General features: G+C 71.6%; 47 protein-coding genes and 1 pseudogene (1 of these 48 running past the window's edge). 25 read left to right on the top strand and 23 right to left on the bottom strand.

The genetic code is table 11. The features are described 5' to 3' along the window. Positions 1–88 carry the 5' end (the start) of a heme-copper oxidase subunit III gene (locus ACIBNA_RS36240; RefSeq protein ID WP_184982935.1) on the bottom strand. It extends 533 nt beyond the left edge of the window, so 88 of the gene's 621 nt are visible here — the first part of the coding sequence; it begins with the start codon at positions 86–88; its stop codon lies beyond the left edge, outside the window. Positions 89–232: 144 nt separating this feature from the next. Between ACIBNA_RS36240 and ACIBNA_RS36235 the strand changes: the two genes are divergently transcribed. Next, a complete protein-coding gene (locus ACIBNA_RS36235; protein ID WP_274815707.1) occupies positions 233–634 on the top strand; it encodes a hypothetical protein in 402 nt (133 codons plus the stop codon). A 79-nt stretch (positions 635–713) separates the two neighbouring features. Here the strand turns inward: ACIBNA_RS36235 and ACIBNA_RS36230 are convergent, their stop codons facing one another. The 4 genes from ACIBNA_RS36230 to coxB form a co-directional block, all read right to left on the bottom strand. Next, positions 714–1,970 carry an Ig-like domain-containing protein gene (locus ACIBNA_RS36230; protein ID WP_399169447.1) on the bottom strand — a complete coding sequence of 419 codons (1,257 nt, stop codon included), beginning with the start codon at positions 1,968–1,970 and terminating at the stop codon, positions 714–716. 131 nt (positions 1,971–2,101) lie between these two features. Next, entirely contained in the window at positions 2,102–2,500 is a 399-nt protein-coding gene (locus ACIBNA_RS36225) for a cytochrome c oxidase subunit 4 (RefSeq protein WP_399169446.1), read from the bottom strand. Then, complete coding sequence (gene ctaD, locus ACIBNA_RS36220; RefSeq protein ID WP_399169445.1) at positions 2,497–4,233, bottom strand: cytochrome c oxidase subunit I; 1,737 nt, start codon at positions 4,231–4,233, stop codon at positions 2,497–2,499. The genes ACIBNA_RS36225 and ctaD overlap by 4 nt, the downstream gene beginning before the upstream one ends. After that, a complete protein-coding gene (gene coxB, locus ACIBNA_RS36215; RefSeq protein ID WP_274815711.1) occupies positions 4,230–5,195 on the bottom strand; it encodes a cytochrome c oxidase subunit II in 966 nt (321 codons plus the stop codon). Before coxB ends, ctaD begins: the two co-directional genes overlap by 4 nt. A 288-nt stretch (positions 5,196–5,483) precedes the next feature. On the opposite strand from coxB, the gene ACIBNA_RS36210 reads away from it, so the two are divergent. Continuing rightward, the gene (locus ACIBNA_RS36210; protein ID WP_399169444.1) at positions 5,484–6,863 is read left to right on the top strand and encodes a cysteine desulfurase/sulfurtransferase TusA family protein; all 1,380 of its coding nucleotides are present in this window, start codon (positions 5,484–5,486) and stop codon (positions 6,861–6,863) included. A gap of 63 nt (positions 6,864–6,926) precedes the next feature. Here the strand turns inward: ACIBNA_RS36210 and ACIBNA_RS36205 are convergent, their stop codons facing one another. Continuing rightward, the gene (locus tag ACIBNA_RS36205) at positions 6,927–7,901 is read right to left on the bottom strand and encodes a carbohydrate kinase family protein (protein ID WP_399169443.1); all 975 of its coding nucleotides are present in this window, start codon (positions 7,899–7,901) and stop codon (positions 6,927–6,929) included. A gap of 133 nt (positions 7,902–8,034) precedes the next feature. Between ACIBNA_RS36205 and ACIBNA_RS36200 the strand changes: the two genes are divergently transcribed. Next, positions 8,035–8,244, top strand: coding sequence for a hypothetical protein (locus tag ACIBNA_RS36200; protein WP_399169442.1), 210 nt, complete (start codon positions 8,035–8,037; stop codon positions 8,242–8,244). Between the two features lie 146 nt (positions 8,245–8,390). Further along, a complete protein-coding gene (locus ACIBNA_RS36195; RefSeq protein ID WP_399169441.1) occupies positions 8,391–10,352 on the top strand; it encodes a hypothetical protein in 1,962 nt (653 codons plus the stop codon). A gap of 86 nt (positions 10,353–10,438) precedes the next feature. Here the strand turns inward: ACIBNA_RS36195 and ACIBNA_RS36190 are convergent, their stop codons facing one another. Beyond that, the gene (locus ACIBNA_RS36190) at positions 10,439–10,795 is read right to left on the bottom strand and encodes an iron-sulfur cluster assembly accessory protein (protein ID WP_003989692.1); all 357 of its coding nucleotides are present in this window, start codon (positions 10,793–10,795) and stop codon (positions 10,439–10,441) included. Between the two features lie 283 nt (positions 10,796–11,078). Between ACIBNA_RS36190 and nadA the strand changes: the two genes are divergently transcribed. The 3 genes from nadA to ACIBNA_RS36175 all read left to right on the top strand — a co-directional run bounded on the left by nadA (position 11,079) and on the right by ACIBNA_RS36175 (position 18,908). After that, entirely contained in the window at positions 11,079–12,263 is a 1,185-nt protein-coding gene (nadA, locus tag ACIBNA_RS36185) for a quinolinate synthase NadA (protein ID WP_356042390.1), read from the top strand. Between the two features lie 338 nt (positions 12,264–12,601). Beyond that, complete coding sequence (locus tag ACIBNA_RS36180) at positions 12,602–13,813, top strand: esterase/lipase family protein (protein ID WP_399169440.1); 1,212 nt, start codon at positions 12,602–12,604, stop codon at positions 13,811–13,813. A gap of 121 nt (positions 13,814–13,934) precedes the next feature. Further along, positions 13,935–18,908, top strand: coding sequence for a tetratricopeptide repeat protein (locus ACIBNA_RS36175; RefSeq protein WP_399169439.1), 4,974 nt, complete (start codon positions 13,935–13,937; stop codon positions 18,906–18,908). Positions 18,909–19,076: 168 nt separating this feature from the next. On the opposite strand, the gene ACIBNA_RS36170 is transcribed toward ACIBNA_RS36175, so the two are convergent. From ACIBNA_RS36170 to ACIBNA_RS36150, 5 genes are all read right to left on the bottom strand, one after another. Beyond that, positions 19,077–22,193, bottom strand: a complete 3,117-nt coding sequence (locus ACIBNA_RS36170) for an efflux RND transporter permease subunit (RefSeq protein WP_399169438.1) — start codon at positions 22,191–22,193, stop codon at positions 19,077–19,079. Positions 22,194–22,353: 160 nt separating this feature from the next. After that, positions 22,354–23,037, bottom strand: a complete 684-nt coding sequence (locus ACIBNA_RS36165) for a response regulator (RefSeq protein WP_399169437.1) — start codon at positions 23,035–23,037, stop codon at positions 22,354–22,356. Next, the gene (locus ACIBNA_RS36160) at positions 23,034–24,251 is read right to left on the bottom strand and encodes a sensor histidine kinase (protein WP_399169436.1); all 1,218 of its coding nucleotides are present in this window, start codon (positions 24,249–24,251) and stop codon (positions 23,034–23,036) included. Before ACIBNA_RS36160 ends, ACIBNA_RS36165 begins: the two co-directional genes overlap by 4 nt. A gap of 66 nt (positions 24,252–24,317) precedes the next feature. Further along, positions 24,318–24,599 (bottom strand): hypothetical protein, encoded by a 282-nt coding sequence (locus ACIBNA_RS36155; protein ID WP_399169435.1) that lies wholly within the window; start codon positions 24,597–24,599, stop codon positions 24,318–24,320. Positions 24,600–24,622: 23 nt separating this feature from the next. Beyond that, complete coding sequence (locus tag ACIBNA_RS36150) at positions 24,623–25,438, bottom strand: PspA/IM30 family protein (protein WP_399169434.1); 816 nt, start codon at positions 25,436–25,438, stop codon at positions 24,623–24,625. 337 nt (positions 25,439–25,775) lie between these two features. Between ACIBNA_RS36150 and ACIBNA_RS36145 the strand changes: the two genes are divergently transcribed. Together ACIBNA_RS36145 and ACIBNA_RS36140 are read left to right on the top strand one after the other, a co-directional pair. Further along, positions 25,776–26,375 (top strand): DUF3043 domain-containing protein, encoded by a 600-nt coding sequence (locus tag ACIBNA_RS36145; protein ID WP_399169433.1) that lies wholly within the window; start codon positions 25,776–25,778, stop codon positions 26,373–26,375. An 83-nt stretch (positions 26,376–26,458) separates the two neighbouring features. After that, a complete protein-coding gene (locus ACIBNA_RS36140) occupies positions 26,459–27,196 on the top strand; it encodes a class I SAM-dependent methyltransferase (RefSeq protein WP_399169432.1) in 738 nt (245 codons plus the stop codon). Positions 27,197–27,243: 47 nt separating this feature from the next. On the opposite strand, the gene ACIBNA_RS36135 is transcribed toward ACIBNA_RS36140, so the two are convergent. After that, positions 27,244–27,456, bottom strand: coding sequence for a hypothetical protein (locus ACIBNA_RS36135; RefSeq protein WP_020275851.1), 213 nt, complete (start codon positions 27,454–27,456; stop codon positions 27,244–27,246). 247 nt (positions 27,457–27,703) lie between these two features. Between ACIBNA_RS36135 and ACIBNA_RS36130 the strand changes: the two genes are divergently transcribed. Next, entirely contained in the window at positions 27,704–28,903 is a 1,200-nt protein-coding gene (locus ACIBNA_RS36130; RefSeq protein WP_399169431.1) for a bifunctional adenosylcobinamide kinase/adenosylcobinamide-phosphate guanylyltransferase, read from the top strand. Positions 28,904–28,948: 45 nt separating this feature from the next. Here ACIBNA_RS36130 and ACIBNA_RS36125 read toward each other — a convergent pair whose 3' ends face one another. Beyond that, complete coding sequence (locus tag ACIBNA_RS36125; RefSeq protein ID WP_399169430.1) at positions 28,949–29,995, bottom strand: methyltransferase domain-containing protein; 1,047 nt, start codon at positions 29,993–29,995, stop codon at positions 28,949–28,951. A 171-nt stretch (positions 29,996–30,166) separates the two neighbouring features. Between ACIBNA_RS36125 and cobT the strand changes: the two genes are divergently transcribed. Then, positions 30,167–31,285 (top strand): nicotinate-nucleotide--dimethylbenzimidazole phosphoribosyltransferase, encoded by a 1,119-nt coding sequence (cobT, locus tag ACIBNA_RS36120; RefSeq protein ID WP_399169429.1) that lies wholly within the window; start codon positions 30,167–30,169, stop codon positions 31,283–31,285. A gap of 139 nt (positions 31,286–31,424) precedes the next feature. Next, a pseudogene (locus ACIBNA_RS36115) lies at positions 31,425–32,087 on the top strand (hypothetical protein); the annotation flags it as partial. On the opposite strand, the gene ACIBNA_RS36110 reads toward ACIBNA_RS36115, so the two are convergent. Then, complete coding sequence (locus tag ACIBNA_RS36110; protein WP_399169427.1) at positions 32,074–32,838, bottom strand: hypothetical protein; 765 nt, start codon at positions 32,836–32,838, stop codon at positions 32,074–32,076. The pseudogene ACIBNA_RS36115 and the gene ACIBNA_RS36110 sit on opposite strands and share 14 nt — an antisense overlap. Before the next feature lie 60 nt (positions 32,839–32,898). Between ACIBNA_RS36110 and ACIBNA_RS36105 the strand changes: the two genes are divergently transcribed. Both ACIBNA_RS36105 and ACIBNA_RS36100 read left to right on the top strand, forming a co-directional pair. After that, positions 32,899–33,681 carry an adenosylcobinamide-GDP ribazoletransferase gene (locus ACIBNA_RS36105; RefSeq protein ID WP_399169425.1) on the top strand — a complete coding sequence of 261 codons (783 nt, stop codon included), beginning with the start codon at positions 32,899–32,901 and terminating at the stop codon, positions 33,679–33,681. A gap of 83 nt (positions 33,682–33,764) precedes the next feature. Then, positions 33,765–34,370 (top strand): RDD family protein, encoded by a 606-nt coding sequence (locus tag ACIBNA_RS36100; RefSeq protein WP_399169424.1) that lies wholly within the window; start codon positions 33,765–33,767, stop codon positions 34,368–34,370. Here the strand turns inward: ACIBNA_RS36100 and ACIBNA_RS36095 are convergent. From ACIBNA_RS36095 to ACIBNA_RS36075, 5 genes are all read right to left on the bottom strand, one after another. Beyond that, positions 34,330–35,106 (bottom strand): endo alpha-1,4 polygalactosaminidase, encoded by a 777-nt coding sequence (locus ACIBNA_RS36095; protein WP_399169423.1) that lies wholly within the window; start codon positions 35,104–35,106, stop codon positions 34,330–34,332. The two genes, ACIBNA_RS36100 and ACIBNA_RS36095, sit on opposite strands and share 41 nt — an antisense overlap. Continuing rightward, positions 35,103–35,762 (bottom strand): spherulation-specific family 4 protein, encoded by a 660-nt coding sequence (locus tag ACIBNA_RS36090; protein WP_399169421.1) that lies wholly within the window; start codon positions 35,760–35,762, stop codon positions 35,103–35,105. The genes ACIBNA_RS36095 and ACIBNA_RS36090 overlap by 4 nt, the downstream gene beginning before the upstream one ends. Next, positions 35,759–37,273, bottom strand: coding sequence for a hypothetical protein (locus ACIBNA_RS36085; protein WP_399169420.1), 1,515 nt, complete (start codon positions 37,271–37,273; stop codon positions 35,759–35,761). The genes ACIBNA_RS36090 and ACIBNA_RS36085 overlap by 4 nt, the downstream gene beginning before the upstream one ends. Continuing rightward, entirely contained in the window at positions 37,270–38,793 is a 1,524-nt protein-coding gene (gene pelF / locus ACIBNA_RS36080; RefSeq protein WP_399169418.1) for a GT4 family glycosyltransferase PelF, read from the bottom strand. Before pelF ends, ACIBNA_RS36085 begins: the two co-directional genes overlap by 4 nt. 109 nt (positions 38,794–38,902) lie before the next feature. Next, positions 38,903–40,936 (bottom strand): hypothetical protein, encoded by a 2,034-nt coding sequence (locus ACIBNA_RS36075; RefSeq protein ID WP_399169417.1) that lies wholly within the window; start codon positions 40,934–40,936, stop codon positions 38,903–38,905. Between the two features lie 56 nt (positions 40,937–40,992). Here ACIBNA_RS36075 and ACIBNA_RS36070 point away from each other — a divergent pair, with 56 nt between their 5' ends. The 8 genes from ACIBNA_RS36070 to ACIBNA_RS36035 all read left to right on the top strand — a co-directional run bounded on the left by ACIBNA_RS36070 (position 40,993) and on the right by ACIBNA_RS36035 (position 51,794). Next, positions 40,993–41,118, top strand: coding sequence for a hypothetical protein (locus ACIBNA_RS36070; RefSeq protein WP_399169416.1), 126 nt, complete (start codon positions 40,993–40,995; stop codon positions 41,116–41,118). A gap of 164 nt (positions 41,119–41,282) precedes the next feature. After that, positions 41,283–42,809 (top strand): leucyl aminopeptidase, encoded by a 1,527-nt coding sequence (locus ACIBNA_RS36065; protein WP_399169415.1) that lies wholly within the window; start codon positions 41,283–41,285, stop codon positions 42,807–42,809. Between the two features lie 262 nt (positions 42,810–43,071). Beyond that, positions 43,072–44,460, top strand: a complete 1,389-nt coding sequence (gene lpdA / locus ACIBNA_RS36060; RefSeq protein ID WP_399169414.1) for a dihydrolipoyl dehydrogenase — start codon at positions 43,072–43,074, stop codon at positions 44,458–44,460. Positions 44,461–44,521: 61 nt separating this feature from the next. Further along, positions 44,522–46,318, top strand: a complete 1,797-nt coding sequence (gene sucB, locus ACIBNA_RS36055; RefSeq protein ID WP_399169413.1) for a 2-oxoglutarate dehydrogenase, E2 component, dihydrolipoamide succinyltransferase — start codon at positions 44,522–44,524, stop codon at positions 46,316–46,318. A 259-nt stretch (positions 46,319–46,577) separates the two neighbouring features. After that, positions 46,578–47,201 (top strand): GntR family transcriptional regulator, encoded by a 624-nt coding sequence (locus tag ACIBNA_RS36050; protein ID WP_274815739.1) that lies wholly within the window; start codon positions 46,578–46,580, stop codon positions 47,199–47,201. A 268-nt stretch (positions 47,202–47,469) separates the two neighbouring features. Continuing rightward, entirely contained in the window at positions 47,470–50,172 is a 2,703-nt protein-coding gene (gene aceE, locus ACIBNA_RS36045) for a pyruvate dehydrogenase (acetyl-transferring), homodimeric type (RefSeq protein ID WP_399169412.1), read from the top strand. Positions 50,173–50,232: 60 nt separating this feature from the next. Beyond that, complete coding sequence (locus ACIBNA_RS36040) at positions 50,233–51,219, top strand: helix-turn-helix transcriptional regulator (RefSeq protein ID WP_399169411.1); 987 nt, start codon at positions 50,233–50,235, stop codon at positions 51,217–51,219. A gap of 56 nt (positions 51,220–51,275) precedes the next feature. Next, positions 51,276–51,794, top strand: coding sequence for a DUF4240 domain-containing protein (locus tag ACIBNA_RS36035; RefSeq protein ID WP_399169473.1), 519 nt, complete (start codon positions 51,276–51,278; stop codon positions 51,792–51,794). On the opposite strand, the gene ACIBNA_RS36030 is transcribed toward ACIBNA_RS36035, so the two are convergent. Together ACIBNA_RS36030 and ACIBNA_RS36025 are read right to left on the bottom strand one after the other, a co-directional pair. Further along, on the bottom strand, positions 51,795–52,010 hold the full coding sequence (locus ACIBNA_RS36030) for a hypothetical protein (RefSeq protein WP_399169410.1): 216 nt from the start codon (positions 52,008–52,010) through the stop codon (positions 51,795–51,797). Next, entirely contained in the window at positions 52,007–52,945 is a 939-nt protein-coding gene (locus ACIBNA_RS36025; RefSeq protein ID WP_399169408.1) for a peptidoglycan recognition protein, read from the bottom strand. The genes ACIBNA_RS36030 and ACIBNA_RS36025 overlap by 4 nt, the downstream gene beginning before the upstream one ends. A gap of 249 nt (positions 52,946–53,194) precedes the next feature. Between ACIBNA_RS36025 and ACIBNA_RS36020 the strand changes: the two genes are divergently transcribed. Continuing rightward, positions 53,195–54,379: a MarP family serine protease gene (locus tag ACIBNA_RS36020; protein WP_399169407.1), complete on the top strand. Its 1,185-nt coding sequence runs from the start codon at positions 53,195–53,197 to the stop codon at positions 54,377–54,379. A 7-nt stretch (positions 54,380–54,386) separates the two neighbouring features. Here ACIBNA_RS36020 and ACIBNA_RS36015 read toward each other — a convergent pair whose 3' ends face one another. Then, entirely contained in the window at positions 54,387–54,884 is a 498-nt protein-coding gene (locus ACIBNA_RS36015; RefSeq protein ID WP_399169406.1) for a GNAT family N-acetyltransferase, read from the bottom strand. Positions 54,885–54,953: 69 nt separating this feature from the next. Here ACIBNA_RS36015 and ACIBNA_RS36010 point away from each other — a divergent pair, with 69 nt between their 5' ends. Together ACIBNA_RS36010 and ACIBNA_RS36005 are read left to right on the top strand one after the other, a co-directional pair. Further along, positions 54,954–55,856, top strand: coding sequence for a TIGR01777 family oxidoreductase (locus ACIBNA_RS36010; protein ID WP_399169405.1), 903 nt, complete (start codon positions 54,954–54,956; stop codon positions 55,854–55,856). Positions 55,857–56,107: 251 nt separating this feature from the next. Next, on the top strand, positions 56,108–57,514 hold the full coding sequence (locus ACIBNA_RS36005) for an NAD(P)/FAD-dependent oxidoreductase (protein ID WP_399169404.1): 1,407 nt from the start codon (positions 56,108–56,110) through the stop codon (positions 57,512–57,514). Positions 57,515–57,671 lie beyond the last annotated feature (157 nt).

The raw sequence follows: 57,671 nt of genomic DNA, 5'->3' as shown, positions 1-57,671 counted from the left end.
TGGTTCCGACGCTGGTGAGGTTCGGCCGGTTGACCGACGGGTGCGCGTGCCCGGTTTCTACTGTCGTTGCTGTCGCCACGACCGACATTATGTCGGTCGCTTATCCCGCCCTCACTCCGGGGGGTGCCGTTCGGAGTGTTGGAGCCGGTCGTACCGGTGTTGACGTGGTGTTCAAGGGAGTAGCATCCGCCCATCGGGCCTGTCCTTACGACGCTGACGTCACGGAGGAACAATGCAGCCGACCGCCACGGTGCTGGTCTACAGCGACGACTCCAACACCCGCGAGCAGGTGCGGCTCGCCACGGGACGGCGGCCGGCGCCGGACGTTCCCTTGGTGGAGTTCGTGGAGTGTGCGACTCCGGGTGCGGTACTCAAGGAGCTGGACCGGGGTGGGATCGACGTCTGTGTGCTGGACGGCGAGGCCGTGCCGATGGGGGGTATGGGGCTCTGCCGGCAGATCAAGGACGAGGTGTTCGACTGTCCGCCGGTGTTGTTGCTGATCGGGCGGCCGCAGGATGCGTGGCTCGCGACCTGGAGCCGGGCTGAGAGTGCGGTGACCCTGCCGGTGGAGCCGGTGGAGTTCGCCTCTGCGCTGGCTTCCCTGTTGCGGTCGAGGGCGGCTTTGAACGCCTAGGAGCTCGGGGGTTCCTCATCGTCGGCGGGTGCGGGTGGTCTGTGGCTTGTCGCGCAGTTCCCCGCGCCCCTGAAGGCGTTCAGGCGCTCTGCGGCCTCAGGCGGGCCCTGTCCGCCGGTGTGGGCCCCTCTGGGGTGCCGGCTGCCAGGGCGCTGCCCGTGCGCCACTGCTTCCACTCGAGGTTCCAGTCGCCGAAGCCGTTGCCGAAGGGGGCCATCGTGTCGCCGGAGGAGTTTATGACCTTGACGATGTCGCCCTCGCGGATGTTCTCGTAGAACCACGCGGCGTTCTCGGTGCTCATGCCGGTGCAGCCGTGGCTGACGTTGGCGTACCCCTGGGAGCCCACCGACCAGGGGGCGGCGTGGACGTACTCGCCGCTGTTGGTGACCCTGACGGAGTGGTGCACGATCAGGTCGTAGAAGTCCGAGGCGCCGATGCTGGCGCTGGTCATGCGGACGGTGCCTTCCTTGGCCAGGACGACCTTGACGCCGTTGCGGGTGTCGTAGCCGGGCCTGCCCGTGGTCACCGGGATCTGCCGGACGATCTCGTCGTTCTTGTGGACGGTCATCCGGTGCGCCGCGACGTCCGTGACGGCGACGACCTTGTCCGCCGTGGTGATCGTCAGCGGCTTGGCCTTGCCGCCCCACATCCGGTCGCCGATCTTGATGCCCGGCAGGTTGCTGCGCACCTGGACGGTGGCCTGTGCGGGCCAGTAGTCCTTCGGGCGGTAGTGGAGCTTCTTGTCGTCCACCCAGTGCCAGGCGCCGTCCGCCGCGGGCATGGAGGAGACCTTGAGGGCCCGTTCGACGACGGCCCGCTGGGCCCTGTCCTTGACGGGCCGGCTCAGCTCGGCCGTGATGGGCTGGCCGACGCCGTAGGTGCCCGCCTTGGGGCCGAAGGTGACGTCCAGGCGCTTTTGCGTGGTGGGCTTGCCGGTGGCGAAGGTGAGGACCTTGCGGCCGGGTGCCCCGTCCTCGTCCTCGGTGCTCACACGGACCGTGTAGCCGGCGTCGGCGGCGAGCGGTGAGGTGCTGTGCCAGCGGCCGCCGTCGGCGGCGAGTTCGCCGGCCACGTAGCGTCCGGCGGCGTCGTAGGCCGTGACGTCCGTGATGCGCCCGTTGGAGTCCTCGGCGACCACTTCCAGGGGCTTGTCCGGGTCGGCCTTCTTGCGGCCCTGTGAGGGGGCGTTGAAGGAGATCTGGTCCGCCGCGTCGTAGGGGCGGTGGGAGAGGGGGTTGCCGTCCGAGCCGCAGGCGGTGACGCCCGCGCAGAGGGCTATCACCAGCAGCGTGCAGCTGACGACGGTGCGGGGGCGGGAGATCGCTGTGTGGCTCATGGCCTCACGCTAGGAAGCCGCGTCAACTGCGGCACGCCGGGTGACTCGTACGAGTGACATGTATTGCTGCAAAAGCAGGGGCCCGGACGCTCCTTGCGGAGTGTCCGGGCCCCTGAAGAGCTCGGCTCGTGTTACTGGGTGCGGTTCTCACCGCGGTAGTACTCGAAGACCCAGCCCCAGACGCCGATCAGGACGATCGGCAGCGAGAAGTACAGCAGCCACCAGCCGATCGCGATGGACAGGAAGGCGAGGGCGCCACCGATCGCCAGGGAGAGCGGCTGCCAGCTGTGCGGGCTGAAGAACCCGACCTCGCCGGCGTCGTCCGCTACGTCCGCCTCCTTGTCGTCCTGCGCGCCCACGTCGACCCGCCTGGCCGTGAAGCCGAGGTAGAAGCCGATCATGATGCACAGGCCGAAGGTCAGGAAGAGGGCCGTGGTACCGGCCGGCTCCTTCGACCACACGCCATAGACCACAGCCATGGCGAGGACGAAGACGCTCAGCCACATGAACATCTTGCCCTGGATCTTCACTTGCCGGCCTCCTTGCCACCAGCGATGGCCTTCTCTCCGTGACCGACGTTCTCGAGCTGGTCGAGGGCGGCGATCTCCGGGTGGTGCAGGTCGAACGCCGGGGATTCACTGCGGATCCGCGGCATGGTGAGGAAGTTGTGCCGCGGCGGCGGGCAGGAGGTGGCCCACTCCAGGGAGCGGCCGTAGCCCCACGGGTCGTCGACGCCGACCGGCTTGCCGTACTTGGCCGTCTTCCAGACGTTGTAGAAGAACGGCAGGATCGACATGCCGAGCAGGAACGAGCTGATCGTCGAGATCGTGTTCAGCGCGGTGAAGCCGTCGGCCGCGAGGTAGTCCGCGTACCGGCGCGGCATGCCCTCGGCACCCAGCCAGTGCTGGACCAGGAACGTGCCGTGGAAGCCGATGAACAGCGTCCAGAAGGTGATCTTGCCGAGGCGCTCGTCCAGCATCTTGCCGGTCCACTTCGGCCACCAGAAGTGGAAGCCGGAGAACATCGCGAAGACCACGGTGCCGAAGACGACGTAGTGGAAGTGGGCCACCACGAAGTACGAGTCGGAGACGTGGAAGTCCATCGGCGGCGAGGCCAGGATGACACCGGTCAGACCACCGAAGGTGAAGGTGATCAGGAAGCCGGTCGCCCACAGCATCGGTGTCTCGAAGGACAGCGAGCCCTTCCACATGGTGCCGATCCAGTTGAAGAACTTCACACCGGTCGGGACCGCGATCAGGAAGGTCATGAAGGAGAAGAACGGCAGCAGCACACCGCCGGTGACGTACATGTGGTGCGCCCACACCGTCACGGACAGACCCGCGATCGCGATGGTCGCGCCGATCAGACCCGTGTAACCGAACATCGGCTTGCGGGAGAAGACCGGAATGACCTCGGAGATGATACCGAAGAACGGCAGCGCGATGATGTACACCTCTGGATGGCCGAAGAACCAGAAGAGGTGCTGCCACAGCAACGCGCCGCCGTTGGCGGAGTCGAAGACGTGGGCACCGAACTTGCGGTCCGCCTCCAGGGCGAACAGCGCCGCGGCCAGGACCGGGAAGGCCAGCAGGACCAGCACACCGGTCAGCAGCACGTTCCAGGTGAAGATCGGCATGCGGAACATCGTCATGCCCGGGGCGCGCATGCAGATGATCGTGGTGATGAAGTTGACCGAGCCGAGGATGGTGCCGAAGCCGGAGAAGGCCAGACCCATGATCCACATGTCGGCGCCGATGCCCGGCGAGCGGACCGCGTCCGACAGCGGGCTGTAGGCGAACCAGCCGAAGTCGGCCGCGCCCTGCGGCGTCAGGAAGCCCCCGACCGCGATGAGCGAGCCGAACAGGTACAGCCAGTAGGCGAACATGTTCAGCCGGGGGAAGGCCACGTCCGGCGCGCCGATCTGGAGCGGCATGATCCAGTTCGCGAAGCCGGCGAACAGCGGCGTCGCGAACATCAGCAGCATGATCGTGCCGTGCATCGTGAACGCCTGGTTGAACTGCTCGTTCGACATGATCTGCAGACCAGGCCGGGCGAGCTCGGCGCGCATGAACAGCGCCATCACGCCACCGATGACGAAGAACGCGAACGACGTGGCCAGGTACAGCGTGCCGATCGTCTTGTGGTCCGTGGTCGTCAGCCACTTGATGACCACGCTGCCGCGGTTCTGGCGCCTGACCGGCAGCTCGTCCTCGTAGTGGGACCCTGCTGCCGCGGCACCCTGGGGTTCGTTGAGGATGCTCACAGGTTGTTCGTCTCCCGGTTCTTCTCGTGGCTCGTCTGCGCGATGCCGGCGGGAACGTAACCGGTCTGCTGCTTGTCCACGAGGTCCTTGAGGTGCTGCTCGTAGCGCTCGGGGGAGACGACCTTCACGTTGAACAGCATCCGAGAGTGGTCGACGCCGCAGAGCTCGGCGCACTTGCCCAGGAAGGTGCCCTCCTTGTTGGGGGTCACCTCGAAGGCGTTGGTGTGGCCCGGGATGACGTCCTGCTTCATCAGGAACGGCACCACCCAGAAGGAGTGGATGACGTCACGCGAGGTGAGGACGAAGCGGACCGTCTTGCCCTTGGGCAGCCAGAGCGTCGGACCCGGGTTGTTGGTCTGCGGGTTCCGCGTACCGGGGGTGCCGCAGTCGTAGACGCCGCCGGCGCCTGCCGGGAAGTCGTCCTTGAACCGGTCCGGGATCGCGTCCAGGTCCGGGGACTTCTTGGCGTCACCGGTGGAACCGGCGACCGGCTCGATGTAGTTGAAGCACCAGCTCCACTGGAAGCCGACCACGTTGACCGTGACGTCGGGCTTCTTCTTGAGGCTGAGCAGCTCGGACTCGTCACGGGCGGTGAAGTAGAACAGCACCGAGACGATGATGAGCGGGACCACTGTGTACAGCGCCTCGATGGGCATGTTGTACCGGGTCTGCGGAGGAACCTCGACCTTGGTGCGGCTGCGCCGGTGGAAGAAAGCACTCCACAGGATCAGACCCCACACCAGCACGCCAACGGCGAGCGCAGCCGCCCAGGACCCCTGCCACAGGGAGAGGATCCGCGGAGCCTCTTCCGTGGTCGGGGTGGGCATACCAAGGCGGGGGAAGTCTTCCCAGTTGTACGAGCAACCGGTGGCTGTCGCCAAGACCAGGCCCGCGGTCAGTGCCTGCAGCAGCTTCCGCCGCATCGGGCGCCGCGGCGAGCGGTCGGAGCCGTTGGGACTCACGTAGCGCCTTCCCGAGAGTCTCGCCCGCGCGGATCGGCTGCGGCCTGGCCTTCTCGCTGGTCGGTCGCCGCCCTGCGTCGGGCAGGGGTTTGGATGTTTATGCGGACCAAACCCTAGCCGACGCCCGCCGGGGGTTCGCGGGGAGGGGGGCGTTCGCGCGCCGTCGGTCACCCCGAAGGGGTGGGGTGGGCGCGTAATGGGTCGGGGGTGCGGCTTGTGAGGCGAGTGCGGGTGGGTTGTGGTTGTTCGCGCAGTTCCCCGCGCCCCTGAGGGGGTTAGCGTTGCTGTGTGGCTTACTTCGATGCTGCTTCCTCCGCTCCTTTGCATCCCGTTGCTCGTCAGGCGCTGTTGGCCTCGCTCGATGAGGGGTGGGCCGATCCTGCTCGGCTTTACCGGGAAGGGCGGCGGGCTCGGATGGTGCTCGATGCCGCTCGGGAAGCTGCCGCCGAGGCCGTGGGGTGTCGGGCGGACGAGTTGGTTTTCGTCTCGTCGGGGACCCGGGCCGTGCATGCGGGGATCGCGGGGGCGTTGGCCGGGCGGCGGCGGGCCGGGCGTCACCTGATCGTGTCGACGGTCGAACACTCCTCCGTCCTGCACTCGGCCGAGGTGCACGAGGCGGCCGGCGGGACGGTCACACAGGTGCCGGTGGACCGGGGCGGGGTGGTGGATCCGGCGGCGTACGGCGCTGCCCTGCGCGCGGACACGGCACTGGCCTGTCTCCAGTCGGCCAACCACGAGGTGGGGACCGAGCAGCCGGTGGCCGAGGTGGCCGAGGTGTGCCGGGCGGCGGGGGTGCCGTTGCTGGTGGACGCGGCGCAGTCGCTGGGCTGGGGGCCGGTGGAGGGTGACTGGTCGCTGCTCACGGCCAGCGCCCACAAGTGGGGTGGCCCGGCCGGGGTCGGCCTGCTCGTCGTCCGCAAGGGTGTTCGGTTCGCGCCGCAAGGGCCGGTGGACGAGCGGGAGTCGGGGCGGGCGGCCGGTTTCGAGAACATCCCGGCGATCGTGGCGGCGGCCGCGTCGCTGCGGGCCGTACGGGCCGAGGCGGCCGAGGAGGCCCTGCGGCTGCGGGAGCTGACGGAGCGGATCCGGGTACGGGTGCCGCAGGCGGTGCCGGACGTCGAGGTGGTCGGCGATCCGGTGCGCAGGCTGCCCGGCGTCGTCACGTTCTCCTGTCTCTATGTCGACGGGGAGACCCTGCTGCACGAGCTGGACCGGGAGGGTTTCTCGGTCTCGTCCGGATCGTCCTGCACGAGCAGCACGCTGACGCCGAGCCATGTGCTCCGGGCGATGGGCGTGCTGAGTGAGGGGAACGTGCGGGTTTCGCTGCCGCTGGGGGTGGCGGAGGAGGATGTCGAGCGGTTCCTGGAGGTGCTGCCAGGGGCTGTGGCGGCGATGCGGGAGAAATTGGGGGCGCCAGTCGCCTCGCAGGTGGCTCGCGAGGAGGACGTCCTGGTGGTGGATTCCCTGGGCAAGCGGTGCCCGATCCCGGTGATCGAGCTGGCCAAGGTCATCCGCGATGTGCCGGTGGGCGGACTCGTCCGTGTCCTCTCCGACGACGAGGCGGCGCGGCTGGACATTCCCGCGTGGTGCGAGATGAGAGGCCATGAGTACGTCGGGGAGGAGCCGGCGGACCGAGGAACGGCGTACCTGGTCCGCCGGCTGAGCTAAGAGGCTCAAGGGGCGCGGGGAACTGCGCGAAGTACCCCCGCGCGCCCGGAGCCGAAAGCGGTCTCAGGCCAGATGGGCCTGCACCTCCGCCGCCGCTTCATCCCCGTACGCCTTCGTGAACCGCTCCATGAAGTGCCCCCGCCGCAGCTGGTACTCCTGTGTCCCCACCGTCTCGATGACGAGAGTCGCCAGCATGCAGCCGACCTGCGCGGCACGCTCCAGGGAGACGCCCCACGCGAGGCCCGAGAGGAACCCGGCACGGAAGGCGTCGCCGACGCCGGTCGGGTCGGCCTTGCGCTCCTCGTCGGGGGTGCCGACCTCGATCGGGTCCTCGCCGGCCCGCTCGATGCGCACGCCCTGCGCGCCGAGGGTGGTCACCCGGTGGCCCACCCTGGACAGGATCTCCGCGTCGGTCCAGCCGGTCTTGGACTCGATGAGGCCCTTCTCGTACTCGTTGGAGAACAGGTACGTCGCCCCGTCCAGCAGGATGCGGATCTCCTCGCCCTCCATGCGGGCGATCTGCTGGGAGAAGTCGGCGGCGAACGGGATGGACCGGGAGCGGCACTCCTCGGTGTGGCGGAGCATGGCCTCCGGGTCGTCCGCGCCGATGGAGACCAGGTCGAGACCGCCGACGCGGTCGGCGACGGTCTTCAGCTCGATGAGCCGGGCCTCGCTCATGGCGCCGGTGTAGAAGGAGCCGATCTGGTTGTGATCGGAGTCGGTGGTGCACACGAAGCGGGCGGTGTGCAGCGTGTCGGAGATGCGGACGGATTCGGTGTCGACGCCGTGCCGGTCGAGCCAGGCCCGGTACTCGTCGAAGTCCGCGCCCGCGGCGCCGACCAGGATCGGGCGGGTGCCGAGCTGTCCCATGCCGAACGCGATGTTCGCGGCGACACCCCCGCGGCGGACGTCGAGTGTGTCGACCAGGAACGACAGCGAGACCGTGTGCAGTTGGTCCGCTACGAGCTGGTCGGCGAAGCGGCCGGGGAAGGTCATGAGGTGGTCGGTGGCGATGGAGCCGGTGACTGCGATGCGCACGGCGTGGACTCTCCTGAGGGGAGGCGGACCTTGACGCTTCACGCTATCGGGTGGGCGGGGCCTGTCTGAAGGCAAGGAAACTACCCGATAGTAGATCTTTCTCCGTGAGGTCCGGCGTGCCTACGGTGCCGATATGACGAACCTCAAGGTCCAGGTGCCCGTTCCGGTCGATCTCGAAGGCGACCTGGCGTCGCTGCCGGGGTACGGGGCCCGGATGGCTCCCCACTGGGTGGTTCCCGACCGGGTCGCCTCCCGGCCGGTCTCCCCGGCCCTGATCCACGGTGTGACCGTACCGCAGGCGTCGGCGCGGCTGCTCGACGCGATGTCGGACTACGGGGACTGAAGGGAGCATTACCGGGAACCGTGCGCTCCCCCGCTGCGTCCCATCGCTGTCCCCCGTAAAGGGGAGGCGGGATACGACCCGACAGCGGCCCGTTTCGAACCGGGCCGGGTCCCAAGGGACAGCTGTGCAGCCGAAGGAGCGATGCGGTGAACACCGAGCGACCCGACAACGACGACGACGCCAGGGAAGTGGGCGGCGCCGGATCCGCCGACACCCCGGAGGTCGAGGAGCGGGGCTCGGCGGCCGCCGAGACTTCGGCGAAGGCCGAGGGGCCGGCGGGCACCGCTGGGGCCGAAGAGGCCGCTGATGCCGATGACCTTGTCGAGGCCACTGATGCCATCGCGGCCGCCGAGGCTTCCGAGACGTCGAGTGAAGACGCGCGGGCTTCTGGGGCGGAGGCGACGGACGACGACGCGACCGCGGCGGCCGAAGAGCCCGGCACATCGGATGCCGAAGCCGAGAAGACCGGCGCGCCCAAGGCCCGGGAAGCCGAGGGCGAGGAAGCCGGTGCGGACAGTGCCGGCGTCGAGGAAACCGGCCCGGCACCGGAGCGCAAGGCCGCTGCGGAAAGCCCCGGCGTGGAAGCCGGCTCCGGCCCGGCCCCGGAAGCACACGCGGAAACGCCCCCCGCACCCCACCGCGACCTGCCGCGCGACGAAGAGCACCTGGTCCGTCCGGGCAGTGGGCGGTCGCGGACGCCCGCGATCATCGCCTCCGTCGCCGCCGCCGTGCTGCTGATCGGCGGCGGTGGGGCCTGGCTCGCGGCCAACGCCTCCGGCGGATCCGGTGGTGGTGCGACGTCCGGCGCGCCCGGTGGGGACGGCACTCCCCCGCCGCTCGCGCTCGACGGGTACTCGGAGTCGACGTCGGGCGGGGGCGGCATCGCGCCCGGTGAGCCCAACCCCTACGGCGCCACCTACCGGGTCGACGGCCCGCTTCCGGACGGTCCCGGCGAAGCCCCGGTGTACCGGGCGCGGGGCGAGGTCACCAAGGAGGACGTGGCCCGGCTGGCGAAGGCCCTCGGGGTCGAGGGGACGCCGGTGGCCCAGGGCGAGGCCTGGAAGGTCGGGGCCGGTCAGGACGGTTCGGGGCCGAGCCTCCAGGTGAACAGGCAGGCGCCGGGAGCCTGGACCTTCAGCCGGTACGCCCCGGGCACCGACGACTGCAAGGGCACCGACGCCTGCACCGCTGAGCAGCCCGGCGGCAGCCCGGTGAGCGAGGCGGCGGCCGAGAAGGCCGCGGCGCCCGTGCTGAAGGCATTGGGTCAGGACGACGCGAAGCTCGACGCGAGCCAGGTCATGGGCGCCCAGCGGGTGGTGAACGCCGCTCCCGAGGTCGGCGGACTGCCGACGCACGGCTGGACGACCGGGGTCACGGTCGGTGCCGACGGCGAGGTCGTCGGCGGCAGCGGTCAGCTGAAGACACCGGTGAAGGGAGACACGTACCCGGTGGTCGGCGCGAAGAAGGCGCTGGAGCTGATGGAGGAGCGGCCGACGGGCGACCACCGCATGGGCATCGGCGGGTGCGCGCGCCCCGTGCCGCTGAAGGACCGGCTGGAGCAGCCCTGCGAGTCGTCGGCGAGCGGCGCTCCCGAGAAGGACGCCGTGACGGTGCAGGGCGCGGTGTTCGGGCTGGCCTCGCACTTCGTGGACGGGCGGCAGGCGCTGGTGCCGTCCTGGCTGTTCGAGGTGACGGCGCCGGGCGCGAAGGACCCGTTCACGGTGACGTACCCGGCGGTCGACCCGAAGTACCTGGCCTCCCCCACGCCGAGCGAGCCGAGTGACAAGCCGACCTCGGCCCCCGAGCCGCGAGACGTCAAGGTGGACGGCTACCGGGCCGAGGGCTCGGAGCTGACCGTGACCTTCACGGGCGGGGTGTGCACCGACTACGACGTCAAGGCGAGCGAGAGCGGGGACGAGGTGAAGGTCACAGTGACCTCGACCCCGTGGCCGGACAAGGTCTGCATCCTGATCGCGAAGCAGTTCCAGCAGACCGTGCAACTGGACGAGCCGCTCGGCGACCGTGAGGTCGTGGGCTCCAACGGCAAGGCGGTCCCGCTGGCCAAGGAGGGCGCGCGGCTGCCGGCTCCCCCGACGCGGGAACGGTAGTACGACACAGCGCGAAGGCGGCGGCCCCGTCGGAGGGGGCCGCCGCCTTCGTCATGTCCGCGGCCGCGGGAAGCGGCTCGGCAGGCTCAGCTGAAGGAGTCGCCGCAGGCACAGGAGCCCGTCGCGTTCGGGTTGTCGATCGTGAAGCCCTGCTTCTCGATCGTGTCCACGAAGTCGATCGTGGCACCGCCCAGGTAGGGGGCGCTCATGCGGTCGGTGACGACCTTCACACCGCCGAAGTCCTTCTCCACGTCACCGTCGAGGGAACGCTCGTCGAAGAAGAGCTGGTAGCGCAGGCCGGAGCAGCCACCGGGCTGGACGGCGACGCGGAGCGCGAGGTCGTCGCGGCCTTCCTGGTCGAGCAGGGTCTTGACCTTGTCCGCGGCGGCGTCGGTCAGGATGATGCCGTCGCTGACGGTGGTGGTCTCGTCCGATACGGACATCTACATCTCTCCCGGGTTGTACGGAGACTGCTTGCCGACGGGTCCAACCGGCGGGGCCGCGGATTCATTCCGGGCCTGGCGCTCGATCTCGGCTCCTTTTCATGCTCGCACACGCGCCGGGAACCGGAAAACGGCTCTTTCCCGGTCTTGACGGGAATGAAGGGCGACTCGCCGGGATTCACGTCACATAGACGCTATGGCCATCGTCAAAGTGACGTGAAGCGGTTATGATAGATAGCGTCAATTCGACGAAAAGTCGCCGGAAACAGAAAGGGTGCGTGTCGTGACCACCGCCCAGACCCAGGAGCTCGACGTACAGCCGACGCCCCTCGCCCTGCTGCTCCTCGGCCGTGAGGCCGACCCGAAGAGCGAGCGCGGCGTGGAGTGTCCCGGCGACCTGCCCTCGCCGTCCGACCCGGACCTGGTGGAGCGCGCCCGCAAGGCGAAGGAGAAGCTCGGGGACAAGGTCTTCGTGCTCGGCCACCACTACCAGCGCGACGAGGTCATCCAGTTCGCCGACGTCACGGGGGACTCCTTCAAGCTCGCCCGGGACGCGGCGGCGCGTCCGGAGGCCGAGTACATCGTCTTCTGCGGTGTGCACTTCATGGCGGAGTCCGCGGACATCCTGACGTCCGACGACCAGAAGGTCGTCCTGCCCGACCTCGCCGCCGGCTGCTCGATGGCCGACATGGCGACGGCCGAGCAGGTCGCCGAGTGCTGGGACGTGCTGACCGAGGCCGGCATCGCCGAGCAGGTCGTGCCCGTCTCGTACATGAACTCGTCCGCCGACATCAAGGCGTTCACGGGCAAGCACGGCGGCACGATCTGCACCTCCTCGAACGCCAAGCGCGCCCTGGACTGGGCCTTCGAGCAGGGCGAGAAGGTCCTCTTCCTGCCGGACCAGCACCTGGGCCGGAACACGGCGGTGCGGGACATGGGCATGTCCCTGGAGGACTGCGTCGTCTACAACCCGCACAAGCCGAACGGCGGGCTGACGGCCGACGAGCTGCGGGCCGCGAAGATGATCCTGTGGCGCGGCCACTGCTCGGTGCACGGCCGCTTCAGCCTGGACTCGGTGAACGACGTGCGCGAGCGCATCCCGGGCGTGAACGTCCTGGTCCACCCCGAGTGCAAGCACGAGGTCGTGGCCGCGGCGGACTACGTCGGCTCGACGGAGTACATCATCAAGGCCCTGGAGGCCGCGCCGGCCGGCTCCAAGTGGGCCATCGGTACGGAGCTGAACCTGGTACGCCGCCTGGCGAACCGTTTCGCGCCGGAGGGCAAGGAGATCGTCTTCCTCGACAAGACGGTCTGCTTCTGCTCGACCATGAACCGCATCGACCTCCCGCACCTGGTCTGGGCCCTGGAGTCGCTGGCCGAGGGCAACCTGGTCAACCGCATCGAGGTGGACAAGGAGACGGAGGCGTTCGCGAAGCTGGCGCTGGAGCGGATGCTGGCGCTGCCGTAAGCAGTGGTGAGACGCCAGCGGTGGTGAGAAAGGTGCCCCTGCCGAACGGAAGGGGCACCTTTTCGTCTCTTCGTCACTAACCTGGTCTCCTCACAGCACGTGCATGCTCGGGGGCGGGATTGGCAACGCGGCGTGGCCGGGTCGACGACCTCGTGGTCGTGGTTCCGGGAATCATGGGGAGCCGGCTGGCCGACGCGGACGGCCGTGAGGTGTGGGGGCCCTCAGGCAGGGCTCTGTTACGGGGAATCAGGACGTTCGGGGGCTCTGTCACTGCGCTGACCCTCCCGACCGGGCTGCTCGACGATCATCCCGGGGACGGCGTACGACCCGTCGGGGTCATGCGTGACGTGCACGGCCTACCGGGGCTGTCACCGCTCGTCGAGGGCTACACCGACCTGCTGGACTGGCTGGAGCGGCATTTCACCCTCCGCAGACGCCTGCCGGACGAGGACCCGCGTACCCCCGCCAACCTGATCGCCTTCTCCTACGACTGGCGCCTGTCCTGCCGCTACAACGCGGCCAGGCTCGGCGAGCGGGTGGCCAAGGAGCTGGGCCGCTGGCGGCAGACGGCACCCGGCCGGGCGGACGCCAAGGTCGTCTTCGTGTGCCACTCCATGGGCGGACTGGTGGCCCGGCAGTACGTCGAGCAGGGTGGCGGCGCGGAGCTCACACGGCGGATGATCACGCTGGGGACGCCGTACCGGGGCTCGCTGGACGCGCTGCTGTACCTGGTCAACGGCCTGCGGCGCGGCCTCGGCCGGCTCGTCGGGCCGGCCCTGTCGTCCTTCGCGCGCAGCCTGCCGTCGCTGCATCAGCTCGCCCCGGACTACGCGTGCCTGGCAGGGGCTCCGGCACTGCGCCACGCGTGGGAGGTCACCGGTCTGCCGGGCGTGGACGAGGACTTGCTGAAGGACGCGCAGGCCTTCCACTCCGCCTTGCGCGAGTCGGCTGCGGGGGCGGCGTACGCCGTGGAGTACCTGCCGGTCGGCGGGGTGCTCCAGCCGACGCCGACGACGGCCGAGTTCGACAGGGGCGAACGGCTGGCACCGCTGTTCACCATCGAGGGCGAGGACGAGGGCGGTGACGGCCGGGTGCCGTGTCTGTCCAGTGCGCACGTCGCCGGGATACGACGGCCCGCGTGCACCCCGTGGGAGCAGCACGGCTCGCTGCAGAACAACCCGGCCGTGCGGCAAGCCCTGTGGGGCTGGCTCACGCCGGAGCCGCGCGTGCACCGGGGGCCGGAGCAGGGTCAGACGCCTCTCGGGGTGCGGACACCGGAGGTGGTGGTCGAAGCGGAGCCGTGCGAGGTGCGGGTGTCGGCCGCGCGGGGCATGCCGGGGTTCGATGAACTGGCGGTGGGGGTGCGGGTGGACGGCGGGGAAGGAGTGCGCCGACTGCGGAACCGGGGTTCGGGACGGTACACCGGCGCGGTCACCGGGCTCACGCCCGGCGTGCACCGGCTGGAGATCGGTGGGCGGCACGCGCCGGGGGCGACGGTGACGGCCTTGGTGCTGGTAGTGGGGCACGGAGGGGACACCGACGGTGAGTGAGGTGCCGGGGTCGAAGGCGGGCTCGGGGACGACGGGCTTCGCCGCGACTGCGTTGTGCGTCGTGTGCGAGTCGTACGAGGACACAGGGAGGTTTCCACAGCTGTCCGGGGCCAGGGTCCAGATGACCGGGATCGCGGAGCGGCTGCGGGCGCTGGGCTTCGCGGTGCGGACGGTCGGGGAGACGGACGAGCCGGACCTGGCCGCCTTCGAGCGGGCGGCGGAGGACTGGCGCGCGTACTGGCACCGCGAGGGGAACCACGGGCCCGCGCTGATCCTGTGGTCCGGGCACGGTGTGCTGGACTGCGAGGACCTCCGCCTCGCCCTGCACGATCTGCGGCTCACGGGCGACGACCCACATGTAGAGAAGATGCGGCTGCGCAGGCAGGGCGTCACGACCCAGCAGCTCGTCGACCTGGCGATGGCCTCCGGCGCCGACCAGACCCTCCTGTGCGTGGACGCCTGCCATGCGGGGGCCGGTCTGAGCGGCGGCGTGCGGATCGCGCTGGACCATCTGAAGGACACCTCGCTGCCCGAGGGCCGGTCGAAGTGGCTGGGCGTCATGGCGAGTTGCCGGGCGGGAGAACTGTCGGAGGGGTACGGCCCTCTGCTCGCGTCCGTGTCCGAGGTCCTGGCCGAAGGGCGGCGCAGCGACGAGTATCACTGGGCGTGGAGCGTCCGGAACGAGTCGGTCACCGGAGCCGAGTTGATGGCCGCCGTACGGAGTCGTTGGGCCGAGGAGAGCCAGCAGCCGGAACAGGTCACCGTGGGCCATGAGGAACGCCCGAGGTTTCCCAACCCCCGGTCGGAGCCCGGTGCGCGGTCCGCGCTGGTGGAGCACCTTGTGCTCGCGGCGCGCGGAGTGGGGCACCGGGAGGAGGGCTGGTTCTTCACCGGGCGGCGGCGCGTGCTCGAAGAGATCATCGCGTGGATGGGGGCTTCGACCCCCGGGCTCTTCCTCGTCACGGGACCGGCCGGGTGCGGCAAGTCGGCGGTGCTGGGGCGGATCGCGACGCTGGCGGACCCGGAACAGCGGGAGGAGACGGGACGACAGGGGGCGCTGCGGGAGGGCGACCCGGATCCGGGCGTACGGGATCCCGGGACGTTCGCGGCGGTGCATCTGCGGGGCCTGAGCTCGCTGCAGGCCGCCGCCGAACTGGCCGGTCAGCTGCGGCTGGACGAGCCGAAGAGCGTCGACGCCTTCAGGGCCGAGCTGCGCGAGCTGCCGTCACCTCCGGTCGTGCTCCTGGACGGCTTGGACGAGGTGCCCGCCGAGCACACGCAAGAGGTCATCGAGGAGCTGGTGTTCCCGCTGAGCCGGCTGGTTCCGGTGCTGGTCGGCTCACGGGAACGGCCGTTCCGGAACAGGCTCGCGGACGGCGAGACGTTGCCGCAGGCACTGAACCGTTACGTGGGCGCCGGTGTCGTCACTGTGGACCTGGAAGAGGAGCCGGACACCCGGAAGGACATCGCCGGATACGTGCGGCGGCGATGCGAGGCGGCGAACGTCGACGGCACGGAGATCGCCGAGACTCTGGCGGCCCGGGCCACGGAGGCGGACGGAGGCTTTCTCTTCGCGCGGCTGGTGACCGGCTCCCTCATCTCCCGGCTCCGGGACGGTGTGGTCAACGGCGCCGCGTCGCTCGCCGGGCTGCCGGACTCCGTGGCTGCCGCTTTCGAGGAGGATCTGCGGTCCGGGCCGGTGCGCGTGCGCGACGACGGTACGGAACTGCCGTCGGCCGCCCGGGACCTGCTTACGGCGCTCGCCTGGGCCGCTGGGCGGGGCATGCCCGCGGGCGGGGTGTGGGAGGCGGTGGCCTCGGCACTGGGTGGGTTCGGTGCCGGTGTCGTCTATGACGAGGGGGATGTGGACTGGGTGCTCTCGGCGTACGGGCGGTACATCGTCGAGGACGGTGACGAGTCCCAGGCCGTGTACCGGCTGTATCACCGGGAGTTCGTGTCGTATCTGAAGGGGCGGAAAGGGCCTCGGGGCGAGCCTGCCGAGGTCGTGGTGCTGGAGGCGCTCGTGGGTGTGCTCCGGCGGCAGGCGACGTTGGGGGACTGGCGGGCGGTCGATCCGTATGTGTGGAAGCGGCTGGCGGATCACGCGGTATGGGCCGGTGAGCCGGGCATCCTGCTGCTGCGCCGTCTTGTCGAGTGGGACAGGGTCAACGCTCTGTCACATCTCGCTACCGCGCTGCACGACTTCGCACGCGCCCTCACCGGCCGGGGTGAGGGCGAGGCCGCCTTGGCGCGCGCCCGCGAGGCGGCCGACATCCATGCGTTACTGGCGGAAGCACATCCCGCCGGTTTTCTGCCGGGCCTTGCCTCCTGCCTCAACAACCTCGCCATCATCATGTCGGACACCGGAGACCACCAAGGCGCCCTCGAAAACGCCCGCGAAGCCCTTCGTATCCGCCGTGATCTGGCCCGCACCGACCGCGCCGCCCACCTCCCCTACCTCGCCAATTCCCTCGACACCCTGGCCGTCCGCCTGGCCCGGACCGGAGACCACCAGGGTGCCCTCGAACATGGCCAGGAGGCCGTCCGCATCCACCGGAAGCTCGCCGAGAACACTCCCGACGCCCACCTTTCCGAACTCGCCGGCTCACTTACGAACCTCGCGATCCATCTGAGGGAGACGGGAGACCGGGCGGGCGCCCTCGAACACGCCCGGGAAGCCGTCCGCCTCTACCGTGACCTCGCCCGTACCCATCCCGGTGCCCACCTCCCCGACCTCGCCGGTGCCCTCAGCACCTTGGCCAACGCGCTGGCGCACACCGGAGACCGGCAAGGCGCCCTCGAACCCGCGCGTGAAGCCGTCGCCATCCACCGCGGCCTCGCCCGCACCAACTCCGCCGCACACGGCCCCGACCTGGCCGGCGCCCTGAACACGCTCGCCAACCGCCTGGCGGACAGCGGCAGCCCCCAGGACGCCCTGGAGGCCGCGCGCGAAGCTGTCGTCGTCTTCCGGAAGCTCGCCGCGGACACCCCCGCCGCCCATCTCCCCAACCTGGCCGTGGCTCTCAACACCCTCGCCATCCACCTGGCACACACCGGAGACCGGCAGGGCGCCCTCGAACCGGCACGCGAGGCCGTCCGCATCCGCCGCGAACTCGCCCAGGCCAACCCCGCCGCGCACGGCCCCGACCTGGCTGTGGCTCTGCACACCCTCGCCGTCCGCCTGGCGGAGACGGGAGACCGGCAGGGCGCCCTCGAACCGGCCCACGAAGACGTCCGCATCCGCCGCGAACTCGCCCAGGCCAACCCCGCCGCCCATCTGCCCCGGCTCGCCAGGTCCCTCAACAACCTCGCCGTCGTCCTCGCGAAGACCGGGGACTGGCACGGCGCCCTGGAGCGCAGCCGCGAAGCCGTCCGCATCCACCGGAAAGTCGCCGAAGACAGCCCAGAAGCCCACCTTCCCGACCTTGCGGGAGCTCTCAGCAACCTCGCCATCCGCCTGGCGGAGACCGGCAGGCTGAAGGACGCCGTGGAACCTGCCCGCCAGGCCGTGGACATCTACCGGGAGCTCGCCGCGGACGCCCCCGACGTCCACCTGCCCGGCCTCGCCAATGCTCTCGACAACCTGGCCATCCGCCTCAGGGAGACCGGGCACGGGCCCAGCGCACTCGAACACGCCCGAGAAGCCGTCCGTCTCTACACCCGGCTCATCGAGACCAACCCCGCAGCCCACCTGCCGGACTACGCCAGAGCCCTCAACGGCCTGGCCAGCTGCCTCGCGGGCACCGGCAGCCCCCGGGAAGCCCTCGCTCTGGCGAGCGAAGCCGTCCGCATCAACCGCGACCTCGTTGCCGCCGACCCCGCCGTCCACCTCCCCCAGCTCGCCAGCTCCCTCAACAACCTCGCCCTCCACCTCGCCCAGGCCGGAGACCGGCGAGCGGCCCTGGAACCCGCCCACGAGGCCGTCCGCATCCGCAGTGAGCTCGCCCACACCAACCCTGCCGCTCACCTGACCGGACTCCTCGGCTACCTGAGCAACCTCGCCGGCCACCTGATGGCCACCGGCAGCGAAGCGGAAGCCATACAGATCCTGTCGGACGTGGCCGACAGCTTCGCCCGCACCGACCCGGCCGTCGCCTGCACCCTCGGCTACCAACGAGCGGTGTTCCTGCTCAGGCTGCCCAGCCCGCTTTCCAGATGTGCCGGTCTCCAGGGGCTCATGGACCTGCTCGACGACGGGTCTTCGCAGACACCCGACGGCATCCGGCTGAGCGCGCGCCGCGTGCTGCGGGCGTTCGCTCGTGCGGCACCCGGCAACCGCCGGCTGCTCGACCGTATCTGGCAGCACAGCACGGCCACTCCCAGCCCGGACTGGCTGTCCCTCTCGGAGGAGACCCTGGCGGTGGCAGCGGAATGGGTGCAGAAGAGCACGTGGAGCGAGAGCCGGGCATTCTGGTCACGCCACACCGACCGCCTCGGAGCCGAGGACGCCGCCACCGCCCTGGGCGAACTCGCCCTCGCCACCCCCGTGGCCGAGCAACACCTGGTGCTGAGGCAGCGGATCCTCACCGAAGGCGCGGGCCCGGTCTTCAGCGAACTGATCCTCCGAGACCGCCTCGCAGGCTGGCTGGCATGCGAGAACTGGGAGACCTCACGATGCTTCCTCACGGAGCACCCCCAGCTCATCGCCGACGAGGCCGCCGAGGCGGCCCTGGCGGCCGGCGACCTCGCCAAGCCCAGGGCCGCAGCCCACCGCGCGCTCCTCCACATGGCCCGCGCGGAAGGCATCGACACGGCCTACCGGCGCGTCCAGGACCGCGACGACCTCCAGCGGTACGTCCGACAGGCCGTGGCAGAGGGCGACGCCCGGGCCCTGGCGCATGCCTCGGCCGTCGAGAGCACGGCCTTCGGCGATGAACTCGCCTCCCGCACCCACCACCAGGCGGCGCTGCTCCTGGCCGGCGACACGAATGGGATCGACCCGGGCTCCCTGTGCGCGGCCGCTGCCGGGGCCGCCCCGGAAACCCGCAACCACCTGGTGTCCGAACTGGCCGCCCTCGTCGCCCGCCCCGGCCAGGACCCTGCCCCCTGGTTGCGCCTCATCCAGGCCCTCACGCAGCCCCCCAGCGGCAACTAGGGTCTGTCGTTTGGATCAGGTCGCAGGGAAGCGACTGTTCTGCTCGGTGCGTGCCAGACCCCGCGTCTGCGGCGTGATCCAAACGACAGACCCTAGCTCACCACGCCGAACGGCCGGGCCCCCCGCACAGGGACCCGGCCGTCATCACCTCGCCAGGCGTCGCAGCCGTCACACGCCGGCCGGCTCCGGGACCTCCTTCGACAGCGTCTGCCCCTTCGCCTGCCGCTTCGCCGCCCGCTTCTTCGCCCGGCGCTCCTTGCGGAGCTCGAACATCGCGTACAGCGTGGGCACCAGCAGCAGGGTCAGCAGGGTCGACGTCACCAGGCCGCCGATCACCACCACGGCCAGCGGCTGGGCGATGAAGCCGCCCTCGCCGGTGATGCCGAGGGCCATCGGCAGCAGGGCGAAGATCGTCGCCAGGGCGGTCATGAGGATCGGCCGCAGACGGTGCCGGCCGCCCTCGACCACGGCCTCGACGACGCCGTAGCCCTGCTTGCGGTACTGGTTGATCAGGTCGATCAGCACGATCGCGTTCGTCACCACGATGCCGATCAGCATCAGCATGCCGATCATCGCGGGGACGCCCATCGGCGTGCCGGTGGCCACCAGCAGGCCGATCGCGCCGGTGGCCGCGAACGGGATGGAGACGAGCAGGATCAGCGGCTGGACCAGGGACCGGAAGGTGCCGACCAGCAGCATGAAGACGATCGCGATGGCCGCGAGCATCGCCAGGCCGAGGTTGGCGAACGCCTCCTCCTGGTCCTCGGAGACTCCGCCGATCGAGGCCGTGGCGCCCGCCGGGAGCTTCAGCGCGTTGATCTCGGACTGGAGCTTGGTGCTCACCGCGCCCGTGTTGTCGCCGGTCGGCTTCGCGGTGATGGTGGCCGCGCGCTGGCCGTCGATACGGGTCATCGACACCGGGCCGTCGACCAGCTTCACCGTCGCGATGTCGCCGAGCTTCACCGCTCCCAGGCGGAGATCCTGAAGCTGCTTCAGCGTCGTCGCGGGCTTCGCCGAGCGGATGACGACGTCGCGCTCGGTGTCGTCCAGGACCGCCTTGGCGGCCGTGGTGCCGCGGACGGCCTGGGCGACGGCGGCGCCGAGGGTCTGGTCGTTGAAGCCGGCCGCGGCCGCCTTGTCGTTGGCCTTCACGGAGATCCGCGGCACGCTGGTCGACAGGTCGCTGGTGACGTCCGTGACGTCGTCGAGCGAGGCGACCGTCTTGCGGACCTCCTCGGCCGCCGTGCGCAGGACGTCGGCGTCGGCGGCCTTCACCACGACGCTGAGGTTCTGGTTGCCGAAGCCGTCACCGGCGGCGACGGTGGTCGTGCCGATGTCCTTCAGGCCGGCCAGGCCCTTCTCGATGCTGTCCTGGACGTCCTCGTACGACGCCGAGTCGTCCAGCATCACCTGATAGGAGGCCTGGTTGGTGCCCGTACCGCCGCCGAAGGCTGCCATGAAGCCGGACGAGCCGACCGTGACCTGGTAGTCCTTCACGCCCTTGGTGCCGGCGAGGAGCTGCTCGACCTTCTTGGCCTGGGCGTTCGTCGCCTCCAGGCTGGTGCCGGGCTTCAGCTCCTGCTTGACGGTGAGCACCTCGACCTCGCCCTGGTCGAAGAAGTTCGTCTTCAGCAGCGGCGCCATGCCGAACGTGCCGACGAGGACGACGATCGCGATGGCCACGCTGGTGAGACGGCGACGGGTCGCGAAGCGCAGGACCGGGACGTAGATGCGCTGGAGGCGGCTCCTGGCCTCCTTCTCCTCGGCGAGTCGGCGTGCTTCGGCCGCGTCCTCGGGGGTGCCCTTCGGGGGCCGCAGGAACCAGTACGACAGGACCGGCACGACCGTCAGGGAGACGAGCAGGGACGCCAGCAGCGCGGCCGTCACGGTCAGGCTGAACGAGCCGAACAGCTCGCCCACCATGCCGCCGACCAGGCCGATCGGCAGGAACACGGCGACCGTGGTGAGCGTCGAGGACGTCACCGCGCCCGAGACCTCGCGCACCGCGGCGAGGATGGCCGACCGGCGCTCCTCGCCGTAGCCGAGGTGCCGCTTGATGTTCTCCAGGACCACGATCGAGTCGTCGACGACCCGGCCGATGGCGATCGTCAGCGCGCCCAGCGTCAGGACGTTCAGCGACAGGTCGCGGGTCCACAGCACGATCAGGGCGAGGACCACGGACAGCGGGATGGACACCGCCGTCACGAGGGTGGAGCGGATCGAGGCCAGGAAGACCAGGATCACCAGGACCGCGAAGAGCAGACCGAGCGCGCCCTCGGTGGTCAGGCCCTTGATGGACTTGGACACGGCCGGGCCCTGGTCGCTGACGACCGTGAGGGTCGCGCCGGAGCCGAGGTCCTTGCGGAGGTCGGGCAGCTTGTCCTGGACGGCGTCGGAGATCGCGACCGCGCTGCCGTCGCGGTCCATGGTGACGGCGACGGCGAGGCTGGGCCTGCCGTCCGTGCGGGTGATGGAGTCGGCCGGGGCCTCCTGCTGCTTCACCGTGGCGACGTCGCCGAGGCGCACCGGCTTGCCCTTGCCGGGCTCGCCCGTGACCATCAGGTCCTGGATCTGCTTCAGCGAGGTGAAGCCGCCGCCGACCTGGACCGTGCGGTTGGCGCCGCCCTCGTCGAAGGAGCCGGCCGGGACGGTCGCGCCGCCCGCCTGGAGGGCCTGGGCGAGGGACTGCGAGGTCAGACCCGCCTTCGCCAGCTCGGCGTCGTCGGGCGTGACGGCGACCTGGAGGTCCCGCACACCGTCGACGGTGACCTGGCCGACGCCGTCGATGCTCTTCAGGTCCGGCACGACGGTCCTGTCGAGCTGGTCGGCCAGGGCCTGCTGGTCCCGGTCGGAGGTGACGGCGAGGACGACGGTCGGGATGTCGTCCGTGGAGCCGGCGACGACCTGCGGGTCCACGTCGTCCGGGAGCTGGACGCGGGCCCGGTTGACGGCCTGCTGCACATCGGCGACGAGCTGTTCGGTGCCGTTGCCGTAGTCGAAGGACGCCATGATCACGGCGTTGCCCTCGGTGGCGGTGGAGGTCACGCCGCTGATGCCGTCGACGGCTTCGAGGCTGTCCTCGATGGGCTCGACGACCTGCTTTTCGACCACGTCCGGGGACGCGCCCTGGTACGGCGCCAGCACGGACACCACGGGCAGTTCGATGGTGGGCAGCAGCTGCTGCTTGAGCTGGGGTATCGCGATCGCCCCGAAGACGAGCGCGATGATCGACATCAGCCCTATCAGGGCCCGTTGCGCGAGGCTGAATCTCGACAGCCAGGACATGGGTCAGGGTCTCTCTTCTGTTTAACGGCAGAAGCGCCAGCGGGCGCGCAGATGAGCGCCCGCCCTAACACCCTGAGCCATCGGGGAGGGCCGATTCGTAGGCCCCAGGTCGATTTCCTTATACGGCGCATACTCCCGCCGCAGTACGCCCGGCTGGAACTCACTCCACCCTTGGGCGGACCAGGCCGGATTCGTACGCTATGACCACGAGCTGGGCCCGGTCCCGGGCGCCCAGCTTGGCCATGGCCCGGTTGACGTGCGTCTTCACCGTCAGCGGGCTGACCTCCAGCCGGTCGGCGATCTCGTCGTTGGAGTGTCCACCCGCGACCAGGACCAGCACCTCGCGCTCCCGCCCGGTGAGCGAGTCCAGCCGCTCGCCGCGGGCCGGGTCGCGCTCGCCCGCGTCCGGGTCCTCCTGGGCGAGGAAACGGGCGATCAGCCCCGTGGTGGCCGCCGGGGACAGCAGGGCCTGACCGCCGGCCGCGGTCCGGATGGCGGTCAGCAGTTCCTCGGGCTCGGAGCCCTTGCCGAGGAAGCCGGAGGCGCCCGCGCGCAGCGACTGCACGACGTAGTCGTCGACCTCGAACGTCGTCAGGATGACCACGCGGACGTCGGCGAGTTCGGGGTCGGCGCTGATCATGCGGGTCGCCGCGAGACCGTCGGTGCCGGGCATCCGGATGTCCATGAGGACGACGTCGGCGCGCTGTTCCTTCGTCAGCCGTACCGCCTCCGCGCCGTCGGAGGCCTCGCCCACCACCTCCATGTCGGGCTCGGAGTCGACGAGGACACGAAAGGCGCTGCGGAGCAGCGCCTGGTCGTCGGCGAGCAGGACACGGATCGTCATGCTGGGTCCTCCCCGGGTGTGCGGTTCTTGACCGGCAGGATCGCATGGACGCGGAAACCGCCGCCGTAGCGGGGACCGGTGGTGAGGGTGCCGCGCAGGGCCGTGACGCGTTCGCGCATTCCGAGCAGCCCGTGCCCGCCGCCGCTGTCCGGGGCCTCGTCCTCGCCGCTGCCGTCGTCCAGGACGGTGATCTCGATGTGGGGTCCGACCCGTACGACGCTGACCTCGGCCCTGGCCTGCGGCCCGGCGTGCTTCTGCACGTTGGTGAGGGCCTCCTGGATGATCCGGTAGGCGGCCAGGTCGACGGCTGCGGGGAGGGTGGTGCCCTGGTCGGCGCGGGCGACCTCGATGTGCAGGCCGGCGTTGCGGAAGGTGCCGGTGAGTTCGTCCAGGCGGTCCAGGCCGGGGGCGGGTTCGGTGGGGGCCTCGGGGTCGCCGGACTGTCTGAGCAGTCCGACGGTGGCCCGGAGCTCGTTGAGGGCGGAGCGGCTGGCCTCCCGGACGTGGGCGAGGGCCTCCTTGGCCTGGTCGGGGCGCTTGTCCATGACGTGCGCGGCGACGCCGGCCTGGACGTTGACCAGGGCGATGTGGTGGGCCACGACGTCGTGCAGGTCGCGGGCGATACGCAGGCGTTCCTCGGCGACCCTGCGGCGGGCCTCCTCCTCGCGGGTGCGTTCGGCGCGTTCCGCACGTTCCCGGATGGCCTGGACGAAGGCGCGGCGGCTGCGGACCGCGTCGCCGGCGGTGGCGCCGATGCCGGTCCAGGCGAAGATCGCGAGGTTCTCCTGGGCGTACCAGGGGAGGCTGCCGGCCGCCATGGCGAAGCCGGTCAGGACGGTCATGGTGAGCAGGCCGACGCGCCAGGTGGTGGGGCGGTCGGTGGTGGAGGCGACGGTGTACAGGGCGATGACCGCGGACATGGCGACGGGGGCGCGGGGGTCGCCGGTGACGGATTCGATGACGGAGACCGTGCCGGTGAGGCAGAGGACCGTCAGGGGGGCGCGGCGGCGGAAGACCAGTGCGGCGGCGCCGAGCGCGATGAGGAGGAGGCTGAGGAGGTCGGGGGTGCGCAGGGCCCAGCTGACGCTGTCACGATGGCGGGGCTCGACGAACGACCCGGCGACCATGCAGACCAGGACGCCCGCGGCCAGGACCGCGTCCATGGCCAGGGGGTGTGCCTTGGCCTGGCATTTGGCCCGTTGGAGGGTGTTCACGGGGGTTTACGGTATCGCTCGAGCAGGGGGACCCCCATCGCCCTGGGCGGCACGAATGCCCGCGGGTCACGAGCCGGGAATCAAGCCGTCGTCGCTCAGCAGCTGCCTGACCTCCTCCAGAGTCGCGTCCGGGGACGGGAGGATCAGTTCCGAGGGTTCCAGGGAGTCGTCCGGCAGGGGGTCGCCCAGGTCCCGGACCCTGGTCAGCAGGGCCTGGAGGGTGCGGCGGAAGCCGGGGCCGTCGCCGTTCTCCATTTCGGCCAGGAGTTCGTCGTCCAGCTTGTTCAGTTCGGTGAGGCGGCTGTCGGCCAGCCTCACCTGGCCCTCCCCCATGATCCGTACGATCATGTCGCCCTCCTAGGCGTGGGCCCCTACTGCTTGTCGAAGCGCGGGGTGTCCTGCGGCTGCTGCTGGGACTGCTGCTGGCTCTCGCCACCTTCGAGGGCCTGCTGCCCACCGCTGGAGCCTCCCCCAGTGCCAATAGCCTGGGAGGTGCCCCCAGCCAGCTCGGCCTTCATCCGCTGCAGTTCCAGCTCTACATCCGTACCACCGGACAGCCGGTCCAGCTCGGCCTGGATGTCGTCCTTGTGCATGCCGGAGGGGTCGTCCAGGGCACCGGAGGCGAGCAGCTCGTCGATGGCGCCGGCGCGGGCCTGGAGCTGGGCCGTCTTGTCCTCGGCCCGCTGGATCGCCAGGCCGACGTCGCCCATCTCCTCGGAGATGCCGGAGAAGGCCTCGCCGATGCGGGTCTGCGCCTGGGCCGCCGTGTACGTCGCCTTGATCGTCTCCTTCTTCGTACGGAAGGCGTCGACCTTGGCCTGGAGCCGCTGGGCCGCGAGGGTGAGCTTCTCCTCCTCGCCCTGGAGCGTCGCGTGCTGGGTCTCCAGGTCGGTCACCTGCTGCTGGAGGGCGGCCCGGCGGGACAGCGCTTCGCGGGCCAGGTCCTCACGGCCCAGCGCGAGCGCTTTGCGGCCCTGGTCCTCCAGCTTGGTGGACTGGGACTGCAACTGGTTGAGCTGGAGTTCCAGGCGCTTGCGCGAGGTCGCCACGTCGGCGACGCCTCGGCGGACCTTCTGGAGCAGCTCCAGCTGCTTCTGGTACGAGTAATCGAGGGTCTCGCGCGGGTCCTCGGCCCGGTCAAGGGCCTTGTTCGCCTTCGCGCGGAAGATCATCCCCATACGCTTCATGACACCGCTCATGGGCTTCGCGCGCCCCCTTCTGACCGACTCCGGCTCCAGCTCCTGCGTCAGAACCCACAGTACGGGCCCTGCTTCTATTACCGCACTGTTCGGGGACGGATGCGCTCATCCCCAAGGACGACTGAGCACGCTCCCGCTCCGGCGTAGGGAGTAGGTGGTCCCCGGGGTTACCGGGGATACCCGGGGTTACCGGAGCCGTACATCCCGGGGAACGACCGGGTGCGTACACAACGTCCCCTCTGTCCCCTTACAGACGACTGGTGTTGCCGGATCGTTCCCCACGGGACTGGGGTCCATGCCCGAGAAGCCCTTACCCTTGGGTTTTGTGTTCCGTAGCCGTGCGAAGGATGAGAAGGCCCAGGCCGCCGACAAGGCGCCGGTGAACTTCTCCAAGCAGCCCCGCGACCCGCAGGCCCCGAAGGGCAGGCCCACGCCCAAGCGCAGTGAGGCCCAGTCCCAGCGCCGCAGCGTCGCCAACACGTCGATGACGCGGAAGGAGGCCTCCAAGCGGCAGCGCGAGGAGCGCCGCAGCGCGCTGGAGCGCCAGCGCCAGGCGCTGGCGAGCGGCGACGAGCGGTACCTGCCCGCGCGTGACAAGGGACCGGTCCGCCGGTTCGCGCGCGACTTCGTGGACTCGCGGTTCAACATCGCGGAGTTCTTCCTGCCCATGGCCGTGGTCATCCTCGTGCTGAGCATGGTGCGGGTGGCCGCGCTGCAGAACATCGCACTGCTGCTGTGGCTCGTGGTGATCGTGCTGATCGTGCTCGACTCGTTCGTCACGGCGTTCCGCCTGAAGAAGCAGCTGAACGAGCGCTTCGCCGGCGAGAACAAGCGCGGCGCGGTCGCCTACGCCCTGATGCGCTCTCTCCAGATGCGCCGGCTCCGGCTGCCGAAGCCGCAGGTCAAGCGCGGAGAGCGGCCCTGACCGCGACGTCGTTCTCCGGGGGCGCGGCGGATGCCTGGCTGGACAAGCTGAGTGGGCTGCGCGATGTCGTCCGGCAGGAGCTGGTGGCCCGGCAGCTGGACGAGCAGATAGTCGGGCGGTTCCCGGTCGGGCAGCGGCTGCGGGTGCTCGACGTCGGGATGGGCCAGGGCACCCAGGCGCTGCGGCTGGCCCGGGCCGGGCACCAGGTGACCGGTCTGGAGCAGGACCCGAAGATGATCGCCGTGGCCCGGGAGTCCCTCGCGGGGGAACCGGAGGGCATCCGGGAGCGGATGCGGATCATCGAAGGCGACGGCCGGGACACCGGCGTGCACTTCCTGCCGGGCAGTTTCGACGTGGTGCTGTGCCACGGCGTCCTGATGTACGTCGAGGAGCCCGACCCGCTGCTGGCGGGCCTGGCCCGGATGCTCGCACCCGGCGGGCTGCTGTCCCTGCTCGTGCGCAACGGGGACGCGCTCGCGATACGGCCGGGCCTGTCCGGCGACTGGGCGGGCGCGCTGGCCGCCTTCGACACGACCGCTTACCTCCCCCATTCTCGAACAGACTCGAACGGGGGGACCCCCATCCGCCTGGGGCTGGACGTACGGGCCGACCGGCTGAAGGACCTGACGGCGACGCTCGCCGGGATCGGGGCGCCGCTGCGCGCCTGGTACGGGGTGCGCGTGTTCACGGACACGGCGGCGGACGGCGCCGAGGTCCCGGCCGACCTGGAGACGCTGCTCGCGGTGGAGGAGAAGGCCGGGCGGACGGATCCGTACCGCGGGGTGGCGGCGCTGCTGCACCTGTGCGGCGTACGGGGCTGACCGCCGGCGGAGTGGGCGAGGGCCGTCCGCCGGCCCCCGCCCCGGGCTCACGCCTCGGCCGCGTGCAGGCTCATCGGCCCGTAGATCTCCGTGGCGTCCTCGAACAGCCGCACCTGGTCGGCACCGCCTTCCAGCAGGGCCTTCCAGTGCTCCCCGATCCAGGACTCGGCGTCCCCCTGGGTGGGGAACTCCTCCGGCGGCACCGCGGGCTGGACCTCCGTCCCGTCGGTCTTCTCGAACCGCCACGTCCATGCCGCCATGTACGCCTCCCATGTGTGTGAGCACACTGCACAGCGAAAAGCCGGATCTTGGTCCGGCTCCTGACCAGAGCCTATGCGCTCCGCTGGGTTGGGCGGGATATGTGGTCGGGTGTGCAGGTCAGTGGGTGCGTGCGGGTCGTGGTGGGCTGGTCGCGCCCGCGCGGCGGAGCCGCATGTCGATACGGCCCGCGCCCCTTGGGGGCGTCTCCAGCACGCATGACACATTGTGGCGGGTGAGAATCGGGGCGTGGAACTGACTCTGCTCGGCACCGGCGCCCCCGCGGGACTTCCCCGCCCCGACTGTCCCTGTGCGGCCTGTGCGGCCGCCATCGGTCCTGACGCGCGGGCGGCCACCGCGCTGCTCCTGGACGGGGCGCTGCTGCTGGACCTGACGCCCGGGGCCGCCTTCGCGGCGGCGCGGGCGGGCCATTCCCTGACCGGCGTACGGCAGGTGCTGCTGTCGCATCCGCACGACGGGCCGGCGGTCGAGGTGCCGGCCGGGCTGCCGCAACCCGGACGGGTGCCGGACGGGCGGGAGTTGACGCTGCTGACGGGGCACCGGGTGCGGGCGGTGGCGATGGACGCGCCGGGCACGGGGTACGCGGTGACCGGGCCGGACGGGCAGCGGCTGCTGTACCTGCCGCCGGGCGGGGCGCCGGCGGGTCTCGAGGAGCCGGCCGAGTCGTACGACATGGTGCTCGCGGACGTCGTGGGGCGGCCGGACGCGCTGGCGAAGCTGCGGGCGGTGGGTGCGGTGGGGCCGACGACCGATGTGGTCGCCGTCCACCTGGACCACGACGTGCCGCCCGGGCCGGAGCTCGGGCGGCGGCTCGCGGCGGCCGGGGCACGGGCCGTGCCGGACGGGACGACGCTGGCGGTGGGGGCGTACGAGGACGTGCCGGACATGCCGCGGCGGACGCTGGTGCTGGGCGGGGCGCGGTCGGGCAAGTCGGTGGAGGCCGAGCGGAGGCTGGAGGCCTTTCCGGACGTGCTGTACGTGGCGACGGGCGGGTCGCGCAACGGGGACACCGAGTGGTCGGCGCGGGTGGCCGCGCATCGGGAGCGGCGGCCGGGGTCGTGGCAGACGGTCGAGACGTGCGATCTGGTGCCGCTGCTGGAGGAGGAGGGGCCGCCGTTGCTCATCGACTGTCTGTCGTTGTGGCTGACGGATGCGATGGATGCCGCGGGGGCGTGGGACGACGCGGTGTGGGCGGAGCGGGGGGAGAAGGCGTTGCGGGAGCGGGTGCGGGAGTTGACGGAGGCGGTGCGGTCGACTCGGCGGACCGTTGTCGCCGTGTCGAACGAGGTGGGGTCGGGGATCGTGCCGTCTACCGCGTCGGGGCGGCGGTATCGGGATGAACTCGGGCGGTTGAACGCGGGGTTCGCGGACGAGTGTGAGCATGTGTTGCTGGTGGTGGCGGGGCAGGTGGTGGTGCTGCGGGGGTGAAGCCCACCCGTGCCGCCCCAAGCGGCACGACTGCCCGCAGCTCGGCTAGGTCTGCTTGCGGGCGATCAGGCGGTACGTGTTCGCGAAGCGGGTGCGGCGGGCCACGGGGGCGATGAGGTGGTCTGCCACCGCTGCCAGGGCCACCAAGGGGATGCCCGCTCGGAGCAGGGCCTCGCGGAGGTGCTGGTGAGCCTGGGGTGGGGGGACCGCTCGCCAGGGGGTGTCGGGGGCCGGGAGGGCGTGGGAGAGGGCCAGGGCCGTGGCGCCGGCCAGGTCGTTGGGGATGTGAACCGGGCGGTGGTCCAGGAGGGCGATCGTGCAGCCGGCCGCCTCCAGTTCCGCGCGGAGGTTGTGCGCAGGGAGCAGATGCAGATGGCGGGGCTGGTCGTAGGCGAGCCACCAGCGGCCCAGTAGCGCGGCGTACACGCTGCGGGGGCTCAGGGTCTCGATGAGCAGGCGGCCACCGGGGCGCAGGACTTCGAGGGCGGCGTGGAGTTCCGCGCGGGGGTCGGGGGTGCCCTCCAGGTGGTGGAGCATGCTGACCACGTCGTAGCGGGCGCGCAGTGCGGCCGAGATCCGGGGGTTCGTCAGACGGCCCACGTGGGCCTCCTCGACGCGGTCGGCCGAGCGGGCGCGGACCACACGCGGGGTGTCGTCCAGGCCGTCGAAGGAGGTGTACGGGAAGAACTCCCGGGCCGTCGCGGGGAAGCGGGCGTGGCCCGTCCCCACGTCCAGCCAGCTCTCCGGCTCCCCGAACCGCAGCATCGCGCGGGCGGCCGAGCGGTGGCGGAGCCGGCTGCCGCGCAGCGCGAGGAGGGTGTCGGCCGCGACGTCCCGGGGCGCTCCGCGCACCGTCCGGTGGTAGAGAGCGAGGCCCTCGAACGTGAGGCGGGGGTTCTGGAAGGTGTGGCCGCAGTCCCGGCACTCGTCGACGGTGAAGCTGCCCGGCTTGTAGTGCCGCAGGTCACCGGTGCGCAGCCGGTTCCGCAGCCGGGCCGAGCCGCACCAGGGGCAGTCCTCGCGGCGCGGCTCGTGGACCCGTGTGGTCGCTTGGGGGACGGGGGATGCGGAAGGGGCGGGATGTGCGGTCATGGGCGGCTCCCGGGCGCGAAGGCGTACGGCAGGGACGTTCGACGAACGACGTACGACAATCCGCTGCAAACCGGAACGTATGGGATGCCGATCCGGGGTGCAACGACGTCGCCGCCGAGGAGTCGTGATGTGGCGCCCTGCTGTTCGAGCGGTGCCGGTACTGTTCGGCGAATGAGCTCGCTTAATCTCGACGACTTCACCGATCTGATCGAGCGTCCGGACGGCGGGGTGCGCCGTGACGCCGAGGCGCGCCGGGAGCGGCAGATCGTGCCGCCCGGGTCGCTGGGCCGCCTGGACGACCTGGGTGAGTGGCTGGCGTCGGCGCAGTCCGCCGTGCCGGTGCGGCCGATCGAACGGCCGCGGGTGGTGCTCTTCGCCGGTGACCACGGCGTCGCCGAGCTGGGCGTCTCGGCCCGGACGGCAGGCGGCGCCGGGGAGTTGGTTCGGGAGGTGCTGGAGGGCGGCCGGCCCGTGTCGGTGCTGGCGCGGCGGCTGGGCGTGCCGGTGCGGATCGTCGACATGGCCCTGGACTGCGATCCGGAGACGCTGCCCGAGGACGTCGTACGGCACCGGGTGCGGCGCGGCAGCGGGCGCATCGACGTCGAGGACGCGCTGACCCTTCAGGAGGCCGAGGCGGCGTTCCGGGCCGGGGTCGCGGTGGCCGACGAGGAGGCCGACTCCGGTACGGATCTGGTGGTGCTCGGCGATGTGAGCGTCGGTGGGACCACGGCCGCGGGCGTGCTGGTCGCGGCGCTGTGCGGGGTCGACGCGTCGATCGTCACCGGCCGGGGCGGGCTGGCGATCGACGACCTGGCGTGGATGCGCAAGTGCGCGGCGATCCGCGACGCGCTGCGCCGCGCCAGGCCGGTGCTCGGGGACCAGTTGCAGCTGCTGGCGACGGTGGGCGGGGCCGACCTCGCCGCGATGACGGGCTTCCTGCTGCAGAGCGCGGTGCGCAAGATGCCGGTGGTGCTCGACGGGGTCGTGACGGCCGCGTGCGCGCTGGTCGGGCAGCGGATCGCGTTCCGGGCGCCGGACTGGTGGCTGGCCGCGCACGACAGCGGCGAGCCCGGGCAGGCCAAGGCGCTGGACCGGATGGCCCTGGAGCCGCTGCTGACCCAGGGCGTGACCGTCGGCGAGGGCGCGGGCGGCCTGCTCGCGCTCCCCCTGGTGCAGGCCGCGGCAGCGCTGGCGGCGGAGCTGCCCGAGAGGCCGAAGGAGTCCGAGGAGCCGGAGATCTCCGAGGCCTCCGAGGCTTCTGAGGCCTCCGAGGTTCCCGCCGAGCAGTAGCGTTCCGGGAGATCCAGGTCACGCACGCCTGGCTCAACTTCGTCCCGTTCCGGTCGGTCTTCGCGTGTGGTGTCGGTTTTCACAGCCACGGACACCGCGCATCCCGCTGACGTACCGACATCCGGACGAGGACGACCCGATGACCACGCTCGCCCACTGGGCCCGCGCCGAATGGGGGCCGCTGTTCGCGGCCGTGCGCGGGCCACTGCCGGAGCGGCGGCTGCGGGCCGTGCCGATGGCGGTCGCGGCCGTGTGCCTCATGGCCGTGCTGCACTTCGTGCACCACCAGTCGTGGGGCTACCGGTTCGTGCAGGACATCGGGGCGATACGGGCCGAGGACCCGCTGTGGCTCGCGCTGCTGCGGACACCGCTGTCGCTGTTCGTGCCCGCGCTGGACCTGCCGGTGTGGGGCGCGCTGGCGCAGATCCTGCTGGTGTTCGGCATCGCGGAGCTCTGCCTGGGCCGGCGGCGGACGCTGCTCATCGCCTACGTCGCGACGCTCGCGGGCACGCTCTACGCCCGCCTGGGCGTCTGGCTGGGCCCGGACGTCCCGCTGGGCCTGCCCGCCTCGGACGCGCGGGTCGTGGACACCGGGCCGTCGGCGGCGGTGGTGGGACTGGCCGTCTACCTGGGATGGCACTACCGGGCGTACGCCACGGCCGGGGCGGTGATCGTGGCGATGGTGGCCGAGATCGCCCTGAAGGAGAACCTGGCGGGCAAGGAGCATCTGGCTGCGATCGCGGCCGTGCTAGTGGTGTGCGCGGCCGGAGCGGTGCGCCGGCGGCGCGTCAGCGGTGTTCGAGGGACCGGGCCGGCTCGGCGTCGGGCGCGCCGCCGATCCAGTCCTGGAACGCGCGCCGGGGGCCGATCCAGCGGCGGTCGTGGCGGTAGGCCCGCAGGCTGGACTTGGCGCGGGCGCGGGGACGGCGCCGGTAGAAGCGCCTGGCCCAGTAGGAGCCGGGGCGGGCCAGTCGTACGGCGCCGACCAGGGCGATGACGGGGACGATCACACCGAAGACCGCGAGGCGGGTCTTGCCCTTGAACAGGGCGATGAGGGCGAACACGAAGTTCACGACGACGTTCACGATCACGGTCGCGCGGTTCTGCTCCTGGTCGTCCGAGAGGTCGTTGACTCCCAGGGGCGAGAAGCCGATCAGAAGCAGTCCGACGAGGGAGGCGGTGAGGACGACCATCTCGACGCTCTTGCGGCCGGCCTCGGTCCAGTAGACGTCGGCCAGGTGCAGGACCAGGGCGAACTCGTCGAGGACGAGGCCGGCGCCGATGCCGAAGAGCACCGCGGCCAGCCCCGAACCGAAGCCGTGCTGCCCTCCGGCCACCGCGCCGAAGCCGCCGATGATCGTCAGGATGACGCCGGGGACCACGTGGTGGACGTGGAGGCCGCCGCTGCCGCTGACGTTGCGGAAAGGACCCTTGCCCGCCCGGATGAGGCGGGTGATGCCCCGCGTGATCAGGAAGGTCACCACGAAGGAGACGAGGGCGAGGAGCAGCGGCAGCTTGCCGGGTTCGATGATGTTCTGCTCCAGCCATCCCATATGTGAACTTTATCCTCGCCCGCCGCATCCGCTCTTCTGACCGGCGGGTAGCCTGCGCCGGTGCCCAGAACCTCGCCCCTGGACGGTCTCCGCTTCGCCTTCGGCACCCTCACGGTGTTCCCGGTCCGGGTGACCCGGTGGGACCGCCAGGCCGCGCGCGGCGGCATGCTGTGCGCTCCGCTGGCCGGGCTCGCGGTCGGTGCCGCTGCCGCCGCCGCCGGGCTGGTGCTGCTGTTCCTCGGTGCGGGCGGGCTGCTCGCCGCCGTGGCCACCGTCGCCGTCCCCGCGGTACTGACCCGGGGGCTGCACCTCGACGGGCTCGCGGACACCGCCGACGGGCTGGGCAGCGGGAAGCCCGCCGAGGACGCCCTGCGGATCATGAAGCAGTCGGACATCGGGCCGTTCGGGGTCATCACCCTCGTCCTCGCCCTGCTCGCGCAGGTCGCCGCGCTCGCCCAGGCCTACGACGCCTCCTGGGCCCGGGGCGCGTGCGCCGCCGTCGTCTCCGCGACGGTCGCCCGGCTGGCCCTGACCCTCGCGGCCCGGTCCGGGGTGCCGGCGGCGCGGCCGGAGGGGCTGGGGGCGGCGGTCGCGGGGGTCGTGCCGATCCGCGGGGCGCTGCTCGCCGGCGTCGCCGTCACGGGCGGGGCGGCAGCGGTCGCCGCCGTCTTCGGGCCGTACGACGTCGCCCGTACCGCGCTCGCGGTCCTGCTCTCCCTGGCCGGTGCCGAAGCGCTCCTGCGGCACTGCACGCGCCGCTTCGGCGGGATCACCGGGGACGTGTTCGGCGGCCTCGCCGAGACGGCGGCGACCACGGCGCTGGTCGTTCTGTCACTGGGCTGAAACGAACTCCTCGCCCCCCTCCTGCCCTCACCGCCCGGCGGCTGGCTTCGTCCCCCGAACACACAAGTGATCGGGGGATGTTCATGCCGAAGCTACGCCGTGTCGTGGCCTGGTCCGTCGACTTCGCACTGGTGGTGGCGCTGGCCTCGGCGCTCGCCGTGCTCACCTTCCACCGGGTCTCCGCGCTCGTCACCGACGTGCCCGAGCTCGCCACCCGCAGCGGCCTCGACCTGCTGACCTCGCGCGGCGACGTGCTCGACGCCTCCCAGGACCTGGGGCTCAGGCTGTGGGACACGTCGGTGCTGTACGTCGAGCAGGCCGTCGGACTGCTGGTCCTGACGGTGTTCCTCTACCAGTGGGGGTGTCTGTCCCTGGCCGGGCGGACGATCGGCCAGGGCCTGGCCGGGCTGAAGGTCACGCCGCGGCTGCCGCGCCGGGCGGCGCTGCGGGCCGCCGTCACGACCGAAGCGGACGTCGCCGTGTACGCGGTGGCCTGTGTGCTGCTGGTCGAGGGGCAGGTCGTGCTGTCGGTGCTGGTGTGGGCGGTCGCGGTGGTGCTGTTCCTGCTGAACGCGCTGCCGGACCTCTCCCCCGGCCGCCGGTCCCTCGCCGACCGGGTGGCGGGCACGGAGGTCACCGGGATCGGGCTCAGCACGCCTGCCGCCACGCCCCTAGTTCGTACTTCTTGAGCAGCGAACTCAAGCGTAGGCGGCGGGACTCGGCGCAGAAGCGGCCGGTGGGCACCTCGTACTCGACGTGGAAGACGGCCTTGCCCGCCTCGACGAACGGCTTGAGGGCGCCGCACTCGCCGTACTGGGCGCACTGTTCGTTGACCGCGAAGTCGAAGTCCCCGGCCAGCTCCGGGATCTGGTCCAGGTCGTTCTTCAGGCCGACGGCCAGGCCCCGGTCGTGGGCGAGGCGGGCGATGAGGCGGTTGTAGCGGAGCTGGTCGGCGGCGGTCAGCGGGAAGCCCGTGTCGTTGCGGTAGCCGTCCATGTTGTCGGGCTCCACCGCGTCGAAGCCCTTGTCGCGGCACATGTCCATGCGGGCCGCCATGAGCGGCTCCAGGACGTCGGTGCGGCGGATGTCGAGCCAGCGTTCGCCCTCCCAGCCGTTGCCCCGGCCGAGGACCGGCTTCGGGAACTTCTTCGCGTCCGGGCGGAACTCCTCCCAGGCGCCCGTGGACAGATAGCAGATGACCTTGCGGTCCTCGCGGTGCAGCCGGGCGACGGTGGCCTCGGAGTGGTCGAAGCCGTCGATGTCGTAGACCGGCACGTCGACGGAGGTGTCCAGGCGCCCGCTGAGCTGCCACTGCCAGGCCGTGCCGGGACGGGGCTGCCAGCGGGGGCCGGGCTTGCCGTCGGGGCCCTGGGTGCAGCCCGCGAGCAGCAGGATCAGCAGGGCGACGAGCAGGGGGCGTCTCACGGGGCGTTCTCCGGGTTGTGCAGGGTGTACGGCAGTGTGCCCCAAGGATGATCTCCGGTTCCGGGCACCGCGCAGTGCACCGCCGCGCCCCGCTCCCGCGCCAGGCCCTCGGGATCGGCGCCGGGCGGCACGTCGTACACCAGGTGGCACAGCCGCACCCCGCTGTCGCCGGGCCAGGGTCGGTGAGGCAGGGCGCGGTAGGACGCCCAGGTGCCCTCGAAGGTGACGAGGACGTCGGCGATGCGGGCGTAGCAGGGGTGCGGTGCCGTGCCGTGGTTGAGGACGAGGGTGCCGCAGCCGACGCCCCAGGCGGCCACCGCCAGCCGCTGGTAGTGCTCGAACTGCTCGGGCCCGGAGGGGACCTGGTCGAGGAAGGCGCCGTCGGTGCCGTACCAGTCGCGGTGCCGGGTGAGGTCGCGGACGACGTCGGTGGCGGCGCGGCGGCCGTAGTCGGTGTCGGCGTATCCGAGGACCCGGACGCCCGCCGCCCTCAGCCGGCCGGCGACCTCGGCGAAGGCCGCGTCGGGGCGGTCGCCGGGGCCGCTGGCCGGGTTGAGGACGACCCCGTAGAGGCGGGGCGCGGCCGCGACGATCGCGTCCCATTCGGCGGGGCGGACGGACGGGTGCTCGTAGTACGGGACCAGGAGGGTGCTCATCGGTGGGCGGTTGCCCTCCCCAGCAGCGCGCACACCAGGGCGGCCTGGACGACGGCCGCCGCGCCGTACACGGCCATGCCCGCCGTGTGCGGGTCGCCGGTGCGGGTGGCGATGAGCAGGGTCTGGGCGAGGGCCGCGGCGCAGCACACCGCCGTCGCGCCGGTCACCGCGCCGAACGACTGGAGCAGCAGGCCCGTCCACAGGACCACGCCCAGCAGGAGCAGCCCGGCCAGCCGGACGCCGCCGGGGACCGGGGAGTGCGGCCACAGGAGGGAGGCGGCGAGGCTCAGCGCGAGCAGCGCGGCGAGATAGGCGGCCAGGCACTGTACGACGGTCAGGACCGTGGTCCGCCAGAAGTCCCGGGCGGTGCTGCTGGAGCGCAGTCCGGCGAGGCTGTCGCTGCGGAAGCGGTACAGCAGCCACTCGGCGGGGCCCATGCTGAGGGTGAGCGCCACGGCGGCGGGCGCGGCGACCGCGCTGTGGTCCTCGCCGGCGAGGACGTCGCCGAGCGCCGCGTACAGCACGAGGACGCCGGTGCCGAGCCCGAACAGCGCGTACGGCAGGGAGCCCGTGAGCCGGGGTCCGGCGGGGCGCCGGCGCGCGGGGGCGGCGCCGAACCCGCCGAAGGGCAGCAGGGCGACGAGGCCGGCGGTCCAGCCGCCCCCGCCCGGTTCCTTCAGGGCGGGTGCCGCTTCGCGGACGGCGAGGGCCGCGACCGCCGCCAGGGAGCCCAGCAGCAGGGCCAGGCTCGCGGCCTCGGGCAGCGGGTCGACCAGGGACAGGACCGCGCCCATCGCCATCGGCGCGAGCGCGGCCAGCAGGAACCGCTCGCGGCCCATCACCAGCAGCACGGTCGCCGCCGCCAGATAGCAGGACTGCCCGGCGGCGAAGGCCACCACGGCCGGGACGGCGCCGCCCGCGAACGCCAGGGCGACCAGCGAGCCGAGCAGCGCACCGGCCGGGGCGCCGAGCAGCAGGGCACGCCGGGCGGCCATCCGGTCGCCCAACCCGAGCCAGGCGTACGCCCGGTGGGCGAGCCCCTGGTTCCACGTCCAGCCGCACAGGGCGCCGGCCAGGAGCGGGACCGTGCCCGCGGGGAGGCCGAAGTCGTCGGGGCCCGTGAACAGGGGCGCGCCGAGGACGTAGGCGAGGCCGGGCAGGGCGAAGACGACACCGCGCAGCAAGCAGCCCAGCAGGCCGATCCGCCAGGGGTCGTGGAGGGGGCCGTCGGGCTCGGGGTAGCGGCGCTCGACGCGTTCGTAGAGGGTCTCGGCGAGCGCGAAGGAGTTCTTCACGCCGTACCGTTCGCGGATCTGGTCGTCGGAGAGGCCGTCGGACTCCAGGAGCGCGGCTATCTCGTCCGGGTGGACGGCCGCGGCTACGAAGTCCTCCAGGCGGACGGCGAGTTCGTCGACCGGGTCGGGCTGGGCCCAGCTGGGGGTGCGCTGCCGGGGGATGGCGGGGAGGGTGTCCGGGCGGGAGCCCGGGGGCAGCCAGACGCTTCCGCTCACCAGCCGGCTCCGTCCGTCGCGACGGCCGCGTACCAGGGGTCGCGCAGTTCCAGGGTCCAGTCGGCGACGGTCTCCAGCGTGGGTTCGTACACCTCGTCCTCGCCCGCGAGTTCCTTGTAGACGGTGCGGAAGGCATCCACCGAGCGGCGCAGCGTGAACCGGTCGATGACGCGCTGGCGCGACAACTGCCCCAGTTCGAGGCGCCGTTGGTCGTCCTTGAGCAGGGTCAGCGCGGCGGCGGCCATCTTCTCCGGCTCGCGCGGGGGCACCACCAGGCCCGTGTCGCCGACGGCCTCGCGCACTCCCCCGACGTCCGTCGACACCGTCGTACGGCCGCACGACATGGCCTCGATGATGGAGAACGGGAAGCCCTCGGATATCGACGACAGCATGACGACGTGTCCGGCCGCGTAGGCCCGCCAGACCTCGCTGATGCGGCCCTCGAAGGTCAGGCCGTCGGTGACGCCCAGTTCGGCGGCGAGCTTCTCCAGGCGGGTGCGGTAGGCCTCGCCGCCGGGCGGGACCGGGCCGAAGAGCCTCAGCCGGGTCGCCGGTATCTCGGCGCGCACCATCGCGTACGCGCGGATCAGGGTCTCCAGGTCCTTGATGGGGTCGACACGGCCGCACCAGGACAGGGTGGGGACCTCGGGCTCGGGGCCGGCGTGCGGGAAGGCGGCCGGGTCGACTCCGTTGTAGACCGTGCGGATCTTGCCGGCGTCGGCGCCGCCGCGCTCCTCCCAGCGGCGGTTGTACTGGTTGCACGGCGTTATCAGGTCGGCGGCCCGGTAGCCGTAGGAGTTCAGCTCCCGGTAGAAGCCGAGCATGAACGCCTTCACGGGCCAGCGCTGGGCGTCGCGGCGGTAGCCGAGGTAGCGCTCGCGCAGGTAGATGCCGTGCTCGGTGAGCAGGAACGGCACGCCGTCCAAGTGGCGGGCGGCGAGCGCGGGCAGGGTGGCGAGGCCGCTGCTGACGGCGTGCGCGACGCAGTCCTCGGGGATGCGGACGCCGAGCGGGCGCAGGGCGTGTTCCAGCAGGTCGGTCGCGGTCAGCGCGTCGTGCACGGTGGGGCGGGCGGCGGCCGTCGGCAGATGCGGCATCGTCCAGATCCGCATCAGCGAGCGCAGCGCCGACTCGGTGCGCAGGGCCGCCGACAGGCACCCGTCCCGGGCGAGTTCGGCGAGCTCGTTCAGGGACTCGCCGAAGTCGGCGTGCGAGCCGGGGTCGAGGAAGGAGAGCAGGAAACGCTCGTAGGTCTCGGTGAAGCGGCTGCGGGCCCTGCCGTACGGGGGCCTCGCGCGGCCGGGACGCGGGCCCCAGGTCGGCACGGAGGTGTGTTGGTAGACGTTGGGCGGCAGCTCCCAGGTGACGGGTTCGCGGCCGCTGCCGGTGAGCGAGACGATGTGGAAGTCGACCTCGGGCATGCCCTTGACGAGCTGGTCGCACCAGGTGCTGACGCCGCCGTGGACGTGCGGGTAGGTGCCTTCGGTGAGCATGGTGACATGACGGCCTGTTCGCCTCATGCGGTGTTTCCCCCCTGTGGTGCGGATGTTGTGCGGGGAACTGCTGCCCGGATGCCGAGTGCGGGTCTCGTGTGGGCTGGTCGCGCAGTTCCCCGCGCCCCTGAGAGCTCTAGGGCAACTTCAGTGTGAGAGCCGACTGGAGTGCTGCCGGGGTCGTCCAGGCCGAGCGCTGTCCCGCGTACGGGGTACCGAACGCGGTGGTGCCGAGCAGGAGTTGCTTCTGCGTGCCCTCCGGCGCGGTCACCGGGATGTGTGTGCCGGACGGGGCGGTGACGGTGACGGTGGTGCCGGTCCGGTACGCCGTCACCCGACCGTTCGCCAGGGCCGTCTGCCAGGCGGCGCGGCGCTGCACCTCGGTGCCGATGGCGCCGTGCCGGGGGTTCTCCAGCGGGGTGTTGTCGGCGAACAGCGCCCGGTAGTCGTCGAGCACCTTCTCCATGACCGGGTAGAGCAGCCGGTCCTCGGCCAGGTTGGACTGGTGCGCGTAGTGCGGCCGGGGGTCGCCGGCGAGGACGTGTCCGAGGGCGGTGCGCGCCTCCTGCGGGACGATGTGCTCGGCGTAGCCGGTGGTGGGGTCGAGCGGCTCGTCCAGGCACGTGGAGGTGGCGTTGTCCTCGCAGACGCCGCTGCCGCCGTCGGCGCGCGAGGTGTAGACCCAGTTGTACTCGTCGGCCATCTCGGCCGCCGTGCCCACGTTGTAGTACACGTTCATCGGGTGGCGCGGCACGGTCAGGGCGTTGCCGATCGCGCGCTGCTCGGGCTCGCGGGAGTTGTCCGAGGCGATCCACCTGACGCCGGTGTCGGCCAGGGCGCCGGCCAGGCCGGGGTTGTCGTCGGACTGCTGGGGCAGCGTCTTCAGGCCCGAGTGCTCACCGGTGACCAGCTCGGCGCGGTCGACGGGAAGGCCCTGGTTCACGGCCCAGTCGTGGTTGTCGCGGATCTGCGCGGCGATCTCGGCGCGGCTCATGTACTTGGTCGAGCCGTCGGCGTTCTTCGCGCAGCTCCACGGCACGGTGGAGGTGTCCTGTACGCAGCCGAGGAAGGGGTGCGTGTAGGTGTGGTTGACCCAGCGGTACTGCGCCTTGTCGGCGAGCAGCCGGTCGGTCAGGGCGTCGGTGCCGCCGTGCTGGGTCTTCCACTCCTCGCCCGAGCCGGCGTTGTAGACCATGTCCATGGTGAAGCCGTGCTCGCGCTGCCACTGGGCGGCGTAGGCGGCGTCGTCCGCGGTCATGCGGATCGGCGTGGTGCCCTCGCCGTCGCCGCCCGCGCAGTCGAAGTCGCCCGGGGTGCAGTTGCGCTCGGTGTCCCAGCGGCTGTCCGGGGCGAACACGTCGTCGATGTGCACGGCGAAGGAGTTGCGGGCCTGGCCCAGGTGCACGCCCTGGGTGAGCCACTCGACGATGCCCCGGGCCAGCAGCCGGAACTGCTGCTGGTTGCTGTTGTAGGCGAAGGTCACCACGAGTTCGCGGCGGCCGTCGTGGGCGTACTCGCCGACGAGGCTGCCGCGGCCGGTGCCGCCGGGCACGGGGATGTCGACGTAGCTGGTGAAGCCGGTGCGGGGCCGGGCGACATAGCCGTAACTCTCACGTACGGCCGGGGCATTGTCCTCGAACCGGAACGCGCCGTCGAGGTAGCCGAACCAGCCGGCCTTCCCGGCCGCGGTGACGGACGCCTCGCGCCCGTCGAGAGTGCCCGCCCAGCCACCCTCGCTGGTGTAGTCGAGGCCGACCTCCGGGTGCGCCCAGGTGTAGGCGTCGACCTGCGGGATGCCGTACGTCCGCTCGTACGTCTCCAGGGCGGTCTGCTCGGCGGAGCCCGCGCCGAAGGGGGACTCGTTCGGCAGGACGACGCCCTGGTACTTGGCGCGCGGGCTGCCGTTCACCGTGTCGCTCAGGAACGACTCGGTGATCTTCGGGCGGCCGGCGTCGTTCAGGTCGATGGTCGTGTACGGGACGCCCGTGCTCCTCAGCTGGGCGGTGACGGCCCGGACGGAGCTGTCGCCGTTGTCCACCACCAGCACCCTCAGATCGATCCGTGGCTCCTCCGCGGCCGCCGCCCCCGGCGCCACCGCCCCCGCCGTGATCAGGCCCGCCGCCGTCACCGCGGCGGCCGTGCTTCTCCATCTGCGCGCACGCTGCGCCATGGTTCCTCCCCCAGAAGATCCCCGGGATCCCCTTGCGGTCGAACTGAGGAGGACCCGTGGAAATCATGCAAAGCGGCGAGCAGAGCGCTCACCGGATCTCGACGAGTGTGACTCAGTTCACCGGCATGGAGGATCAAGAAATGGCCACTGGGCCACCGACAGGTGAACGCCCGCAGGAATGAGCGAACACGACCACGCGCGTAGTCTCGTCGTCGAGTGTTCGCCGCACCGGGGAAGGCCCCGTGATATCCGAGCCCTGAGGTCGCAATAGGGTCGGCTGTCGGGCCCGGTCGACCCACACCGTTCGACCACAGAAACTTCACATCGGAAGCGAGATTTCACCACCGTGACTGCTCTCACTCTCAGCACCGCCGCGGCGCCCGGTCTGCGGGCCGACGCCATCGTGATCGGTGTCGCCAAGGGTGCCAAGGGGCCGGTCGTCGCACCGGGCGCCGAGGCCGTGGACAAGGCGTACGACGGCAGGCTCGCCGGCGTTCTGGAGACCCTCGGCGCCTCCGGTGCCGAGGGCGAGGTGACGAAGCTGCCGGCGCCGTCCGGCTTCAAGGCGCCGCTCGTGCTGGCCGTGGGCCTGGGCGCGGTGCCCGAGAAGGACGCCGACTACGACACCGAGGCCCTGCGCAAGGCCGCCGGCGCCGCCGCCCGCGCCCTGGCCGGGTCCAAGAAGGCCGCCTTCGCCCTGCCCCTGGCGAACGCCGCCGACGCCGGCGCGATCGGGGAGGGCGCCCTGCTCGGCGCGTACTCCTTCGACGCCTACAAGGACAGCGGCAAGGACCCCAAGGGGAAGAACGGCAAGGCCCCCCTCGCCGAGGTCGCCCTGCTCGGCGGCAAGCCCCGCGACAAGGCGTACAAGGCCGCCGTCGAGCGTGCCGCCGCCGTGTCCGAGGAGCTCAACCGCGCCCGCGACCTGGTCAACACCCCGCCGAACGACCTGAACCCCGAGTCGTTCGCCGCCATCGCCCAGGCCGCCGCCAAGGAGCACGGCATCAAGGTGCAGGTGCTCGACGAGAAGGCCCTGGCCAAGGGCGGCTACGGCGGCATCCTCGGCGTCGGGGCCGGCTCGGCGGCAGGACCGCGCCTGGTGAAGCTGTCGTACACCTCCTCCAAGGCGAACAAGCACCTCGCCTTCGTCGGCAAGGGCATCACGTACGACTCGGGCGGCATCTCGCTGAAGCCGGCCGGTCACAACGAGACGATGAAGTGCGACATGAGCGGTGCGGCCGCGGTGTTCGCCGCGGTCGTCGCCGCCGCGCGCCTCGGCCTGGAGGTCAACGTCACCGGCTGGCTGGCGCTGGCCGAGAACATGCCCTCCGGCTCCGCGACCCGTCCGGGTGACGTGCTGCGGATGTACAGCGGCAAGACCGTGGAGGTGCTCAACACGGACGCGGAGGGCCGGCTGGTGCTGGCCGACGCGCTGTGGGCGGCGTCGCAGGAGAAGCCGGACGCCATCGTGGACGTCGCGACGCTGACCGGGGCGATGGTGCTGGCGCTGGGGAACCGGACGTTCGGGATCATGGGCAACGACGACGCCTTCCGTACGGCGCTGCACGAGGCGGCGGAGGAGGTCGGGGAGCCGGCGTGGCCGATGCCGATGCCGGAGCACCTGCGCAAGGGGATGGACTCGCCCACGGCCGACATCGCGAACATGGGCGAGCGGATGGGCGGCGGACTGGTCGCCGGGCTGTTCCTGCGCGAGTTCGTGGGTGAGGGGATCACCTGGGCGCACCTCGACATCGCCGGGCCGGCCTTCAATGAGGGCGGGCCCTTCGGGTACACGCCGAAGGGCGGGACGGGCAGTGGCGTGCGGACGCTGGTCCGGCTCGCCGAGCTGACGGCTGCGGGGGATCTGGGCTGACGGTCGCCCGGTAGCCCGACTCTCGCCGGTTGTGTGGCGAGTGCGGGGGCGCGGGGGCTGGTCGCGCAGCTCCCCGCGCCCCTGTCGGCAACGTGGGGTGTCTCACACAGCAGCCCGGCGTCTCCTTCTGTGCTGACAAGTGCGAAGATGGGGCTCGGCAGGACAGGGCCCCACCGAAGGGCCGAAGAACGAGCGGCCGGACACCAGCCGCCTGCCGGTCAGTGAAGACCGGCGTACGGCGCACATGCATGGAGGACGTGACGTGGCGAACGACGCCAGCACCGTTTTCGACCTAGTGATCCTCGGCGGTGGCAGCGGTGGTTACGCCGCGGCCCTGCGCGGGGCGCAGCTGGGCCTGGACGTCGCCCTGATCGAGAAGGACAAGGTCGGCGGCACCTGCCTGCACCGAGGATGCATCCCCACCAAGGCCCTGCTGCACGCGGGCGAGATCGCCGACCAGGCCCGCGAGAGCGAGCAGTTCGGTGTGAAGGCCTCCTTCGAGGGCATCGACATCGCCGGCGTCCACAAGTACAAGGACGGCGTGATCGCCGGTCTGTACAAGGGGCTCCAGGGGCTCGTCGCCTCCCGCAAGGTGACCTACATCGAGGGTGAGGGACGGCTGTCCTCCCCGACCTCCGTCGACGTGAACGGCCGGCGCGTCCAGGGCCGCCACGTGCTCCTCGCGACCGGCTCCGTGCCGAAGTCGCTGCCCGGCCTGGAGATCGACGGCGACCGGATCATCTCCTCGGACCACGCCCTGGTCCTGGACCGCGTGCCGAAGTCCGCGATCATCCTCGGCGGCGGTGTCATCGGCGTCGAGTTCGCCTCCGCGTGGAAGTCCTTCGGCACCGACGTCACCATCGTCGAGGGCCTGAAGCACCTCGTCCCGGTCGAGGACGAGAACTCCTCCAAGCTGCTGGAGCGCGCCTTCCGCAAGCGCGGCATCAAGTTCAACCTGGGCACCTTCTTCGAGAAGGCCGAGTACACCCAGGACGGGGTCAAGGTCACCCTCGCCGACGGCAAGGAGTTCGAGGCCGAGACCCTGCTCGTCGCCATCGGCCGCGGCCCGGTCTCCCAGGGCCTGGGCTACGAGGAGCAGGGCGTCGCCATGGACCGCGGCTACGTCCTGGTCGACGAGTACATGCGCACCAACGTCCCGACCATCTCCGCTGTCGGTGACCTCGTCCCCACCCTGCAGCTCGCGCACGTCGGCTTCGCCGAGGGCATCCTGGTGGCGGAGCGTCTGGCCGGTCTGAAGACCGTTCCGATCGACTACGACGGTGTCCCGCGGGTGACGTACTGCCACCCGGAGGTCGCCTCCGTCGGTATCACCGAGGCCAAGGCCAAGGAGATCTACGGCGCGGACAAGGTCGTCGCTCTGAAGTACAACCTCGCGGGCAACGGCAGGAGCAAGATCCTGAACACCGCGGGCGAGATCAAGCTCGTCCAGGTCAAGGACGGTGCCGTCGTCGGCGTCCACATGGTCGGCGACCGCATGGGCGAGCAGGTCGGCGAAGCCCAGCTGATCTACAACTGGGAGGCGCTGCCCGCCGAGGTCGCGCAGCTCATCCACGCCCACCCGACGCAGAGCGAGGCGCTCGGCGAGGCCCACCTGGCCCTGGCCGGCAAGCCGCTCCACTCGCACGACTGACCCCTCGGTCGACGAACGCGACGACAGACTTCCGCACTTTCCGTAAGGAGCAACCGAAACCATGGCGGTTTCCGTAACCCTTCCGGCGCTCGGCGAGAGCGTCACCGAGGGCACTGTCACCCGCTGGCTGAAGGCCGAGGGTGAGCGCGTCGAGGCCGACGAGCCGCTGCTCGAGGTGTCGACCGACAAGGTCGACACCGAGATCCCCTCGCCCGCCGCCGGTGTCCTGGCGTCCATCAAGGTCGCCGAGGACGAGACCGTTGAGGTCGGCGCCGAGCTGGCCGTGATCGACGACGGCACGGGCGCGCCCGCTGCCGCCCCGGCCCCGGCCGCCGAGCAGGTCGCCGAGCCCGCCCCCGAGCCGGCACCGGCCGCCCCGTCCACCGAGCAGGCCGCCCCGGCGCCCGCTCCCACCGCCGACGCCGCCGCCGGCGGCGGCTCCGCCGAGGGCACGGACGTGGTCCTGCCCGCGCTCGGCGAGTCCGTCACCGAGGGCACCGTCACCCGCTGGCTGAAGTCGGTCGGTGACAGCGTCGAGGCCGACGAGCCGCTGCTCGAGGTCTCCACCGACAAGGTCGACACCGAGATCCCGGCGCCCGCCTCGGGCACGCTGCTGGAGATCGTGGTCGGCGAGGACGAGACCGCCGAGGTCGGCGCCAAGCTCGCCGTCATCGGCGAGGCGGGTGCCGCTCCGGCCGCCGCCCCGGCGCAGGAGGCCCCGGCCCAGCCCGAGCCCACTCCGGCTCCGGCTCCGGCTCCGGCTCCGGCTCCGGCTCCGGCGCAGCCCACCCCGGCCCCGCAGGCCCCGTCGGCCCCGGCTCCGCAGCAGCAGGTCACCCCGGCTCCCGAGCCGGCCCCGGCCGCTCCTGCTCCCGCCCCGGCTCCGGCCCAGGCACCGGCCGCCCCCGCCGCCCAGCCGGCCGACGACGGCGCCTACGTCACCCCGCTGGTGCGCAAGCTCGCCGCCGAGAACGGCGTCGACCTGTCCACCGTCAAGGGCACCGGCGTCGGCGGCCGCATCCGCAAGCAGGACGTCATGGCCGCCGCCGAGGCCGCCAAGGCCGCCGCCGCTGCCCCGGCTCCGGCCGCGGCCGCTCCGGCTGCCGCCAAGAAGGCCCCGGCGCTGGAGACCTCGCCGCTGCGCGGCCAGACCATCAAGATGCCGCGGATCCGCAAGGTCATCGGCGACAACATGGTCAAGGCCCTGCACGAGCAGGCCCAGCTGTCCTCGGTCGTCGAGGTCGACGTCACGCGCCTGATGAAGCTGCGCGCCCGTGCCAAGGACGCGTTCGCGGCCCGTGAGGGCGTCAAGCTCTCCCCGATGCCGTTCTTCGTCAAGGCCGCGGCCCAGGCGCTGAAGGCCCACGCGCCGATCAACGCCAAGATCAACGAGGCCGAGGGGACCATCACCTACTTCGACACCGAGAACATCGGTATCGCGGTGGACTCCGAGAAGGGCCTGATGACCCCGGTCATCAAGAACGCCGGTGGCCTCAACCTCGCCGGTATCGCCAAGGCCACGGCGGAGCTGGCCGGCAAGGTCCGCGCCAACAAGATCACCCCGGACGAGCTGTCCGGCGGGACCTTCACCATCAGCAACACCGGGTCGCGCGGCGCGCTCTTCGACACGATCATCGTGCCGCCGGGCCAGGTCGCCATCCTCGGCATCGGCGCCACGGTCAAGCGCCCCGCCGTCATCGAGACGGAGGAGGGCACGGTCATCGGCGTCCGCGACATGACGTACCTGACCCTGTCCTACGACCACCGCCTGGTGGACGGCGCCGACGCCGCCCGCTACCTGACGGCGGTCAAGGCCATCCTGGAGGCGGGCGAGTTCGAGGTCGAGCTCGGCCTCTGATCTCCAACGCTGGTACGGCTGTACGGTGCCCCCGCTCGGATCATCTCCGGGCGGGGGCACTGTGTTAGGGGCGCGGGTAACTGCGCGACAAGCCACGAACGATCCGCAGCCGCCCACAGACGGAACGGACCGAGCTCCAAGGCGCGCCACACGCACCATGTGCAACTCGTCTCACCTGCGTGAAAGCACCCTCGTCAGCCTCACCGGCGGAGCGACCCGGCCGTATTGTCTAAACGTCAATCCCGCCTAAGGAGCCCACATGACCGCGCCCGTCATCCACTCGCTGCGCGAGCAGATCCGCGAGCACATCCTGGAGGGGATCATCAGCGGACGCTGGCAGCCGGGCGAGCGGATCGTCGAGCGCCGGATCGCGACCGAACTGGAAGTCAGCCAGACCCCGGTCCGCGAGGCCCTGCGCGAACTGGAGTCCCTGCGTCTGATCGAGTCGGCTCCGAACAAGGGCGTCCGCGTACGGAACCTGACCGCCGCCGACCTGGAGGAGAGTTACCCGGTCCGGGCCGGCCTGGAGGCCATCGCGGCGGAACTGGCGGCCCAGAGCCTGTCGGAGGACTGCTCGGCCCTGGAACCCCACGTCACCGCCCTGTACGAGGCCGACCGCATGTCCGACGGCACGGCCCAGGTCCGCCACACCGTCGCCTTCCACCGCGAACTGGTCCGCGCCGCGGGCAACTCCGTGCTGCTGCACACCTGGGAAGGCCTCGGCATCGAGGTGTTCACGGCCCTGTCGATCCGCTGGCTGGGCACCCGGCAGCAGTCGTACGCCGAGGAGCACGAGGAGTTGGTCGCCGCCTTCAAGCGCCGCGACCCCCGCATCGCGGAACTCGTGAAGGCGCACGTCCTGGGTTGCGCGCCCCGGGCGTGACACCGGAGCACACCCCCGCTCAAACGCCTCCCACCTGCGGAAACCCACAGCAATCCCGTCACCGCGTGCCACCGCCGGAGGCACCGCGTGCCTACTTTCTCGTAATCAAGAGGTTTTCTGCGTCAACCCTTTGATCGATCATCGATCAGGGAGTTACAGTCGCCGACGGGCTTGCCACCCGAGCCCCAGCCCTGTCCTGCCAAAGACCAAGGGCACCCCCGAACCCTTACCGATGAGGGAACCCCCTTCGACTGAGGAAGGCGGCGACATGACCGACCCCAACGCCATCCAGCCGAGCGAGCTCGACCAGCTCCCGGACCGGGACCCGGAGGAGACCGCCGAATGGCAGGCCTCCCTGGACGCGGTCGCCACGGCGGCCGGGCCGCACCGTGCCGCGTACCTGATGCGGCGCACGCTGGAGCGCGCCGAGGGCGCCGGCATCGCGCTGCCGAAGCTCCTGGAGACCGACTACGTCAACTCCATCCCCACCGCCGCCGAGCCCGACGTGCCCGGTGACGAGGCGATGGAGCAGCGGATCACCGCGTGGAACCGCTGGAACGCGGCCGCGATGGTCACCCGCGGCAGCAAGTACGGCGTCGGCGGCCACATCGCCACCTTCGCCTCCGCCGCCTGGCTCTACGAGACCGGCTTCAACCACTTCTTCAAAGGCAAAGAGGCCGACGGCTCCGGCGACCAGCTCTACATCCAGGGCCACGCCTCCCCCGGCATCTACGCCCGCGCGTTCCTCGACGGCCGTCTGAACGAGGAGCAGCTCGACAACTTCCGCCGCGAGTCGGGCGGCAACGGCCTGCCCTCCTACCCGCACCCGCGCCGCCTGCCCTGGCTGTGGGAGTTCCCGACGGTGTCGATGGGCCTCGGCCCGCTCTCCGCCATCTACCAGGCGCGCTTCAACCGCTACCTCACCGCCCGCGGCATCAAGGACACCTCCGCCTCGCACGTGTGGGCGTTCCTCGGCGACGGCGAGATGGACGAGCCCGAGTCGACGGCGGCCCTCGCGCTGGCGGCCCGCGAGGAGCTGGACAACCTCACGTTCGTCATCAACTGCAACCTGCAGCGCCTCGACGGCCCGGTCCGCGCCAACTTCAAGATCGTGCAGGAGCTGGAGGCCCAGTTCCGCGGCGCCGGCTGGAACGTCGTCAAGTCGCTGTGGGGCACGGCCTGGGACGAGCTGTTCCAGCTCGACACCACGGGCGCGCTCGTACGCCGTCTGCGCCAGGTACCGGACGCGCAGATCCAGACGTACCAGACCCGCGACGCCGCCTACATCCGCCAGGACTTCTTCGGCGCCGACCCGGCGCTGGCGGAGATGGCGAAGCTGCTGAGCGACGACAAGATCCTCGAGTGCTTCCACCTCTCGCGCGGTGGGCACGAGGCCCGCAAGGTGTACGCCGCGTACAAGGCGGCCGTCGAACACAAGGGCGCGCCGACCGTGATCCTGGCCCAGACGGTCAAGGGCCACACCCTCGGCGAGGGCTTCGCGTCGAAGAACGCCAACCACCAGATGAAGAAGCTGACGGTGGACGAGTTCAAGAACATGCGCGACCTGCTCGGCCTGCCGATCAAGGACAGCGACTTCGTCGACGGTGTGGTCCCCTACGGCCACCCGGGCGCCGACTCCCCCGAGGTCCGCTACCTCCAGGAGCGCCGCGCGGCCCTCGGCGGTCCGGCCCCGGCCCGCCGCGTCCACCCGGTCGCGCCGCTGCCGGCCCCCGCGGAGAAGGCGTTCGCCTCCTTCGACAAGGGCTCCGGCTCGCAGAACGTGGCCACCACCATGGCGTTCGTCCGTCTGGTGAAGGACCTGGTCCGCGACAAGGAGACCGGCAAGCGCTGGGTGCCGATCGTCCCGGACGAGGCGCGCACCTTCGGTATGGAGAGCCTCTTCCCGTCGCTCGGCATCTACTCGCCCAAGGGCCAGACGTACGAGCCGGTCGACCGCGACCAGCTGATGTACTACAAGGAGGCCCAGAACGGCCAGATCCTCAACGAGGGGATCACCGAGGCCGGTTCGATGGCCGACTTCATCGCCGCTTCGACGTCGTACGCGACGCACGGCGAGACGATGATCCCGTTCTACATCTTCTACTCGATGTTCGGCTGGCAGCGCACGGCCGACCAGATGTGGCAGCTCGGCGACCAGCTCGGCCGCGGCTTCCTCGTCGGCGCCACGGCCGGCCGCACCACCCTGACCGGTGAGGGCCTGCAGCACGCCGACGGCCACTCCCCCGTCATCGCCGCGACGAACCCGGCGGCGCTGACGTACGACCCGGCGTTCGCGTACGAGGTCGCGGCCATCGTCAAGGAGGGCCTGCGCCGGATGTACGGCGAGGCGGCCCCGGGTGAGGACCAGAACGTCTTCTACTACCTGACCGTCTACAACGAGCCGCTGCCGCAGCCCGCGAAGCCGTCCGTCGACGGCATCGACGAGGGCATCGTCAAGGGCCTTTACCGCTTCAACACGGCGGAGTCGGCGGGCATCACGCCCGCGGCCAACGCCCCGCGGATCCAGCTGCTCGGCTCCGGTACGGCGATCCACTGGGCGCTGAAGGCGCAGCAGTTGCTGGCCGAGGAGTGGGGCGTGGCGGCCGACGTGTGGTCGGCGACGTCCTGGAGCGAGCTGCGCCGGGACGCGCTGGAGGCGGACGAGGCGCTGCTTCGCGGTGAGGAGCGGGTGCCGTTCGTCCGGCAGGCGCTCCAGGGCACCGAGGGCCCGGTGCTGGCGGTCTCCGACTACATGCGCCAGGTCCCGGACCAGATCGCGCAGTGGGTCGAGCAGGACTGGTCCTCGCTGGGCGCCGACGGCTTCGGCCTCTCGGACACCCGCGAGGCGGCCCGCCGCCACTTCGGTGTGGACGCCGAGTCGATCGTCGTCGCGGCCCTGGCCCAGCTCGCGCGGCGCGGCGAGGTCAAGGCGACGGCCGTGAAGGAAGCGCGCGCGAAGTACGGTCTGTGAGCAAGGACCGATGATCGGCAGGCCCCCGCCGCGACGGGGGCCTGCTGCATGATGTGCTGCATGCGCGCTGCCCGGCTCATCAAGATGGTGCTGCTGCTCCAGTCCCGGCCCTCCATGACGGCCGCCGAGCTCGCCAGTGAGCTGGAGGTGTCGGAGCGGACGGTCACACGGGACGCCCAGGCGCTGTCGGAGGCCGGTGTGCCGGTGTACGCGGACCGGGGCCGGGCCGGCGGGTACCGGCTGGTCGGCGGTTACCGTACGCGGCTGACCGGGCTGCACCGCAGCGAGGCCGAGGCGCTGTTCCTGTCCGGGGTGCCGGAGGCGCTGCGCGAGATGGGGTTGGAGGACGCGGCCTCGGCGGCCCGGCTGAAGGTGTCGGCCGCTCTGCTGCCGTCCCTTCGGGACGCGTCGAGGACGGCGGCGCAGCGGTTCCATCTGGACGCGCCGAACTGGTTCAGGGAGCCTCAGACGCCCGTGCTGCTGCCGGCGGTCGCCGACGCGGTGTGGGACGACCGGCGGATCACCGCGCGCTACCGGCGCGGGGAGGACGAGGTCGTCCGGGAGCTGGAGCCGTACGGGCTCGTGCTGAAGGCGGGCGTCTGGTACCTGTGCGCACGGGTGGCCGGGGGCGGGTCCTTCCGGGTGTACCGGATCGACCGGTTCACGGCGGTGGACACGGGTGAGGAGCGCTTCGAGCGGGAGCCGGAGTTCGACCTGCCGGCCTTCTGGGAAGAGCGGGCGGAGCAGTTCGCGCGGTCCATCCTGCGGGCGCGGGTCGTGGTGCGGCTGTCCCCCGACGGTGTGCGCAGGCTGCCGTACGCGCTCGACTCGCTGTCCGCCCGCGAGTCCCTGGCGGACGCGGACGCCCCGGACGACGACGGCTGGGTGACGGTGGCCCTTCCGGTGGAGTCCGAGGAGGTCGCCCACGCCCAGCTGACGGCGCTGGGCCCGGAGGTCGAGGTACTGGCGCCCGAGAGCCTGCGCGAGCGGTTCGCGGGGGACGCGCTGCGGCTGGCCGGGCTGTACCACCCCCGGGACGGCGTATAACGATCCCGCGCACTCCGGGTGCGCCCCCGTGTCCCAGGCCCGATGCTGGACCCGTGATGGACGAGACGGAGTTCTGGGAGCTGGTGGACGACGCCCGGGAGGCCGCCGAGGGCGACCCGGAGGAGCAGGCCGACGTGCTCGTGGAGCGGCTCGCGCGGCTGGACCCGGACTCGGTCCTGGACTTCGCCCGGCACTTCGAGTCCCGCTACAACCGCGCCTACCGCTGGGACCTGTGGGGCGCCGCCTGGGTGCTGCTCGACGGGGCGAGCGACGACGCCTTCGACTTCTTCCGGTGCTGGCTGATCGGCCAGGGCCGCCATGTCTTCGAGGGCGCCGTGCACGACCCGGACTCGCTCGCCGAGCTGCTGGACGACTTCGACGAGGAGATCGACGGCGACGGCGAGGAGCTCGGTTACGCCGCGGACGAGGCCTACGAGCAGCTCACCGGCACGGTCGCCCCCGACCTGGGGATTCCGCCCGCGCCCCCGGAACCGGAGGGCACCCCGCTCGACCTCGAGAACGAGGACCTGCTCGCCGAGCGCTATCCCCGGCTGTGGGAGCGCTTCAGGGGCTGATCACACGGCCCGGCGGCGGCTCGGGTCGGACGGCAGGTACGCGTGCCGGTCGGCCTCGACCGCGTGGTGCAGCGGGGCGGCGTTGGCCCGGTCGAGGGCGGGCGCGGTGGCCGCGGCCGGGCCCAGGACGACGGTCGCGACCGCGCAGAGCACCGCCCAGGGGCCGCGCACGACCCCGGCTCGGATCCCCGGGTTCCTCCTGCGACCGTTGTTCATGGTCCCCACCTCCAGTCGGCTGCCTGTGGTGGTGACCGCAGGGCGCCGGGATCTGAGGACGCTGCGCGCCGGCTGTGGCCTTCCTGTGGGCCGCCGGCCGGCCGACCCTGCAACCGGGCGGCCAGCCGTCTGATCTCCGGCAGCCGGGCGTGCAGGGCGGCGCCCGGGCAGCTGGTCTTGTAGCCGTCGTTGTGGCCGGCGAGGGCGGGCAGCTCGGCGGTGGTGCCGGCCGCGTACCGGCTCAGGCCGTTGCTGGATACCAGGCGGACGCTCGCCCGCGGGTCGGTGCCGGTCAGGCCCAGCTTCCAGGCGGACAGCGCGGCGATGGCGTGGATCATCGCCCGGGGTACGGGCATGCCCGCGGTGAAGGTGCCGAGGGCGGCGATGCCGGTGGTGCGGTGGTTGAAGCCCTGGGTGTGGGCGCCGGTGACGGCCCGCTCGACGCCGCCGGCGCGGCCCTCGTAGACGGTGCCGCAGCGGTCGACGACGAAGTTGTAGCCGATGTCGTCCCAGTCGCGGGTGCCGGTCTGGCCGGTGTACAGGTCCCGGAGGATGCGGGGCGCGTCGGCGCAGTCGTAGCCGGTGGGCGAGTCGGTGTGGTGGACGAAGACGGCGACGACCCGGTCGTCGTAGCGCGGGCGCGGCTGCTTGCGGGCGGCGTCGCCCAGCCACTGCGCTCTCGGCACGATGTGCGGGCGCGGGGCGGCGTAGGGCGTGGCGGCGGGGCGCTGCGTGGCCGGGCGGGCGCCGGTCTCGGCGGCGTGCTCGACGCCGTGGGCGCACAGCACCAGCGCCACGACGGCGGCGACGCCCGGCAGGCAGCCGAGCAGCACCCGGGCCGCGCGCGGCAGACCGGCTATGCCGGGTGTCCCGGCGGCGCGGTGCCTGCGCGTGCCCCGCCGTCTTCGGCAGTGCCGTCTTCGGAAGACACGCATGATCCCACTGTCGGCCTGATCCGGTCCGTCCGCGATGTGTGGTGTGCCACCCGGTGGAACCATCGTCACGGTCCGCGGCGTTTTTCCGAGTGCACGCGCGCGTGGCCGGTTCTGATCATCCACGCGCGTGTGGCTGATCACCGGGCCCTTCCCCCACGTACTAGGGGGTGCTCGAAAGTCCCGTGCGGTGCCCGCGGCGCACGGGACCTTCGAACAGCCCCTGGGGGTTCCGAGAGAGAGAAGGCGTGCGTGGACCTGCTCGACATCCTGCTGTTGCTGGTCGTCCTGGCCTATGCGGCGTCCGGCTACCGGCGCGGGCTGGTGGCCGGCTGTGTGTCGCTGGCGGGCTTCGTGGGCGGAGCGGTCGTCGGCGTGTGGATCCTGCCGTGGGTGATGGACCTGGTGCCGCCGGGTACGACGCGCGCGACGGTGACGGCGGTGTTCACGGTGCTGCTCCCGGCGGTGGTGGGGCACGAGCTGGCGGGGCGCCTCGCGCTCAGGCTGCGCCGGGAGCTGGACCGGGGGCCGCTGAGAGTGGCGGACGGGATCGGCGGGGCGGTGGCCAACTCGGTCGCGGTCCTGATCGTGGCGTGGGTGGCCGCGAGCGTCCTGGGCGCCTCCTCGTCGCCGCTGGTCACCTCGGCGATCCGGGACTCGCGGCTGCTCGGCGCGGTGCAGCGGACGATGCCGGACACCACACCGGCCTGGTTCTCGGGGGCCACGTCCGCGCTGACCGAGGCGGGCTTCCCACAGGTCTTCAACCCGTTCGAGAACGAGTCGACCGCCGAGGTCGCCGAGCCCTCCGGCGACAGTGTCACGGCGGCCGCCACCAACGCCGCCAAGCTGAGCACGGTCAAGGTCGAGGGCGTCGCGGGCACCCAGGGCCGCGAGGGCAGCGGCTTCGTGTACGCGCGGGAGCACGTGATGACCAACGCCCACGTCGTGGCGGGCATCGACGAGCCGACCGTGCAGATCGGCGGGGTGGGGCGGACGTACGAGGCGCGGGTGGTGCTCTTCAACCCGCAGAAGGACGTGGCCGTGCTGTACGTGCCCGGCCTCAAGGCGCCCGTGCTCCGCTTCGACGACGAGGCCCGGCGCGGCGACTCGGCGGTCGTCGCGGGCTACCCGCAGGACGGCGACCTGAACCTCCAGGCGGCGACGGTCGCGAACCGGGTCCGGGCGACGGGCCAGAACATCTACAACGACGACACGGTCACCCGTGAGATCTACTCGATCCGCTCCACCGTCCGCCCCGGCAACTCCGGCGGCCCCCTCCTCACCACGGACGGCCGGGTCTACGGCGTGGTCTTCGCCCGCTCCACCTCGGACGCCGAGACGGGCTACGTGCTGACGGCGGCCGAGGTCTCCTCCGACGCCCGGGGTGCGGCGAGCGCGACGGCGCCGGTGGACACGGGCGAGCTGGCCGAGTCGTAGCTCCGGCTCACAGGGAGCGGCCCATCAGCACATCGTCGACGTACGTCCCGTCGAGCAGGAACTCCTCGGGCAGGACCCCCTCCACCACGAACCCCTCGGCCTCGTAGAGCTTGCGGGCGGGAGTGTTGTGGGCGAGGACGCGCAGGGTGAGGCGGCGGGCACCACGCCTGCGGGACTCGTCGACGGCGGCCCGGACCAGCGCCCGCCCGACACCCCGGCCGCGAGCCTCCTCCGAGACGGCGAGGCCCTGGATCTGACGGACGTGCCGGTTGGAGTCGACCGGCGTCGGGAAGCCGAGACATATGTAGCCCGCCAAGCGGTCACCGAGTTCGGCGACCAGGCAGTCCTCGGGGGCGTGCCGCTCGCTGAAGAACGGCGGGTACGGCGGCTGCGGCTCGGGCATCACGGCGTGCAGGTGCGACCACGCGAGGCGGTCCAGCAGGGCCAGTCCTTCGCCGTCACCGGGGACGGCGGTGCGGATACGGAGTTCGCGGGGCTCGGACATGGCGTCACCCTAAGGTGAAGGCCTGCTGCCGTACGCCGGATTTATGGCGCCGCCGGGCAGGATGGGCCCATGGCACGCTCACGAATCGCAGTGGCCGGTGCGTCCGGTCTCATCGGCGGCGCCCTGGCGCGGTCCCTGACCGCGGACGGGCACGAGGTGGTGCGCCTCGTGCGCCGTACGCCCCGGGCGGCGGAGGAGGTCCGGTGGGATCCCGAGGGCGGGCGCGCGGACGCGGCCGGGCTCGCCGGGTGCGACGCGGTGGTGAATCTGGCCGGGGCGGGGGTCGGCAACCGCCGCTGGACGGACGCCTACAAGCAGCGGATCCGCGACAGCAGGGTCAACGGCACGGCGGCGCTCGCCCGGGCCGTCGCCTCGCTGGACGAGAAGGACCGGCCGCGGGTCTTCGTGAACGGCAGCGCCATCGGCTACTACGGCGAGACCGGGGGCCGGACCGTCGACGAGAGCGCTCCGGCGGGCGAGGGCTTCCTGCCGGAGCTGTGCGTGGAGTGGGAGGCCGCCACCGCACCCGCCCAGGAGGCGGGCGTACGCACGGTGTTCACCCGGACCGGGCTGGTCGTGTCCCGCGAGGGCGGTGCGTGGGGGCGGCTGTTCCCGCTGTTCCAGGCCGGGCTCGGCGGGCGGATGGGTGACGGGCGGCAGTACTGGTCGTTCGTCGCGCTGCACGACGAGGTCGCCGCGATCCGGCATCTCATCGACACCGACGGCCTGTCCGGGCCGTTCAACCTCACAGCGCCGAACCCCCTGACGAACCGTGAGATCACGGCGGTGATGGGGCGCGTGCTGCACCGCCCGACGCTGTTCGCCGTGCCCGCGCCCGTCCTGCGGACCGTGCTCGGCGAGATGGCCGGCGATGTGCTCGGCAGCGCCCGGATCCTGCCGACGCGGCTGCTGGAGTCGGGGTTCCGGTTCGCCTTCCCGGAGATCGAGGGGGCGATCCGGGCGGCGTTGTGACGGGCCCGGAGACAAGGGCGTCGCCGCACCCACCGATCGTTCCGAGACAGCCCTTCGCGCCGCACACCAGCCCCTTGGGACCACTTCACGCCCACAAGGCATCCGTATGCGACCGCTGTGCGACCGTGCCCTGTCGATGCGCGACTCCCGCTGACCGATCACGGCCCTACCCTCGACCAGAACTCGCGTATCCCTGGGGCCTGTTGAGGGCATGACGTCTCCAGCGCCCGCGCAACCTCGAGGAGGGGCACGTGCTTGAGCCCGCTTACCAGGCGGACGTGGTCGTCGTGGGGGCCGGGGTCGCCGGACTCTCGGCCGCGCACCGGCTGACCAGCGCAGGAGTGACGACCATGGTCTTGGAGGCCGCCCACGGGGTCGGCGGCCGCATGGCGACGGAGAAGGTCGACGGCTTCCGGCTCGACAGAATCGGCCAGTTGCTGTCCACGGCGTACCCGGAACTACGGCTGACACCCGGCCTCGGCGGGCTCGTGCTGCGCCCCTTCACGCCCGGGGTCCTGCTGCACGGCGACGGACGCCACCATCGCGCGGGCGTCCAGGCGGGCGCAGGGGGCGCACGGGGCGCACTGCACGCGGTGCGCGCCCTGGCGAGCGCCCCCCGGTCGCCGTCCGTGCCCCGGCCGCCCAGGAGGCCGGTGGCGGTGCCCGGCCGGCAGGTCTCCGTGCCCCGGAGCCGGTCCGGTGCCCCGCTCGGCACGGCCGTCGACCAAGCCCGTCTGGGAGCTGCCCTGACCCGGCTGGCGGGCACACCGGCAAAACGGCTGCTGGCCCGCCCGGAGCTGCCCGCCGGTGAGGCGCTGGCGGCCCGCGGGCTGCCCGCCCGGACGATCGACGGCTTCCTGCGTCCGCTGCTCGCCGCCCTGCTGTGCGACCCGGACCTGACGACGTCCAGCCGGTGCGCGGACCTCGCACTGCGCGCCTTCGCCAGCGGCCGGCTGTGCCTGCCGGAGGGCGGCGCGGAGGCCCTGCCGGAGCTGCTCGCGGGCACGCTGCCGCCGGGCACCGTGCACACCGGCGTGCGCGTCACCTCCGTCTCCACGACCTCGGTGACCACCGCCGAGCACGGTGAGATCCGCTGCCGGGCGGTGCTGGTGGCGACGGACGCGAGGGCGGCGGCCGAGCTGCTGCCCGGCTTGCGGGTGCCGGAATTTCATCCGGTGACGGTCGTGCATCACACCACCGACGAGCCGCCGGGGACGGGGGCGTCGCTGTTGCTCGACGCGGACCTGGGCGGGCCGGTCGCGCATACGGCTGTGGTCAGCCGGGTCGATCCGTCCCGTGCTCCGGCGGGGCGGGCGCTGGTGTCCTCGACGGTGCTGGGGCGGCCGCCGGGGGATGTCGACACGGCTGTGCGGATGCATCTGGCGCGGTTGTACGGGGTGTCGACGGCTCGGTGGGAGACGCTGGCCGTGCATCACACGGCGCAGGCCGTGCCGGCGATGCGGCCGCCGCATGATCTGCGGCGGCCGGTGCGGCTGATTGCCGGGCTGTATGTGTGCGGGGATCACCGGGACACCAGTACTGTCCAGGGCGCTCTGCACTCTGGGCATCGGGCGTCGGCGGCGATTCTGACGGACTTGGGGGCCGGGCGGTCCATGCATGTTGCGGACCCGCTGCCGACGGTGCCACGGGCTGCCTAGGGTCTGTCGTTTGGATCAGGTCGCAGGGAAGCGACTGTTCTGCTCGGTGCCGGCGAGCGGGCTCTGGTGCGTGCCTCTGCAAGGCGGAGGAGGGCGTCGACGCGATGGGGGTCCCCCCTTGCTCGAGCGAAGTCGAGAGCTTGGGGGAGTCGACAAC

The organism is Streptomyces sp. NPDC050164 (assembly GCF_044459945.1).
GTDB classification, from domain to species: Bacteria; Actinomycetota; Actinomycetes; order Streptomycetales; family Streptomycetaceae; genus Streptomyces; species Streptomyces coeruleorubidus_A.
The sequence above is the reverse complement of the archived record's forward strand: the minus strand, read 5'-3'. Positions and strand labels throughout refer to the sequence as shown.

Excerpts from the sequence above, each read along its gene's own strand:
- ACIBNA_RS36135 (WP_020275851.1), bottom strand. The coding sequence starts at position 27,456 with ATGGCGGCATGGACGTGGCGGTTCGAGAAGACCGACGGGACGGAGGTC.
- ACIBNA_RS36040 (WP_399169411.1), top strand. The coding sequence starts at position 50,233 with ATGCGCGCTGCCCGGCTCATCAAGATGGTGCTGCTGCTCCAGTCCCGG.
- ACIBNA_RS36035 (WP_399169473.1), top strand. The coding sequence starts at position 51,276 with ATGGACGAGACGGAGTTCTGGGAGCTGGTGGACGACGCCCGGGAGGCC.
- ACIBNA_RS36230 (WP_399169447.1), bottom strand. The coding sequence starts at position 1,970 with ATGAGCCACACAGCGATCTCCCGCCCCCGCACCGTCGTCAGCTGCACG.
- ACIBNA_RS36110 (WP_399169427.1), bottom strand. The coding sequence starts at position 32,838 with ATGGGATGGCTGGAGCAGAACATCATCGAACCCGGCAAGCTGCCGCTG.
- ACIBNA_RS36170 (WP_399169438.1), bottom strand. The coding sequence starts at position 22,193 with ATGTCCTGGCTGTCGAGATTCAGCCTCGCGCAACGGGCCCTGATAGGG.
- ACIBNA_RS36125 (WP_399169430.1), bottom strand. The coding sequence starts at position 29,995 with ATGACCGCACATCCCGCCCCTTCCGCATCCCCCGTCCCCCAAGCGACC.
- cobT (WP_399169429.1), top strand. The coding sequence starts at position 30,167 with ATGAGCTCGCTTAATCTCGACGACTTCACCGATCTGATCGAGCGTCCG.
- ACIBNA_RS36075 (WP_399169417.1), bottom strand. The coding sequence starts at position 40,936 with ATGGCGCAGCGTGCGCGCAGATGGAGAAGCACGGCCGCCGCGGTGACG.
- ACIBNA_RS36150 (WP_399169434.1), bottom strand. The coding sequence starts at position 25,438 with ATGAAGCGTATGGGGATGATCTTCCGCGCGAAGGCGAACAAGGCCCTT.
- ACIBNA_RS36200 (WP_399169442.1), top strand. The coding sequence starts at position 8,035 with ATGACGAACCTCAAGGTCCAGGTGCCCGTTCCGGTCGATCTCGAAGGC.
- pelF (WP_399169418.1), bottom strand. The coding sequence starts at position 38,793 with ATGAGGCGAACAGGCCGTCATGTCACCATGCTCACCGAAGGCACCTAC.
- ACIBNA_RS36155 (WP_399169435.1), bottom strand. The coding sequence starts at position 24,599 with ATGATCGTACGGATCATGGGGGAGGGCCAGGTGAGGCTGGCCGACAGC.
- ACIBNA_RS36180 (WP_399169440.1), top strand. The coding sequence starts at position 12,602 with ATGCGTGACGTGCACGGCCTACCGGGGCTGTCACCGCTCGTCGAGGGC.
- ACIBNA_RS36100 (WP_399169424.1), top strand. The coding sequence starts at position 33,765 with ATGCCGAAGCTACGCCGTGTCGTGGCCTGGTCCGTCGACTTCGCACTG.
- ACIBNA_RS36030 (WP_399169410.1), bottom strand. The coding sequence starts at position 52,010 with ATGAACAACGGTCGCAGGAGGAACCCGGGGATCCGAGCCGGGGTCGTG.
- ACIBNA_RS36175 (WP_399169439.1), top strand. The coding sequence starts at position 13,935 with ATGACCGGGATCGCGGAGCGGCTGCGGGCGCTGGGCTTCGCGGTGCGG.
- ACIBNA_RS36010 (WP_399169405.1), top strand. The coding sequence starts at position 54,954 with ATGGCACGCTCACGAATCGCAGTGGCCGGTGCGTCCGGTCTCATCGGC.
- ACIBNA_RS36165 (WP_399169437.1), bottom strand. The coding sequence starts at position 23,037 with ATGACGATCCGTGTCCTGCTCGCCGACGACCAGGCGCTGCTCCGCAGC.
- ACIBNA_RS36025 (WP_399169408.1), bottom strand. The coding sequence starts at position 52,945 with ATGCGTGTCTTCCGAAGACGGCACTGCCGAAGACGGCGGGGCACGCGC.
- sucB (WP_399169413.1), top strand. The coding sequence starts at position 44,522 with ATGGCGGTTTCCGTAACCCTTCCGGCGCTCGGCGAGAGCGTCACCGAG.
- ACIBNA_RS36050 (WP_274815739.1), top strand. The coding sequence starts at position 46,578 with ATGACCGCGCCCGTCATCCACTCGCTGCGCGAGCAGATCCGCGAGCAC.
- ACIBNA_RS36090 (WP_399169421.1), bottom strand. The coding sequence starts at position 35,762 with ATGAGCACCCTCCTGGTCCCGTACTACGAGCACCCGTCCGTCCGCCCC.
- ACIBNA_RS36015 (WP_399169406.1), bottom strand. The coding sequence starts at position 54,884 with ATGTCCGAGCCCCGCGAACTCCGTATCCGCACCGCCGTCCCCGGTGAC.
- ACIBNA_RS36235 (WP_274815707.1), top strand. The coding sequence starts at position 233 with ATGCAGCCGACCGCCACGGTGCTGGTCTACAGCGACGACTCCAACACC.
- ACIBNA_RS36190 (WP_003989692.1), bottom strand. The coding sequence starts at position 10,795 with ATGTCCGTATCGGACGAGACCACCACCGTCAGCGACGGCATCATCCTG.
- aceE (WP_399169412.1), top strand. The coding sequence starts at position 47,470 with ATGACCGACCCCAACGCCATCCAGCCGAGCGAGCTCGACCAGCTCCCG.